The organism is Pseudomonas sp. IT-P2 (assembly GCF_949767575.1).
Lineage (GTDB): Bacteria > Pseudomonadota > Gammaproteobacteria > Pseudomonadales > Pseudomonadaceae > Aquipseudomonas > Aquipseudomonas pharyngis.
Map to the genome: position 1 here is coordinate 114167 of NZ_CATKQA010000046.1, position 57671 is coordinate 171837.

The following is a 57671-nucleotide window of genomic DNA, read 5'->3' on the forward strand; positions in this document are numbered from 1 at the left end:
CGTTTTCGCCGAGGAACGCCGTGGCTTCGGCTTCGAAGTTGTACAGCGCCATCCCCTGCAGACCGAACGCGGCCCAGGTTTGCGGGGCGCCGGGTTTGAAGTCCTGGCGCACGCCAGTGACCATGTCCCACCACGGCGAAATCGCGTGGCCCCACAGCGCCTGGACTTCCGCGTCTTCGGTCTTGCCGTTGCTGCGTTCGCCCTCGGAGCGCAGCCACAGCCGATCGATGTCGCCGCCGATCCAGCCGGACAAATCCCAGGCCAGGGTGCTGGCGTCGTCGGCGTCCTGCCATTCAAGTTTGTCGGCGAGGAAGTACGTGTTGATGGCGCTGTCGTGGACCTGATGCCCGGCGTGGCTGGTGAACACGGCGGCGCGGTCGGCGTTGGTCAGCGCCGGGATCGGCGTGCGGCTTTCGGTCGGCGCGGCGGGCTGCATCATGCCGTCGTCCATACTCTGCATATCGCCCATCTGGCTGTGATCCATGCCCTGCATGTCGCTGGCGGCGAAGGCCGGAGCCATCGACAGAAGCGACAACGAAAACGCGGCAAATCGAGTCATGGTCGGCGTCCTCATTCTTCCACCCGCACTTCGCGGAACATGCCCATTTCCATGTGGTACAGGAGATGGCAGTGATAGGCCCAACGGCCGAGCGCATCGGCGGTGACGCGGTAAGTGCGACGGGTGCCGGGCGGCATGTCGATGGTGTGTTTGCGCACCTGGAAATTGCCGTTTTCGTCTTCCAGATCGCTCCACATGCCGTGCAGGTGAATGGGGTGAGTCATCATCGTGTCGTTGACCAGCACCAGGCGGATCCGCTCGCCGTACTTCAACAGCAGCGGCTCGGCGTCGGAGAACTTGATGCCGTTGAACGACCAGGCGAATTTCTCCATGTGGCCGGTGAGGTGCAACTCGATGGTGCGGCTCGGGTCGCGGCCGTCCGGGTCTTCGAACGTGCTGCGCAGGTCGGCGTAGGTCAGCACGCGGCGACCGTTGTTGCGCAGGCCGAGGCCGGGGTCGTCGAGTTTCGGCGCGGTGGTCATGGCTTGCATGTCCACCAGCGGGTTGTCCTTTTCGCTGTCGGGGTGCGACTGCATCGGGCCCATGTTCATGCTTGAGTGATCCATGGCGCTCATGTCCATGGAGCCATGATCCATTCCACCCATACCCATGTCGTCCATGGTCACCAGCGGGCGCGGGTCCAGCGCCGGCACCGGGGCCGACAATCCGGCGCGGGCGGCGAGGGTGCCTCGGGCGTAACCGGTGCGGTCCATGGCCTGGGCGAACAGGGTGTAGGCGTCGGCGGCGGGTTCGACGATCACGTCATAGGTTTCCGCCACGGCGATGCGCAACTCGTCGACGCTGACCGGTTTGACGTGCAAGCCATCGGCGGCGACCACGGTCATTTTCAATCCGGGAATGCGCACGTCGAAGTAGGTCATGGCCGAGCCGTTGATCAGCCGCAGGCGCAGTTTTTCGCCGGGGCGGAACAGGCCGGTCCAGTTGTTATCCGGGGCGTGGCCGTTCATCAGGAAGGTGTACGTGGCGCCGCTGACGTCGGCGATGTCGGTGGGATTCATCTTCATCTGCGCCCACATCGTGCGATCGGCAACGGTGGCGCCCCAGCCTTTTTCGCCGACGTCGTGGATGAAATCGCCGACGGTGCGTTTGTGGAAGTTGTAGTAGTCGGACTGCTTTTTCAAAGTCTTCATCAGGCTGGCCGGGTCTTCGTCGGACCAGTCGCTGAGCATCACCACGTAGTCGCGGTCGTAGTCGAACGGCTCCGGTTCCCGGGCGTCGATCACCAACGGCCCGTAGACCCCGGCCTGCTCCTGCAAGCCGGAATGGCTGTGATACCAGTAGGTGCCGTGCTGGCGAACCTTGAACTGGTAGACGTACACGCCGCCCGGCTCGATGCCCTTGAAACTCAGGCCCGGCACGCCGTCCATGTTGGCCGGCAGCAGAATGCCGTGCCAGTGGATCGATGTGTCTGTATTGAGCCGGTTGCGCACCCGCAGCGTCACGGTGTCGCCTTCGCGCCAGCGCAGCAGCGGGCCGGGCAGACTGCCGTTGATGGTCAGGGCGGTGCGGGGCTGGCCGGTGAAGTTGACCGGGGTTTCGCCGATGAACAGCTCGAAGTCGGTGCCACTTAACTCGTTCACCTGGCCGGGGCTGTTCAAGGCCCAGACCGGCGTGCGCCACAGGCCGAGGCCGCCGAGCAGACCGCCGGCGGCGAGGCCTTTGACGAAGGTGCGTCTTGAGGTGGTGGAAGGCATGCGCTGGAAGTCCCCGTTTGACCAATGACGGGGAGGCTAACCAGCGGCAGCTTTCAGCAGGCTGAGGGGCGGATTACAGTTGTGTCAGGTTCAACCTACAAACCGAGCCCTTCCTGGACCACCAGCAGCAGGTTGTTTTCCGTCAACGCAATCGCATCCAGCTGTTGCCCGGTTTCGAGCGTCTGCAACCACCAATGGCTTTCACCGTGCTCATCGACCGTGCGCAGCAGCGATACTTCGCGCCCCGGCAGGACGATTTGCACTCGCCCTGCGCCGTCTTCGGTGAAGCGGGCGATGGGGTCGAACGTCAGGCTGTGGTGGTTGGCTTCGATGATCAACTGGTCGATGGCGTAGTCGTGGGTCTCGCCATCCGAAGAAGATTCGCAAACATGCGTAGGATTGCGCCGAATCTTCAGGCCTACCTCGGTGACCGGTTGCAACCAGCCTTCGATTCGGTGATACAAGGCGTAGACCTGAGCCGGCCAGCAATCGATCTCCAGTTCAGCGCAGGTGATTTCGTCAGCATGGGTGTGCCGGGTTTGTTTGAGTTTCGCGGCGAGTTCGTCTGCTTTACTCATGTCGGTTCCCTGTGGTGATTTCAACTTCATCGTAGTCCTTTCAAAGTAATGCAGGTTTTGCCCTGCGTCATGCGCCTGCAACACGGGCATGACTCAATCAGCGTCTGGCCAAGTGATGGTCAGACCACAGAAACCACGGACGCACGCGTCCCAAGGAACGGGAACATGAAAAAGCTTTTTACAATTATGGCGCTGATTGCGCTGACGGTCGGTAGCATCGGCCTGAGTTCGGCGCGCCAGTCGTCTGCCAGCAAGGCGGAATCGGTGGCGGGGGTATTCGATTACTACCTCCTGGCGTTGTCCTGGTCGCCGACCTTTTGCCTGACCCACAAGGATGACCCGCAATGCACCGGCAAGGGTTACGGTTTTGTCCTGCATGGCCTGTGGCCGCAATACGCCAAGGGCGGCTGGCCGCAATCCTGCCCACCGCTGACCAACCTGTCGGCCGCCGAAACGGCCAAAGGCCTGACGCTGTTCCCGACCAAAAAACTGCTCGATCACGAATGGAGCAAACACGGCACCTGCAGCGGCCTCGGCGCGATGGGCTATCTGGACGAATCGGATAAAGCCGTGGCCGCGGTGAAAATCCCGGAAGAGCTGCAACCGTTCAGTAGCTCTTATTACTTCGAAGCGCAGGAAATTGCCGACCTGTTCCGCAAGAGCAATCCGGGCATCCCGTCAGACGGCATCGCCGTCATCTGCAACGGCCCGGAACTCTCGGAAGTGCGCGTGTGCATGGGCAAGGACCTGCAATTCGGCGCCTGCGGCAAGGGCGTGAAAACCCAGTGCCGGGCGGGGGACATTCGAGTGCCGCCGTCGCGTTGACCGGAGCAGTTACCGTCCATGGAAAACAGGCGCCTCTTCAGGCGCCTGTTTTTTTGCATGCGGGTTTGAACAACGCCGCGACTTTGTTCATGCTTTCGCGCCAATGGATGATGACGCGACACCGCAAGGAGCTTTTCATGAGCGGAAAACCCGCTGCCCGAGTGACCGACCCGACCGCTTGCCCATTGCCGGGACATGGCACCAGCGGTAAGAAAACCTTATTGCTTCTTCTATTGACCATCTTGTGTTCAGCTTGCGCTAAAAACCATACGGTCCAGCCTGCAAATCTCAATTTTCTGACTATAGAGAGAAAACCCAGCAGCCTGTATTACGAAATTTACTACGCCTCTGATGTAAACCTTTTGGATCTGTTTGGGAGAGGAATGAGGGAAGGCGCCGCTTCGACAATGTTGGAGTGTGCACTGGGTGACGATCAGGACTTTTCTATCACTAACCGATTCAGATATTCGGCGTACGGACTGATTGATGTAGATGAGACGAACAAAGCCGGCGGGAAATACAACTACGTGACGAGTGCAACTTTAAGGCAAACCGTAAATAACGGTTCAACTCAGGAATTTCTTTCAATTCAGGAGTTGAATGGCCTGTTGTCCGGAAAGCTCCAGGTCCCCTGCAAAGTCGTCATTACCGCCTGGGGCTACAAACCCTACTACTCAAACACCATGAACCTCCCGGTCGCAGACCTGCTGCGCGAAGGTAACAAGTTCTGAGCTCATTGCTAAAAGGGAACATACTTGGGTCAGGGCGATTTTCCACCAGAGAAGTAGGCAGTAAATCGGCCAGCGACTTGCTGCTTGAATCGATCATGGAGATTTCTCGTGAGGTACAAATTTCTTCTATGCATATTTATGGTCATCTGCTCCGGGTGTGCAAAGGGTCATGTAAAACCTCCGGCAAATTTGAGCTTCGTGTCTGTCGCAAGAGAACGAACGCTCTACGACGTTCGGTATCAATCGGACGTGGATGTTCTGGATCTTTTTGACCGAGGTGAACGTAAAGGAATGGCGTCGGGTACTCTTGAGTGCGCCTTGGGAGACGACGAAGACTTTGCGGTTGATAAATCAATGCAGTTTTCTGCCCTCGGTTTGATTACCTCGGACAAGGGGCAGGCGAACAAAACGGGATTTTCCTATCTGACCAGCGCGTTTTTGATCGAAACCTCTAGCGATAGAAGTACGGACAGAAATCTGTCAGCGGCCGAACTGAACCAACTCCTCTCTGGCAAACAACAAATCCCCTGCAAAGTCGTCGTCACCGCTTACGGCTACAAACCCTACTACTCAAACACCATGAACCTCCCGGTCGCAGACCTGCTGCGCGAAGTCAACAAGCCCTGAGCTCAGCGCCATTTGGGGGGATCAAGCAAATCCCCCCGCATCCACCCCCAATTCCCCCCGCAGAAACTCCACCAAACCCCGCTGCAATCCACTCAACACCCCCTCGCGACTGACCAGCGCCAGTTCCGTCGGTGGCAGCGGCGGCAAGTCCGTGCACACCCGATGCTCCGGCAACACCGCCGACGCCGGCAGCACCGAAACCCCGAGCCCGGAGGCGACCGCCGCCTGAATGCCGGTCAGGCTGTGGCTGCCGAAGGCCACGCGCCAGGGGCGTTGCGCCACGTCGAGCAGGCGGATTGCCCGTTGTCGGTACAGGCAGCCCTGGGGAAACAGCGCCAGCGGTAACACGCCACTGGATGAGTCGAACTCAGCACCCTTGACCCAAACCAGTCGTTCCGGCCAGGTCGCCCAGGCGGGGCCGCTGTCGGGTTCGCGTTTGATCAGGGCGATGTCGATTTCGCCGCTGTCGAGGCGTTGGCGCAGGTCGAGGCTCATGCCGCTGACGGTTTCCAGTCGCGCTTGCGGGTGGCTGCGGGTGAAGCCGGCGAGGATCAGCGCCATGCGTCGGGCGTCGAAGTCTTCCGGCATGCCGATGCGCAGGATTTCCAGATCCAGATCGCTGGCCAGGGCTTCGCTGGCCTCGGCCGACAAGGCCAGTAATCGACGGGCGTAGTGGATCAGCAGTTCGCCGTGCTCGGTGACGCTGACGTTCAACCCGGTGCGGTCGCGCAACAGCAGGGCGTGACCGACCAGGTCTTCCAGTTTGCGCACCTGTTGGCTGACCGTGGACTGGGTGCGGTGGACGCGTTCGGCGGCGCGGGTGAAGCTGCCTTCATCAACCACGCAGACGAAGGTTTTCAGCAGTTCCAGATCCAGCATGGCGGCGGCCTCGATATTTGTTTGGCAACTGACAGCCGGCTATTTATTTAATTTCACACTATCACCCCGAGTTCATAAGCTGAAGCCCTCACTTGCAGAGGAATTCCCCATGACCTTGATCAACACACCGCGCCCGCAATGGCTGACATTCGATTGCTACGGCACCTTGATTCAATGGGACGAAGGCCTGCGCGCCGTGGCCGAGCGGATTCTGAGCGAGAAGGGCGAGCACCGGGTCGACGCCGGGCGCCTGATCGAGGTCTACGACCGCCACGAACATCGCCTGGAACAGACGCCGCCGCACCGCTCGTTTCGCGAGCTGAGCACCCTCGGCCTGCAACTGGCCCTGGAGGAGCTGGGGCTGGCGAGTGCCAGCCAGGACAGCCAGCGCCTGGCCGCCGCGATCCCGCAGATGCCGCCGTTTCCCGAAGTCGTCGAGACCCTCGCGCAGCTCAAGGCCCAGGGTTTTAAGCTGTGCATCGTTTCCAACACCGATGACGAAATCATCGCCGGCAACGTCGCTCAACTCGGCGGCCATATCGATCGGGTGATCACCGCGCAACAGGCCGGTGCCTACAAACCGGCGCCGCGGCTGTTCGACTACGCTCATGAGCAATTGGGCGTCAGCCGCGATCAGGTGGTGCACATCTGCGCCAGCCCGATGCTCGATCACACGGCGGCCCGCGACATGCATTTTCGTTGCATCTGGATCGACCGGGGCACCGGTCGTCAGTTGCTGCCGGACTATCGGCCCGACGCGATCCTCAACACGCTGGACGAAGTCCTTCCGTTGTTCTCATCCCTTGGCTGGTCATAAAGGAGTTTCGCCATGGCCCATACCCTGACCGGCAGCGCCCGACCCGCGCGTTACGCCTCGTTGAACCTCGACAGCGAAGCCATCATCACCGCTCGCAAAGAGCTGGCAGCGTGCTTTCAACTGGCGGCGCTGCACGGGCTGGAGGAGGGGATCTGCAATCACTTTTCGGCGATGTTGCCGGGACACGCTGACCTGTTTCTGGTCAATCCGTACGGCCATGCGTTTTCCGAAGTGACCGCGCACAACCTGCTGATCTGCGACTTCGCCGGCAACGTGGTGGACGGCGAGGGCCAACCGGAGGCCACTGCTTTCTATATTCATGCGCGCCTGCATCAGCGATTGCCACGGGTGAAGGTCGCATTCCATACGCACATGCCGAACGCGACGGCGTTGTGCCTGCTGGAGGGGCCGCCACTGTTGTGGCTGAGCCAGACCGCGCTGAAGTTCTACGGGCGCACGGCGGTGGACGAGCATTACAACGGGCTGGCGCTGGATGAGCGTGAAGGCGACCGGATTGCCGGGGTCATGGGCGAGGCCGACATTCTGTTTCTGAAGAATCATGGGGTGATCGTTGGGGCGCCGACCATCGCTGAAGCCTGGGACGATCTGTATTACCTGGAGCGTGCCGCGCAGGTGCAACTGCTGGCGATGGCCACGCAACGGGTGTTGAAACCGGTGCCGCACGCGGTTGCGCAACGGGCTTACGAGCAGATGCGCGAGGGCGATCCGGAAAGTGCGCGGGCGCATCTGCACAGTGCAATGCGGCGGTTGGCGAGCCGGGGGTAAAAGCGAGGAAAACGGGCAGGCAAAAATAATTCGCGACGCAGGTCATCCAATTGCCCTGCGCGCCGATAGCAACAGGGTCGGGATTGTCTCGGTGGCACTTGGTTGCCCCACACAACCCGGTGGGCTACGCTCACAAGAACAAGGGTTTCGGGCTTTTGCCCCTGTCGTACCTGCCCAGGACACGCTTTTGCCTATCCCCATTCACGATCCGCACCAGGCCCCCGGCGGCACCCTCAAGCGTTTGCCCCTGCGCAAGGCGGCGGTGTTGTTCATCGTGGCTGTGTGTCTGAGCCTGTCCGGTCTGTTGTATTTGCAGATCGAACAGTCGCGGCGCCAGGATCTGGCCAACGCACAGGTGTCGTCGGCCAACCTGACCCGGGCCATGGCGCAGCAGGCTGAAGACACTTTTCTGGCAGCGGATCTGGTGCTGACCAGCCTGGTCGACTGGGTTCAGGACGATGGCTATGGCGCGGCGCAGAAGCCACGTTTGCAGAAAACCCTCGCGCGGCGGGTGCAGCAACTGGAGCAGTTGCACGGCATGTTCCTGTTCGACCGCGAAGGGCAGTGGGTGATTACCTCGTTCGCGGATCTGCCGCGCGGCCATGGCGTGGCCGATCGCGAGTACTTCAAGTTTCACCAGCAGAACGTCTCGGCCGTGGCGCACATCGGCCCGGCGATCCGCAGCCGTGAGAACGGTGAGTGGATCATCCCGATCTCGAAACGGGTCAACGACCACGCCGGCAATTTTCAGGGTGTGCTGCTGGCCGGGATCAAGATGTCCTACTTCGACCGGTTCTTCAAAAGCTTCAGCCTGGACGACAACGGCACCATGTTCCTCGGCCTGACCGACGGCACCTTGCTCGCCCGGCGGCCTTTCGACGAGAGCCTGATCGGCACCTCGCTGGCCAAGGGCGAGATCTACCAGAAGTTGCTGCCCAATGCAGCCGCCGGCACCGCGATGATCGATTCGGTGGTCGACGGTGTCACCCGTCTTTATGGTTACCGGCAGCTGGAAAGCTACCCGTTGGTGGTCGCGGCGTCTTCGTCCCGGGACACGATCCTCCAGGGCTGGTATGACCGGGCGTTCCAGTCCAGCGTCATCGTGGCGCTGGTGATGCTCGGCGTGGGGCTGTTTGGCTGGGTGTTCATTCATCAGGTGCGCGATGGCGAGCGGATCGAGAAAAACCTGCGCAAGGCCCAGCGGACGCTGGAGCAGATCGCCACCCACGACAGTCTGACCGGGCTGGCCAACCGGCGTCTGTTCGAGCGCTCGCTGGAGGTGGAGTTTGCCCGGGGCGCGCGGCAGTCGAGCCCGGTGAGCCTGATCATGCTCGATATCGATTTCTTCAAAAGCTACAACGATGCCTACGGCCACGTGGCCGGCGACCATTGCCTGACCCAGGTCGCGCAGGTGGTGAAGAACTGCTGCCAGCGCAAGTCCGATCTGGCGGTGCGCTATGGCGGGGAAGAGTTCGCGGTGTTGCTGCCGGACACCGACATCAACGGCGCGCTGGCGATTGCCGGGCAGATCCGCCGCAGCGTCATGGACAAACACATCACCCACAGCGGCTCGCCCACCGGTTATCTGACGGTGAGCCTGGGTTGCTATGCATTTATTCCGCTGGGCAACGACAGCCCGGAGCTGTTCATCCAGCGCGCCGATGCGGCGCTGTATCAGGCCAAAAACGCCGGCCGCAATCGTGCGGCCGTGCTGTCGATGGACGTCGGTTTCGGCGAATTGCTACGTTCGGATCGCTGACAAAAAACGATAGGGTTCAGACACAGGCCATGGCGTTTACCACGGCCTGCTCTTGTTCGTTCAGCCGCCGGTGCCACCGCCGGCACCGCCCGTGCCGCCACCGGCCGAACCAGTGCCCCCGCCTGCTCCCGAGCCCGAACCGCTGGCGCCGCCGTTGGTGCCGGTACCGCCACCCGCGCCGCTGCCACCGGACGGCGAGCCCGGCGTGTTGTCGGGCGGCATTTGTGAACCACTGGTCGAGCCGGATTTGGTGCCCGTGGCATCGGCGCCGTCGTTGGCGGCGAATGTCGCGGCTGAGCCTGTGGCCAGCAGGCCGATCAACAACAGCGAGGTGAGTTTGCGCGTGATCATGGTCTGTCTCCGGAAAGGGGTTTACCTGATATTGGTCAGACGCGCCGAACCCTTGGTGCCGGCCGGATGACGAGCGGTCAAAAGTCCACGGTCGCCGAAACCTTCAGCGTGCGCGGTGTGCCCTGGGTCAGGTAACCGCCGTTGGCCGAGGCCCAGTAAGCTTCGTTGGCGACGTTCTCCAGATTGGCCCGCAGGGTGATCTGCTTTTCATCCAGCTTGAAGGCATAACGCGAGCCCAGATCGAAGCGGTTCCACGCCGGTATGCTCTGGGTGTTCGCGGCGTTCAGGTATTGGCCGCCGGTGCGCAACATCCGCGCGCTGAGGGCGGCGCCTTCGAGGCCCGGAATGTCCCAGTCGGCGCCGAGGTTGAACTGGAAGCGCGGCACCCCGACGGCGCGATTGCCGTCATTCACCCCGTTGCTGCTGCCTTCCAGTTCAGTCTTCATCACGGTTGCACCGCTGAGCAGGCGCAGGCCGTCGAGCGGTTCGCCGTAGACGTTGAGTTCCACGCCTTTGTTGGTCTGCTGGCCGTCGACCCGGAAGATCCCGTCCTGGGTGTAGCTCGACGGTTGCTCGATGCGATAGACGCCGAGGTTGGCGCCGTAGCTGCCCATGTCCAGTCGCACCCCGGCCTCGATCTGTTTGCTGCGCACCGGGGCGAAGGTTTCGTCGCGGTTGATCGCGGTGGTCGGCGGCGTCGGGCCCTTGGCCAGGCCTTCGATGCGGTTGGCGTAGAACGACACATGCTCCCACGGCTTGATCACCAGGCCGTAGACCGGGGTGGTGATCGACTCTTCATAACTCGAGGTGCGGGCGCCGGTGGCGGTGCTCCAGCCGTCGACTTTCAATTCTTGGCGACGCACGCCGAGGGTCAGCAGGATGCGGTCATCGACGAAGCCAAGGGTGTCGGAAATCGCCTCGCTGCGCAGGGTGTTCTTGCCGGTGATGCGCGGGTCATTGATGTCGCTGGCGAACGAGGTGGGCGCCGGGCGCGGCTTGTCGGTAACGTTGTACAGGTTGGTGCTGTAGCGCCCGGCGGTGCCGATGGTTTCGAACGCCGAGCGCTGCTCGCCCCAGATGCCCGCCCAACCGAGGTTCAACTGGTGCGTGACGGGACCGGTGTCGAAGCGGCCGTTGAGCCCGGCCATGGCACTCTGGTTGTCTTCGTCGTGGGGTGAATAGAGCATGCCGCCACGGGCGCTGCCGTTCAGGTCGGTAACGGTCAGCGACGAGTAAACCCCGTTCTCGCGGGTGTGCTTGGCGCCGCCGGACACGTAGGCCGTCCAGTTGTCGTTCAGGTCGTATTCGGCGCGGGCCATGCCGAAGGTGTCTTCGAGTTGCGAATAGCTCCAGCTCTGGGCATAGCTGGCGTTGGCGTGCGGCACCTTGGGGGCTTTTGTCAGGCTCGAATCGACATAGACCACCGAGCGGCCCTGGTTGATGACCTGCTTCTGATAGCCAAAATCGGTCGAGACCCGCAGGCGATCGCCGCGATAGTCCAGGCCGACGCTGAACAGCGACGAGCGCTGGTCTTCGTCATCGACGGCGGTGTCGCCTTCGCGCTGCATCAGGTTGACCCGCGCGCCGAAGCGGTTGTCCTCGCCAAAGCGCTGGCCCAGATCCAGATGCCCGCCGACCCGACCGTCGGCGCTGTAATCGAGGGTGACACTGCGGGTCGGCGTGTCCATCGCGCGTTTGGGTTGCAGGTTGATCCCGCCACCGATGCCGCTGCCGCTCGGGGTCACGCCGTTGACGAATGCATTCGGGCCCTTGAACAGTTCGACCCGGTCCAGCGCTTCGACGGCGATGATCTGCCGGGGCAGCACGCCATAGAGGCCGTTATAGGAAATGTCATCGGAGGCCAGCGGCAGGCCGCGGATCATGAACATCTGCGAGAAGTTGCCGAAGCCGTTGGACTGGCGCACCGAGGCGTCGTTGAGCAACACATCGCCGACGGTCTGGGCCTGCTGATCGGCCATGGTCTTGGCGGTATAGCTGGTGACGCTGAAGGGCAGGTCGTTGACCTCCTGGTTGCCGAGCATGCCGATCTGCGCGCGGCGCGCGACCTGTTCGCCGCCGTAGGTATCACCGCTGTCGTCGCGCAGGGCGCTGACGTTGGTGGCGCCCAGTTCCAGCGCGCCGTCCGCCGCGACTTTCGGGGCCACGGTGTAACCGTTGTGGCCGGTGCTGATCAGTTCGAAACCGCTGCCTTCCAGCAACCGGGCAAAACCGCTCTGTGCGGTGTAACTGCCTTGCAGGCCGGGGCTCTGGCGATTGCCCAGTTGCGCCGGATCGAACGACAGCGGCACGCCGACGCTGACCGCAAATTGCGCCAGCACATGGCTGAGCAGGCCGGGACCGATGTTGACGCTGCGGCTGGCGCTTTCACTGACGCTGTCGGCGGCGTGGGCGGCGGTCGGCAGCAGCGCGCTGAAGGCCAGGGCCAGGCTCAGGTTCAGGGCCTTGAGCGCAAACGTGGCGGGGCGGGGCGATGGCATTGCGGTCATTCGGTGTTCCTGTCGGGGGCGTGGAATGGGAAGGTCTATCCACTCACCGGACGAGTCGCGAAAAGGTATCAGGGAATAATGAAAATATTTTCCGAGGGCTTAGACACGGGGCTCTACCGACAGCCAATAACGGGTCAGGCTGTTGATGTTCAGTGGCAGGGTATCGCTGAGCAAACGCAGGCTGGCGTCGGTGTCGCGCAGGGAAAACGCCCCGGACACGCGCATCGCCGCGATGTCTGGATGACAGCGCAGTACGCCCCGGCGATAGCGGCTCAGCTCGCCGAGCAATTCGTCCAGACGCATGTTGCTGGCCAGCAGCATGCCTTTGTCCCAGGCCAGGGATGCGGTGTCGAAGGTTTCGGCGCTGTCGAAGCTGTTGAGCTTGAAGCGCTGGCGCTCGCCCGCCTGAAGAATCGCGCTGTGCTTGAGCAGTTGCGGGGTGATCTGAACCTGGCCTTCGAGCACCGACACCTGGCTGCGCGAACCCTCGGTGCGTACGCAGAATCGCGTGCCCAGCGCGCGGGCCACACCTTGCGGGGTTTCGACAATGAACGGACGGGCGCTGGTGTCTGCGGCGGTGTTGATCAGCACTTCGCCGTTGAGCAGCAGGACCCGACGCTCCACCGGGCTGAAGGCGATGTCCACGGCGCTGTCGGTGTTGAGCACCAGTTGAGTGCCGTCTGGCAGTTGCAGGTTCTTCTGCTCGCCGACGGCGGTGCGCTGGTCGGCGGTCCATTGCTGCCACGGCACATGCTGCGAAGCGATGCCCAGCGGCCCGGCCATCAACAGCAAGCCGAGGCGGGTGAGGGTCTGGCGACGGCTCAGGCCTTCTTTGCGGGACGCGCGTTTCAAGGTCTGGATCGCGACGTTGGCCGGCACGCTGCGCAAGTCCCCCAGCAACGCTTCGGCCCGTTGCCAGGCGATGGCGTGCTCGGCGCTGCGGGTGCGCCATTGGGCGATGGCCTGGTGGTCGGACGGGGTCGCGGTGCCGGAATGCAGTTGCACCAGCCAGTCGGCGGCTTCGCCGAGAATCTGCGGATTGATCATCGACGAATTCATCAGGCGACACTCAGGCAGGCAATGAACGCGGCACGCATGTGGCGTTTGACGGTGATCAGCGAAACATTCAGGCGCGTGGCGATCTGCGCGTAGGTCAGGCCTTCGATCTGCGACAGCAGGAAGGTCTCGCGGGTTTGCTCGGGCAGTTCGCGCAGCAGCGCTTCGATGCGCCACAGGGTTTCGAGGATCAGGTAGCGGGTTTCCGGCGACGGCACTTCGGCGGCGGGCAGCTGCGCGATGGTTTCCAGGTACGCGCGCTCCAGGTCCTGACGCCGCCAGCGATCGATCATCAGGCCTTTGGCGATGTGCGTCAGCAGCGCCCGGGGCTCGTTGCCCAGCGGTTTGATCACCTGCCGGGTGAGCAGGCGCAAAAAGGTATCGTGCGCCAGATCGGCCGCCTCGCAGCGGTTGCCCAACTTGCGCTGCAGCCAGCCCTGCAGCCACCCGTGGTGTTCGCTGTAGAGCGTCTGGACTTGCTGATTCAACGGCTGATCGAGGGACGACATGGAGGGCAGGTACTCGTTTCGGGCGTCCGTTGCCAGAGATGCAATCGAGAGTGCGATTAGGGTGCAATTAAGAATTGATCGCATTCTAGTGGCGCGCAACGAGTGCTGGCAATTGCCCATTCACACTTTCTTTTCTGACACCCGCGCAGTGGCCTACCCATCTTCCGGGAGATTGGCTATTTGCCGGTCGGGACGCCGGGACTAACGTAGCCCCACATTCACTTGCCCCGGAGATCCCGATGAAACCTCGTATCGATTTCTACACCGCGTCCCCAGATGCCCTGAAAGCGATGATCGCCCTGGAAACCGCCGTCTCGAAACTGCCGCTGGAAAAGACCCTGATCGAACTGGTCAAGCTGCGCGCTTCGCAGATCAACGGCTGCGCGTTCTGCATCGACATGCACACCGCCGACGCGATCAAGGGCGGCGAAACCCCGCGCCGGTTGTTCGCCGTGACCGCCTGGCGTGAAGCGCCGTTTTTCACTGAACGTGAACGCGCCGCGCTGCTGTGGACCGAATCCCTGACCCAACTGAGCCTGACCCACGCCCCGGACGAAGACTACGAAGTGGTCGCTGCGCAGTTCTCGCCCCAGGAAATGGTCGACCTGACGGTCGCGATCAGCACCATCAACAGCTGGAACCGTCTGGCCGTGGGCTTCCGTAAAACCCCACAGGCCTGATCGATCAATGTGCATCGGCACTCGGCGCGGCCGGTGGTTGCACCTTGCGCATCAAGGGCACCATCGCCGTGGCGATGCCGAAGCACACCATGATCATCAGGAACGTGTCGCCGTAGGTTTGCGTCTGCGCTTCACGGTAGGTCAGCAGCCACAGCTGACGCAGGCTGGCGGTGACGCCGACATCGCCGCTCTGACCCAGCGCGGCGAAGTTGCCGCCGACCTGGGCCAGCCACTGATTCACCGCTTCGTTGCTGCTGTTCAGATGCTCCGCCAACCGGGTGAAGTGCAGGTTGGTGCGGTCGTTGAGAATGGTCGCGCACGCGGCAATCCCGATTGCACCGCCCAGATTGCGCATCAGGTTGAACAGGCCCGACGCATGCTTGAGCCGCGCCGGTGCCAGGCCACCCAACGTCAACGTTACTGCTGGCGGCACCGCCAGTTGCTGGGCGATCCCGCGCAGGGCTTGCGGCAGCAGCAATTCTCCGGCGCCCCAGTCGTGGGTGATCGGACTGAATTCCCACATCGACAACGCAAACAACGCCAGGCCCGCCATCATGATCCAACGCAGATCGATGCGATTGGCCAGAAAGGCGTACAGCGGAATCGCCATGATCTGGAACACCCCGGTGGAGAAAACTGCCAGACCAATGTCCAGTGCCCCGTAGCCGCGCACCCGGCCGAGAAACAGCGGCGTCAGGTAAATCGTCGCGAACAGGCCGATGCCAGTGACGAAGGAAAAGAAACAGCCGAGGGCGAAGTTGCGATCCTTGAGCGCGCGCAGGTCGACGATCGGATTGGCCACGTGCAGCGTGCGGCCGATGAAGGCCAGCCCCGCGAGGCCACTGATCCATGCGGTGGTCAGGATGGTCTGGTCGCTGAACCAGTTCCAGCGCGGGCCTTCCTCGAGGGTGTATTCCAGGCAACCGAGAAACAGCGCCAGAAACACCATGCTCAGATAGTCCGCGCCCTTGAGCAGCGACAGTTCCGGCTGGTCGATCTTCACCAGCATCGGCACTGCCACGGCGACGAAAATTCCCGGCACCAGATTGATGTAGAACAGCCAGTGCCAGGACGAAATGTCGGTGATCCAGCCGCCGATCACTGGGCCTAATGTTGGCGCCAGCGAAGCCACGGCGCCGATGGTGGCAGCGGCGATTACCCGCTGTTTGCCGGTGAAGAAAAAGAAGGCCGTGGTGAACACCAGCGGAATCATCGACCCACCGAGAAACCCTTGCAGTGCGCGAAAGGCGATCATGCTCTGGATGTTCCAGGCGATGCCGCAGAGCAGGCTGGCGAGGGTGAAGCCGACCGCCGAGGCGCAGAACAGCCAGCGCGTGGAGAACACTCGCGACAGCCAGCCCGACAATGGGATCACGATGATTTCGGCGATCAGGTAACTGGTCTGCACCCACGCCGTTTCATCGGTGCCGGCGGACAACCCGCCGCCGATATCGCGCAGCGAGGCCGAGACGATCTGGATATCCAGCAGCGCGATGAACATGCCGATGCACATCGTGGCGAAGGCGAACACCTTGGTCGCCGTTGCCATCTCGGCGGCGTTGAATGGCTGCGCGGCGGCGGTGAGGGCGGTGCTCATGGCGCGCTGGCCACAGCCGTGGTTTCAGGTTGGGCGCGGGTGTCGACTTCAGCCGTCACCGACAGTCCCGGACGCAGGTGGCCGAGCACGCCGTCGGCCGGGTCGAGCAGGATCCGCACCGGTACACGCTGGACGATTTTGGTGAAGTTGCCGGTGGCGTTTTCCGGCGGCAGCACACTGAACTGCGAACCGGTGGCCGGGGCGAGGCTGTCGAGGCGACCGTGGAATTCCTGGCCGGACAATACGTCGGCGCGGATGCTCACGCGCTGGCCGGGTTTCATCCGCGCCAGTTGGTCTTCCTTGAAGTTCGCATCGACCCACAGGCCGCTGGCCGGCACCACCGACAACTGCTGCGAACCGGCCTGCGCATAAGCGCCGACCCGCGCGCGGCGATTGCCGATCACGCCGTCAACCGGAGCGCGCAGCTCGGTGTAGCCGAGGTTGAGTTGCGCCAGATCACGCTCGGCCCGGGCTTGCTGGAGGGCGGCGCGGGCCTGTTGTTTCTGGGTTTCGATCACGGTGAGCTGGCGTTGCGCGGCCAGCAATTCGGCCTGGGCTTTGGCGCTCAAGGCTTGCGCGGTCTTGAAGGTGGCGTCGGCCCGTTGCGCGCTTTCTACCGAGACTGCATTGGTGGTCACCAGACGCTTGTAGCGGGCGTTGTCATCCCGCGAGCGGGCGGTTTCGGCGCTGGCGGCATCGATACCGGCACGGGCCTGACCGATCACCGCTTGCTGCAGTTGTTCGGTGGCGTCGAGGTTAGCCAGCAGCGCCTCTTCGGCGGCGACCGCGCCTTCAGCCTTGGCCAGATTGGCGCGGTAGTCGCGGGCATCGAGGCGAATCAGCACGTCGCCGGCCTTCACCTTCTGGTTGTCGCTGACCAGCACTTCCTCGATGTAACCGGCGACTTTCGGCCCGATCACCGTGACGTCGCCGCCGATGTAGGCATCGTCGGTTTCCTCGAGAAATCGCCCCGTGCCCCACCAATGCGCGGCATATAGGCCGGCGAACACCAGCGCGGCCAAACCCGCAGTGGGCAACAGCAGGCGTTTGAGCAGGGTCGGTTTGGGAGCGCTGACCGGAACGGCGAGATCGGGTTCTACGGTGGGCATGCTGGTCATGGCGTAATACCTGAGAAAGCGGAATGGCTATTACGACCGTAATATGACGCGAGTAATATTTTGTGGCAATTGATTTTTGTCGCCGATCGTCAGTTGCTTACTTGAGCCAGGCGCCGGGTGTGCTGCCGGTCATGGATTTGAAGAACGCAATGAATGCGCTGTCGCTGGCGAAGTCCAGTTCAAACGCGCAGTAGCCGAGGTTGCGCCCGGTGGCGAGCAATTCCATCGCGCGCATCAGCCGCCACTGCTGGCGCCATTGCTGATAGCTCATGCCGGTTTCGCGCTGGAAGATCCGGCCGATGGTTCGGCTGCTGGCGCCGATCTGTTGCTCCAGCACTTGCAGCTCCGGTGGCAGCTGCTCGGGGTGTGCAAGCAGGGAGGCGAGACGCTTGTCTTGCGGCAGGGGCAGGAGCATCGGTTGCTGCGCCGCATCACGGATTTCACTCAGGCACAGCCCCAGCAAATGGACAAATTTGCCCTGCTGCCAATCGGTGGCGAAATCGGCAATCGCCATCGGTTCCAGCACCGCGCGCAGCAACGGGCTGACCTCAATCACGCAAACCTGTTGCGGCAGCTCACAGCACAACTCGGGCGTCAGGTAGATGGAGCGGTAATCGACACTTTGCTGCATCACCGCCCGATGCGTGACGCCACCGGGAATCCACGCCGCCCGCGACGGCGGCAGCAGGCACAACTGCTGCGCCAGGGTGATGCGGGTGCAGCCCTGTCGGGTGTAGAGCAGTTGCCCGCGCTGATGCCGATGCAGGCCGGAGTCGTGATCGCCGAGAGTAGAGGCGATGCCGATCACCGGCGCCGGGAAGCGATCAGGGTCAAAACGATCGTGGGCTTCGAGCCAGGCCATGGTTTGTCCGATTTCAACGATAAATTGTCAGGATTCGGATAATACGTCAGCCACCGTTTTTTAAACTCCCCGGCGTTTTTGTTGAGGAGTCTTGGTGATGGACCAAAGAAAGTTGTTGATGTTGGCGATTGCACTGCTGATGTTCCCGCAGATCGCCCAGACCTTGTTCAGCCCGGCGCTGGGGGATATCGGCCGGGCATTTGATGTCGGCCCGCAAGCGGCGGCGCAAACCCTGTCGGTGTACTTCCTGGCGTTCGCGTTGGGTGTGGTGACGTGGGGGCGGGTGTGCGACCGGATCGGCCGCCGGCCCTCGATGCTCGCCGGTCTGGCGATTTATGTTTTTGCCTGCGTACTCGGTTTGAGCGTTCGCAGTTTCAACGGCTTGTTGATGGCCCAGGCACTGGCGGCATTCGGCGCTGCGGTTGGCTCGGTGGTGACCCAGACGTTGTTGCGCGATCGTTTTCGCGGGAGCGAACTGGCCCAGGTCTTTTCTCTGGCAGGCATGGCGCTGGCGGCCAGCCCAGCCATCGGTTTGTTCAGCGGGGCGAGTCTGGTTCAGGGCTTTGGTTATCGCGGCGTGCTTGCTGCGTTGTTGCTACTGGCGTCGGCCTTGTGGCTCTGGAGCTGGCGCGTCTTGCCGGAAACCCGTGCTCCACAACTCACCTCCATTAGTCTGTTTGCAACCATGGGCGACATGCTGCGCGATCCCGGCATCTGGCGTTCGGCTTTGTGGATCGCAACGTTCAACGTTGCGTTGTTCAGCTATTACAGCCTCGGACCGTTTCTGTTCGAGCGGCTTGGGCTGAGCAGTTCAGCGTTCGGCTACAGCGGCGTGATGCTCGCGTTGGCCTCAGGTTTTGGAGCATGGCTCAACAAATGCTTGCTGCGCATCGGCTGCAGTCCGCTGCAGTTGATTCGCCTTGCGGCCGTCACCGGTTTGCTCGGTGGCATCGGCGTGTGGCTGTTGCAGGCGCACATCTGGTTCGTGCTGCCGATGCTGCTGGTGGTACTGGCGTTCGGCATGGCGATTCCGAACATTCTGGGAGCAGCCTTGAGCAATTACACGGATCGCTTGGGTACCGCCGGCGCGTTGCTGGGGCTGTTTTACTACCTGTTGATCGGCGGAGGATTGATGTTGGCAGCCTGGTCTCAGGCCCTCGGGGAAACCCTGATGATCTGCAACTTGCTGGCGTTATCGCTGGCGATCCGCGCTAAAAGGGCATTTGTTTAAGAAATGTAAGCAGCGTAGGAAGCGTCTTGCATTTGTGTAGGAAGGCTCTGACTATCACCGCAATTGATGGGGTGGCATTACGCCAGTTGATTGCAAGGATGTTGAGTGCCGTATTCGCTTTGCGTTGTTTTCAGTAGTCGTTCCCTGCCGCGCCCGCTGTTGTCGGCCTTGTTATTGAGTGTGTGTGCGCCCGGCGTTCTCGCCGCCGAAGTTTCAGCCCCAGGCCAGGAAGTGCTGCGCCAGCAACAGCTGCAACAGCGCGATCTGCAACAGCTGCAACTCGAACAGCGCAAGCGGCAGCTGGAGCGCGGCGCGTTCGGCCCGGCGCCGGCCAATCCGGCCATTCCTGAATCGATCAAACCCGATGAGCGCTGCTGGCCCTTGAGCGGGACGCGCATCGGCGGCGTCACGCTGATCGACAAAGACAAGCTCAACGCCCGGATCAAACCGCTGCTGGCGCCGTGCATGGGCGTCGGCCAGATCAACCATCTGCTGGCGACCATCACCGCGCTGTACGTGGAGAAGGGCTACATCGCCAGCCGGCCGTACCTGAGCAGCGCGCCGGCAGCGGGGCAATCGCTGGATATCCTGATCGACGAAGGTTACATCGAGTCCATCGAACTGGCGGACCAAAGCCTGCCGGTGTCACTCGGCGGGGCGTTCCCTGGCATGCTCGGCAAACCGCTGAACCTGCGAGATCTGGAGCAGGGGCTGGATCAGTTGAACCGTCTGCGCTCGCTCGATCTGACCGCCGACATCGCCCCCGGCAGTCAGCCCGGGGCGTCGAAAATCATCCTGCGTTCACGTACCTCGGGACAGTCGCGCTGGAGCTTGGGCCTGGGCGTGGACAACCTCGGCAGCGCCAGCACCGGTCGTGATCGCGACACGCTGAGCCTGACCCTCGACAGTCCGCTCGAACTCAACGATCTGTTGAGCCTCAGCGCCAGCGACACCCTCAATCAGGGCGACCGCTACAGCCGCAACGTCAGCCTCTATTACGCGATTCCCTACGGTTACTGGACGTTCAGCACCTTCGCCAGTCACGCCGAATACCGTGCGCCGTTCAAACTCAGCACGGCGACCCTGCACAGCACCGGCATCACCGATCAACTCAGCCTGCGCGCCGACCGGGTGTTGTGGCGCGACCAGAGCCATCAGCTCAGTGCCAACCTGCAACTGGCGCACAAGGACGTCGACAGTTATCTGGAAAACGTCCGCCTCGGCATTCAGAGCCCGACCCTGACCGTGGCCGAAGCCGGGCTCAATCTGTTCTGGCTCGACCGCGCGGTGTGGAACCTCGACGTCAATTACGCCCAGGGTTTAAGCGGGTTCGGCGCCGATGACGATGCCGATCGCCAGGTCAAAAACCTGCCCAAGGCGCAGTTTCGCAAGTACCGCGCCGGCCTCAGCCAATGGCGTAATGGCCAGCTCGGCGCGCAAGCCTGGCAATGGCAGAGCCAACTCAATGTGCAATACAGCCCGGATCCGCTGCCAGCCATCGAACAACTGCTCGGCACCGACGATTCCGCCGTGCGCGGTTATCGGATCAGCAGTGCGTCCGGCGCCAGCGGCGCGATCTGGCGCAACACCTTGCGCCTGCCGCTGCGCACCGATCTGCCGGTGCAGCTCACCCCGCGCGTCGGCCTCGACCACGGCTGGATCAAGGCCGATCACGGTGCTCCGGTTCAACGTCTGAGCGGCGCCAGCATCGGCTTCAACCTGGGCTGGAAAAACCTGCAAGTGGATGTCGATTACCAGCGCAGCCTGAACACCCCGACCGGCCTGCACCGCGAGCCTGAAACCTGGCTGATGCGGGTCGGATTACAGATATGAACGTCAGTGAACAACAGCCATCGGACCTGAGCGCGACAGCCGTGGCCTTCAACTCAACGCGCAACGTGATGCCGCACTACATGGAGAGTTTTTTATGCCAATGAACACCTTTGCGTTTCATCTTTCCCCACGGGGCAAACTACGCTGGGCCATCGCCAGCCTGTTCCTGGTCGCTCACCTGCCGGGCGCCATGGCCGGCGGTGTGGTGGTCGCACCCGGCCCCGGCGGCACCGCGCAATTGCAGACCCAGGGCGGCGTCCCGATCGTCAACATCGTCGCGCCCAACGGACAGGGCCTGTCGCATAACCAGTTCCTCGACTACAACGTCGACCGACAGGGCCTGGTCCTGAACAACGCCCTTCAGGCCGGGCAATCGCAGCTTGCCGGGCAACTGGCGGCCAACCCGCAATTGCAGGGCCAGGCCGCGAGCGTGATCCTCAACGAAGTGATCAGCCGCAACCCGTCGGCCATCAACGGCGCCCAGGAAATCTTCGGTCGCGCCGCCGACTACGTGCTCGCCAACCCGAACGGCATTTCGGTGAACGGCGGCAGTTTCATCAACACGCCGAACGCCAATCTGCTGGTCGGCCGTCCCGAGCTGAACGACGGCAAGCTGCAAGCCCTGAGCACCCGCGACGCCACCGGCCAGTTGCAGATTCAGGGCGGCGGCCTGCGCAACGGCGAAGGTTCGATCAACCTGATCGCCCCGCGCATCGACAGCCAGGGCGCAATCAGCGCTCGCGATCAACTGAACTTCACCGTCGGGCGCAATCAGATCGACTACGCCAGCGGCCAGGTGAAAGCCGTGGACCCGGCGGGCAACACCACCGATCAGCGGATCGACGCCAGCCTGTTCGGCGCGATGCAGGCCGGGCGCATCAACATCGTCAGCACCGCAGAAGGCGCGGGCGTGAAGGTCGGCGCTGTGCAAGTCGCCGGGCGTGACGGTGTGCAGATCCGTTCGGCGGGCGACTTGAGCGTCAGCGGTCAGGCGATCCCGGACAGCCTCGACCTGACCCGCGCCGGTATCCGCAGCAGCCAGGGCGACGTCGGCCTGCACAGCGGCAAGGACCTGACCCTGGCCGCCACTGACGTGAGCGGTCGCGACGTGAAGGTCGAGGCCAAGCGCAATCTGACCCTGACCACCGTGGAAAGCCGCAAGCTCCAGGAACAGCGCGAGAACTGGAACAACAGCACCATCGGCATCACCTGGGAAACTTACGAGCGCACCAAGACCGACAGCGATTCGCGTCAGCACGGCAGCCAGATCGTCGCCAGCCGCGACGCGCAATTGTCGTCCGGCAAAGACACCGAACTGAAAGCCGCCAAGGTCGACGCGAAGAACAACCTCAGCGTGCAAAGCGGCGGCGACCTGCGCCTGACCGCCGCCACTGAAAGCCACACCCGGACCGATCAGGGCAAGCACCGCAAGCACCTGTGGAAAGCCGATTGGGACAGCAGCAGCGAAGAGCAGCGCAGCGTCACCAGCCAGTTGAAGGCCGGCAACATCGCCCTGCAAACCGCCGCGTTGTTGCGCTCCGAAGGCGCCGAGCTGAACAGCGCCGGAGATCTGCAACTGGCCGGCAAGCAAGTGGAAATCACCACCGCGACCCGCACCCATCGCAGCAGCGACAACCGCTATTCCGGTGATCTGGTCGGCGGCGGTTTCTTCGGCAAGACCGGCGACGCCGACAAGGGCCAGACCCAGCATCAGGGCAGCAAGATCAACGCGGCCGGCAAACTGGTGGCCAAGGCCGACGACGTGCGCATCAGCGGCAGCCAGGTGCGCGGCGGCCAGGACGCCAGCGTGATCAGCGACAACGGTTCGCTGACCATCGACGGCGTGCAGGACACCTCGCACAGCAACAACCACGACAAGGACAACAAGTTCTTCGGCATCACCAAGGACGAGTCCCGGCAGAACAGCAAGGACAGCACCACGGTGCGCAGCGAGCTCGCTTCCGACAGCAACCTCAAGCTCAAAAGCGCCAAGGACATCGAAGTCGCCGGTTCCACGGTCAAGGCTGGCAGCGCGCTGGTGGCCGATGCTGCGGGCGATGTAAATGTGCATTCGACGCAGAACACCCACGACAGCAGCAAGAGCACTCAGACTCGTGGTTTCGACGCCTACGCCAAGGAGCAGACGGCGGAGCAATATCGCGCCGGCGTGCATTACTCAGACAAGGCGCAAACCGTCACCGTCAACGACGTCACGCAGCAGGGTTCCAGCCTCAGCGGCGGCAGCGTGCAGGTGAAGGCGGGCGGCGATCTGACGCTGAAGGGCGCCGAGGTGAAATCCACCGCCGGCGAGACCACCCTGAGCGGCAAGAGCGTCTCGTTGCTGGCCGAGCAGGACAGCCACAGCACCTCGACCGAAACCCGCAACACCGGCGGCGGTTTCTACTACACCGGCGGCCTCGACCGCGCGGGTAGCGGTGTGGATTTCTCGCACAGCACTTCGCAAGACACCACCGCTAAAACCGCTGCGCAAACCACTGGCGTGCAGAGCAGCGGCAGCCTGAACATCAACGCTGACAAACTCGTCACCGAAGGCGCGCAACTGAAGTCCGGCAACGGTCTGAATGTCGCCGCCAACGAAGTCGACAACCGTGCTGCGAGCAACACCGAAAGCAGCACCCACAGCGAGAGCAACTGGTCGGCGGACATCGGCGCCAACGTCGAGTACAAAGACATCGCCCGGCCGATTGCCGGCGCGGTGAAAGACGTGCTCGACGGCAAGGTGCCGGACAAGGACGTACTGGCCAATCTCGGTCAGCCGAACGTCGGTATCGACGTGGCAATCGGTCATGCCGGCGCCGATAAAACCGAGCAGGGCAGCAACGCCTTAGTCAGCCGGTTCGATGGCCAGACCGTGAACGTGAAGGTCGGCGGCACGCTGCACGATCAGGGCACCCAGTACAACGCCAGCGCCGGCCAAGTGAACATCAGCGCCGACAAACTGGTGGCCGATGCCGCGAACAACACCCACAGCAGCACCGAAAAATCGGTGGATGCCAAGGTCGATGTGCGCGTCTACACCAAGACCGGTGAAGACGTGAACGTGGCCGGCAGCGGCGCGGGTGGCAGCAGCCAGTCGCGCAAGAACAGCTCCACGGCGCTGGTTGGCGGTTACGCTGGCAATCAGGGTGTGAACATCCATGTCGGCGGCGATGCCCGGTTCGAAGGCAGCCGTTTCGATGGCGGCCAGGGCGTTCTCAGCGTCAAGACCGGCGGGGATCTGGCACTCAATCAGGCCAACGACCGCCAGAGCAGCGACAGCTCCAGCCTGCGCGGCAACGGTTCGCTGACCGTCGGCACTTTGCCGGGCACCGAAGGCACTAATGTCGATCTCGGCGCCGGGTTCCAGCTCGATCACAAAGGCAACCAGACCACCGACAGCCAGGCGCATGTTGCCAGCCTCAGCGGCAACGGCACGGTGCAATTGAGCAGCGGCGGTAATCAGATTCAGCAAGGCACGAAGATCGACAGCGCTGGTGCTATCGACCTCAAAGCTGACGGCAAGCTCGACCTGCAAGCGGCCACCGACTCGCACGTCGCCACCGGCAGCAATCTCGGCGGCGGCCTGAAGACCGGCGGCAGCAAAACCAGCAGCGAGAAGAGCCGCGATCAGGGCGGCAGCCTTAGCGGCAACTTCAACATCGGTCGGGTCAACGAGAACACGCAGACCCTCAGCGGTGGCCAGCTCACCAGCCAGAACGGCATCGCCTTGAGCGGCGATTCGGTGCACCTGCAAGGCACTCAGGTCAGCGCGCCAAACGTCAGCATCGACGCGCAGAAGGGCGGTTTCGTTCAGGAATCCGCGCAGTCCACCGACAACCGCAATAACTGGAACGTCGCCCTGAACGCTGGTGGCAATCTGAGCAAAAGCACACCGACCGCCGCCGATGAAAAAGTCAGTAGCGATCACGGCTTCAATGCCGGGGCCAAGGTCGGCGTGGATTACCTGCAAGGCACCACTCAGCAGACAAGCCAGATCAAGGCTGACACGGTGGTGTTGAACAGCGGCGGCGATGCGAGCCTGAACGGCGCGCGGATCGATGCGCGCAACGTCAGCGGCAACGTGGCGGGTGATCTGACGGTCGAAAGCCGTCAGGACTCCAGCACTCACGCCAAGGTTGACGTGGATCTGGGCCTCACCGCCAAGAAGACTCCGGCCGACGACAAGGGCAAACTCGCGGGCACCGACTACAAGCCAACGCTGAAAGCCGGAGGCGAATACGCGCACAAGGACAGCGTCAAACAGGCCTCCGGTATCAGTGCTGGTCAGGGTGTGAATCTCACGGTCGGCGGCGCTACCCAGCTGACCGGTGCGCGGATTTCTGCCGCCGAAGGCAAAGTCGATCTGGGCGGCTCGAAGGTCAGCAGCAGCGATCTGAGCAACCTCGACTACGGCGTAAAAGCCGGCCTCGACCTGCCACACAAAACTGAAGAAAACGCACCGAAGGTGTCCCTTGAAAACGGCAACCTGAAAGTCGGCCCGGTGACCCTGAGCGGTCATGCTGACAGCCAATATCTTCAAGCTGGAATTGAAGAGGCGCGCTAAATCCACCCAGCTACGGTGGATGCACCGGAACCCACAGCCACGTTATACGTCTGCGGGAACCGGCGTGCTTGCCAACGTGGTCGTTCGGCCGAAAATTCCTTTCTGGTTGACACTGACTCTGTCAACGTTTTCGTCACGGCGGGTTGCAATTTATGAGCTAATCTCACGCGAACATCGTCTCTGGAGAGCTTCATGTCATGGACAAGACAGTTGAGTTGCCGAGTGAGTACGTTCGTGCAATACAGTTGGCGGATCTGATTATCTATTCCGTCAAAAAATCCCTTCGTCATGGCTCGGGAAATCAGGTCGCTTCTAATATCCCGACCGTATTTGTCCCGGAGAGCAAGGAGCAGAAAGCCGTTATCAGTGCCTATCCTGCGACTCATCTGGTGAGAGAGGCTCGGGCATTGAAGAAAGAGTTGTACGCGCTTCCTGTCAGACCCAACAGCGGTCCCCATCATCCAATGCGAGGAGCGATCGCCGCTCTGGAAGTCGGCGCAGGGAATTGCGGGGAAATGGCCGATCTGGCCTACGTGTTGTGCCGGGAGTATTTCTCCAGTGAATGGCGTGTGATGCGCGCTTCGGCACCCAGGCCGGCAGATCATGGATTTTGCCTTGTGTGGAAGGGGGAAGAACCTGAATCGATTATCCGATATGTAAACGGCAAGCCACTGAAAACCATAGCGATTATTGCCGTAGATGCATGGCCAATCTATTCGCAGGCTGTGCTATGGAACGATCATTTCATGTCGAGTCGAACGCTCAAGCGATCTACGTGGCGAACCACTGGACTGATTTCTCCGCCCAAGGCTGAGAAGAATTGCATCGGCAGCGCTGCGCCCAAGCAGGCAGCGCTCCATAGTATGTCCGAGCTGATCAAAGGCCTGAGAGCGGGTAACCGGATAGAAGCGACCCTCAAATCAAGGCACGTATTGATCGCGAGAAGGGCTCAAGAGCGCTTTGAGTTCTCCGACACCTTCAGGACTTCATTGCGCGAGGCCTCGGTTGCGAAAATCAAGGCCGAAAAACCACCTGCCAAACAGTTGGAGCACCTCTGGGCGACTCATGGTGACATCACGATCGAGTATCGCGAGCGTAACGTCAGACTGAGGGAGGATGAGGTTGAGCCAGATAACCAAAGCCAAACCAAAAAGGCGAGGGTGTCAGGCGAAGAGGCGTGACGGCATGCCTTCCGTCAGGAGGTGATGGCTTTGGAATCCGTCAGAGAGTGGCTTGGGGCAGGCGACGTAACCTGAGAAAAAGGCCCGGTTCAGAAAACTCAAGCGTTTCAATGAATGCCCTGTGCTCCGTATAGCACTCGTCGGAATCCATTGCCTCGGCTTAATAGGAAGCATTACCATTCGTTCCCCTTTCCTCAGCACGCCGCAATGACCCCCATGCTGCCCCGCAGACCCGGCTTTCTCGAGCATTACGAAGAGTTGATCGGCACCTGGACCCGTCGCCTGCGCAATCGCTCGCAGGCCGAGGATCTGGCGCACGACACCTTTGTGCGGGTGCTCGAATCCGATTCGTCGGCGGTGCAGCAACCCCGGGCGTATTTGCACCAGACCGCGCGCAACATCGCGGTGGACGGCTATCGGCGTGAGGACCGGCGGGGCGCCATGGAGTCGGAGGCGATCGATCTCAGTGAGGCGCCGACCGGCGACCCGGAGCATTACATGCATGCGATCCAGCTGGCCGATTCCATCGAACGCGCGCTCACGGAGCTGCCGGTCAACTGCCGACGAATCTTCGTCTGGCAGAAGATCGAAGGCCTGACCCAGGCGGAAATCGCCGAACGCCTGGGCCTGTCCAGGAACATGGTGGAAAAGTATATGATCCGCACCCTGCGGCATCTGCGTGATCGCCTGGACGGGGCGCAATCATGAGCCGTGGCGTCTTTTCATCCCCAGCCAAACAGGACATTCCATGATGGATACTCGTGATTGCGCGTGCGGGCAAACAACGGTGCGCGATGACGCGGCACGCTGGTTTGTGCGTTTGCAGGAGCCAGCGGTCGATGCCGAACAATATCGGAACTTCGACGCGTGGCTGAACGAACATCCCCAGCACCGGGACGAATTCCAGTTGCTGCAAGGCTTGTGGACAGCGGCGGATCTGCTGCCGGCGCCACGGCTTAAAGCTTTGTGCGAAACGCCGCCAGCGCGGCGCGAACGCCGTCCGTTGTTGCGTTATGCCGTGGCGGCCAGCGTGGTCGCGGTGGCACTCGGGCTCGGTCTGTTCAGCGGCTTGAATCACCCGCAAGGTTACAGCGCCGAGTTCGCCACCGCGCTGGGCGAGCGCAAGCATGTCGCGCTGCCGGACGGCTCGGTGATCGACCTCAACAGCCGCAGCCGTTTGCAGGTGCGTTTCGAGAAGGATCGGCGGCTCATCGAACTGACCGAAGGCGAAGCGATGTTCAGCGTCGAGCACGACACTTCCCGCCCGTTCGTGGTCGAGACCGGCAGCGGCAAGGTCACGGTGACCGGCACCCGCTTCGATGTGCGGCGCGACGTGACGCAGACCCGGGTCGCGGTGGAGCAGGGCACGGTCAAGGTGCAGGGCCGTGATGCGGCCAATGCCGATTTCATCAGCCTCACTGCCGGTCTCGGCACGCGGATCGATGCCCAGGGCAAAGTGGCGCCGGCCTACGCGGTCAACCCGGCGGAGCTGACGGCCTGGCGCAGCGGCAAACTGGTGTTCAACAATGCCAGCCTCAGCGAAGTCGCCGAGGAAGTGTCGCGTTATCGCGACAAGCCGCTGAAGGTCGCCAACCCGGCCGTGGCCAATTTGCGCCTGACCAGCGTGTTCAAATCCGACAACACCGATGCCTTGCTCAAGGCCTTGCCAAGCATTCTTCCGGTGGCCGTGCGCACCCTTGCCGACGGCAGCCAGGAAATAATTTCAAAATAAAATTCAGGTTTTTTTCGAGTTCGTCGTCTTCCTGTTCAACTGCAACTGGTTTGCATTAACAGCCGCACACTCTTGCGATCCACAGGACTCCGTTCGACGTGAAAAACTCCACCGCCAAAAACAATAAATCCCCTTGGTTACCGTTGGCGCTCGCGCTGGCGGTCAACGCCGCCGTGCCGATGGCTTTTGCCGCCGAAGCCATTCACATCCGCGCACAGCCGCTGGGTCAGGCCCTGAGCGAACTGGGCCAGCAAACGTCGTTGCAGGTGTTTTTCAGCCCGGACCTGGTCGCTGGCAAACAGGCGCCGGCGGTGGACGGCAATCTTTCTCCGGAGCAGGCCCTGCGCCAATTGCTGCAAGGCAGCGGTCTGGATTATCAGATCAATGAAGGTTCGGTGACCTTGTCCCCAGCCCCGACTTCCGCCGCCAACGGCCCGCTGGAACTGGGCGTGACCGACATCAAAGTGGTCGGCGACTGGCTCGGCGACGCCGACGCCGCCGTGGTGCAGAACCACCCCGGCGCGCGCACCGTGATTCGCCGTGAAGCGATGGTCGAGCAGGGCGCGATGAACGTCGGCGACGTGCTGCGCCGTGTGCCGGGTGTGCAGGTGCAGGAAGCCAACGGCACCGGCGGCAGCGATATTTCGCTGAACGTCGGCGTACGGGGTTTGACGTCGCGCCTGTCGCCACGCTCCACCGTATTGATCGACGGCGTGCCGGCCGCGTTTGCCCCGTATGGCCAGCCACAACTGTCGATGGCGCCGATCTCTTCCGGCAACCTCGACAGCATCGACGTGGTCCGTGGTGCCGGCTCCGTGCGTTACGGGCCGCAGAACGTCGGCGGCGTGATCAACTTCGTGACCCGCGCGATCCCGGAAAAAACCACCGGTGAAATCGGCACCACCCTGGAAACCTCCCAGCACGGTGGCTGGAAACACATCGATACCGCGTTTCTCGGCGGCACTGCCGACAACGGCATCGGCATGGCGCTGTTGTACTCGGGCGTCAACGGCAACGGTTACCGCGAGCGCAACAACGGCAACGACATCGACGACGTGATCCTCAAGACCCACTGGGCGCCGACCGATCAGGACGATTTCAGCCTCAACTTCCACTACTACGACGCCAGCGCCGACATGCCCGGTGGCCTGACGCAAAAGCAGTACGACGACAAACCGTTCCAGTCCGACCGCGACTACGACGGCTTCAGCGGCCGCCGCAAGGACGTGTCGTTCAAGTGGATCCGGCAGATCGACGAGCGCACTCAGGCAGAAGTGCTGACCTATTATTCCGACAGCTTTCGCGGCAGCACCATCGCCGCCCGCGATCAGAAAACCCTCAGCTCGTTCCCGCGTTCCTACTACACGCTGGGCATCGAGCCGCGCGTTTCGCGTGTGTTCGACGTCGGCCCGACCACTCAGGAAGTCAGCGTCGGTTACCGTTATCTGAAAGAGGCGATGCACGAACAATCGAGCCGCCTGGCGCTGGTCAACAATGTGCCGGTGGTCACCAAGACCTCCGACGGTCATGTGTTCCAGGATCGCACCGGCGGCACTGAGGCCAACTCGGTGTACATCGACAACAAGATCGATGTCGGCAACTGGACCGTGACCCCGGGCATTCGCTTCGAGCACATCAGCACTGACTGGCACGACCGTGCCGTGCTCGACACCGCCGGCAAACGCGTGCCGGAGAAAAACCGCAGCATCGAAAGCAACGAGCCGCTGCCGGCCCTGAGCGTGATGTATCACCTGTCCGATGCGTGGAAGCTGTTCGCCAACTACGAGACGTCGTTCGGCAGCCTTCAGTACTTCCAGCTCGGTCAGGGCGGCTCGGGTGACCAGACCGCCAATGGTCTGGAGCCGGAGAAAGCCAAGACCTACGAAATCGGCACGCGCTACAACGATGACGTGTGGGGCGGGGAAGTGACGCTGTTCTACATCGACTTCGATGACGAACTGCAATACATCAGCAATGACGTGGGCTGGACCAACCTCGGCGCGACCAAGCACCAGGGTATCGAAGCGTCGGTGCACTACGACATGGCGGCGCTTGACCCGCGCCTTGATGGCCTGACCGCCAACGCCGGTTTCACTTACACCCGCGCGACCTACGAAGGCGAGATCCCCGGCTTCAAGGGCCGCGACCTGCCGTTCTACTCGCGTCAGGTGGCGACCGTCGGCCTGCGTTACGACATCAACCGCTGGACCTACAACATCGACGGCTTCGCCCAGTCCAAACAGCGCTCGCCGGGCACCGGCGTGAATGCTGATGGCAGCTTCAATGGCAATTACATCACCGAAGGCACGGCGGACGGGCAGTACGGCGACATTCCGGGTTACGTGACCTGGAACGTGCGCGGCGGCTATGACTTTGGTTCGCAGCTCTCGAACCTGAAGCTCGGCGCCGGGGTGAAAAACATCTTCGACAAGCAGTATTTCACCCGCTCCAGCGACAACAACTCGGGGATCTACGTGGGTACGCCGCGGACGTTCTTCGTGCAGGCCAGCGTCGGTTTCTGATAGACCGAGGTGGCTTCATCGCGGGCAAGTCGAATCGTCGAACCGCAGCTCCCACAGGGAACGTTTGTATCTTGTGGGAGCGGGTTCGCTTCGGGGGCGTTCAGATGATGTTTTTCAGACTTTGAGCGCTTTGCCGCCAATCGCCACCGCCACCAGCAACGTCGCCATCAACCCGAAGGCAAAACTCAGGCTGCTGGCGTGGGCGACAAAGCCGATCACCGCCGGCCCCGCCAGAATCCCCGCATACCCCAGCGTAGTGATTGCCGGCACGGCGATGCTTTCCGGCATCACCGTCTGCTTGCCCACCGCCGTGTACAGCACCGGCACGATGTTCGAACAGCCGGCGCCAACCAGCGCATAACCCAGCAGCGCGGCTTGCCAGCTCGGGGCGAAGGTCGCCAGAAACAATCCCGCCGCGGCCAGCAGACCGCCAAACAGAATGATCCGGGTTGCGCCCAGTGCGCGGACGATCCGGTCACCGGTCAAACGGCCGGCGGTCATGGTCAGTGCGAACGCTGCGTAACCCAACCCCGCATAGGCGGTGTCGATCCCGCGTTCCTGCGCCAGAAACACCGCGCTCCAGTCCAGCGCCGCGCCTTCGGTGAGGAAGACGATGAAGCACATGCCGCCGATGAACAGCACGATCCCGTGGGGAACCGCGAACGCAGGCCCCGAGCTTTCACTGCCGTAAGGCAGCATGTGCGGCACGGCCTTGAACAGCGCCGCGATCAACACCACGACCACCACCAGCATCGCCGCCAATGGCGACAGCCCGAGACCGAGCAGGGCGCTCACGCCCGCCGCGCCGACGATCCCGCCGAGGCTGAACAGGCCGTGGAACCCCGACATCATGTTCTTGCCGCTGGCCCGCTCGACGATCACCGCTTGCAGGTTCACCGTCGAATCCACGGTGCCGAGCCCGGCGCCGAACATGAACAGCGTGGCAATCAACGCCGGAATCGACGACACCGTCGCCAGCAACGGCAATGCTGCACAGATCAGCAGCGTGCCGCCGGTGGCCACCTTCCGACAGCCGAACCGGGTGGCCAGAATCCCCGCCAGCGGCATCGCCAGAATCGAGCCGACGCCCAGGCACAGCAACAACAAACCCAACGTGCCCTCATCGAGCCCGGCCCGCGCCTTGGCGTAGGGCACCAGCGGCGCCCACGCGGCGATGCCGAGCCCGGCGATGAAGAATGCGATGCGCGTGGACATCTGTTCGAGGCGTCCGGGAACGAACGTGTCTTGAGGGGTGAGGCTGGTCATAACGATCCTTGGCAAAAAACGTTTCAGCAGCGGACATCCTTGCACAGCTCTTTCGATGGAGCGAGCCCGCTCGCCTCGGCAGGGCGTTGCGATTTACAGTGGCGCCCCTGTCGACGGGAAAAACAAGGGCCGGTTCATGACGCAGTTCTACGATGCACGAGGCAATATCTACGGGGTCGTATCGCCCCAGGCGCTGCGCGATGCCGGGATCGAATTACCGACGGGCGCCGAGCAGTGCGCGCTGTCGCGACAGGCATGGAGCGCTGCTGCCATTGCGCTGTGCTGCGATTGGCCCGATGGTCAACGCCCCGCCGGTAGCAAGTCTCACCGCAGCGATGGCTTGCTGATCGGCCCGTTTCAATCCTCGCCACCCTTCGATCTGCTGATCGTCAACACCGACGGCACGCTGGCTGAACGCAGCGGCAATGGCCTGACGATTTTCTCCCGGGCGCTGCTCGAACAGGGGCTGATGCCGGAGGAGGGTGCGACGCTACGGGTGCATCACGATAAACCGGATGCGCAATCGCCAGTGCCGACCTCGGTCAAGCCGGCGCAAGTGGCGGGCGTGCAGGGCTTCTGGCTGGACCTCGGCCAGCCCGGTTTCGGCCCGACGGCGGTCGGTGCGCTCGGGGTTGAGTCGCACCCTTTCAATGGCGTGGAAGTCAGCGGTGTTCGATCGCTGGCACAACTCGATCCCGCCTGGGCGCACAGCCAGTTCGTGCGCATCGGCAATCCGCATTGCGTGACACTGGTGCAGGATGAAGCCGCATTGCCGAGCAACGCACAGATGCTTGAATCGCCGCTGGCGGACAGTCTGACCGCCATCGCCTACGCCATGCCCACCGGCGCCGGCCAGCCGTGCCCGGCCGGGGTCAATCTGCAATGGGCGATGCGCGCCGGTGATCAACGCATTGTGGCGCGGGTATTCGAACGGGGCGAGGGGCCGACGGCGTCTTCCGGCACCAGCGCCAGTGCGGTGGCGTCTGCGGCATGGCGGGTAGGCTGGGTGTCGGCGGGAGAGGTGCAGGTGGTAATGCCGGGTGGCACGGCGCCGATCCTGCTGGAGGCGCGCGACGGAGAACTGACTGGCGTGCGTCTGTTCGGCACCGCCGTGCGCGACGAAAATTGCTGAAGCCTCAAGATCAGAACCGCCCGACAGTGTCGCTCACCGCACCACTTTTGAATGCGTTATTCGCGCCCGCCTGCCAATACACTGCGGTCGGCGCCTGGCCCCGCACGATGCACTTCCACTCGAGCTGTTGCTGACCTGGCACCTCCACGGTTGTGCTCCAGCGTTTGTTGTTCAGTGTCAGCGCTATCGCATGTTGTGGGTCCCACGCCCCGAACTCCAGCGATGAACCCGCTGCATAGACACTTTCGCCCGGTTGCGGATTGGCGTTATCGCAATGCACGTTGACTGCCACTGTCGCCGGTTCCACAGGGCCGCTCCAGATCCGGATATCGCCGTTATCCCAGTTCAAGGTCGGCGCGTCCTTGCCTTGCGGCAACTGTTGCAGATCGGATTTGAGGGCGATCACCAATGTGCCGCGTACACCTTGTGTGGTGGCGACCAGTCCCGAATAGGCAGTGTTGAAGCGAATCGGCGAATCAGCGCGGATTCCGGCACTCTTGCGCAGTTTGATCAGTTGCCGGATCAGTTGATCACGCTGCCAGTCATACATGTGCGGCCAGTAAACGGTCGGCGTGCCGGGACTGCTGAGGATGTAGGCGTAAGCCAGATTGACCAGTGGATCGGGCAACGCCCAGTGATGTTGGCCGCCGTAGGCGCCGGGTGAATAACCGGTGTCGTGGTTGTCGACAAAGGTCACGGCGATTTCGCGCCAGGCACGATCCGGATTGCCATTCAAACCGTGGCGCCACTCGGCGAGCGAACCGTTCTGCATACGCTCCTTGAGGGCGAAATCAAACACCGTGCAGTGCGAGCGATCCGACCAGTCCTTGAGCACATCCTGCCAGCTCGCATTGTGTCGCCAGTCGCCCGGCGGGTATTCCCCGGGGCTTTTCCAGTTCTCGCCGACGCAAAATTGCTGGTTGCCGAAGGCGTTCATCCAGCGATCCACGGTTTCCGGCGCGTAGCCACGGACAAAGTCAAAGCGCAGGCCTCGAGCACCGTAGTTGTCGCGCAGATTGATGAACTCGTTTTTGAAGGTTTCGAAGACTGTTGGATTCGCAGTGTTCAAATCCGCCCTCCCATCCACAAACGCGTCACCTTCGTCACAATTTGCGCAGTCGTGCCGCCGTTCGTTGTTCCCTGCCGGGAACAGCGGAAAGACCGCTTTATCGTCCGTGTGATTGGGCACGACGTCGAAGACGACTTTCACGCCAGCGTTGTTGAACGCCAGCACCGCTTGTTTGAGTTGCTGATCAGTGCCGTAACGGCTGTTTTTGTCGAAGCTGTTCCAGAAGTAGCCTTCTCCACCACCGGAGGTCTGAGCCTGGCTGTCGGTCCAGCTTGAGTTGTCCGTCCAAGGGGGCGGTAACCAGACAAGGGTGAATCCGTCGTTGCCAATGGTCGCCGCCTGTTGAGCAAGTACTGAATACCAGGGGGTTGGATTGCGGCTGGAATTCCAGTGGAAGGTTTGCAGCAGAATATTTTCACCGCCGCCGTTGCGAACTGCCGCGCTCGCAGAGCTGGTGGCGGTGACGGCGAGGCCAAGCGCGAAAATCAGAAGAAGTGGTGAAGTCCCTTTCATGATCGTCCCCCCGGGAACGATGGATCCCTTGGGGCTTACTGTGAGCCAACACGCAGCGCTTGTCGCCTGTCAGATCTGACAGGTCGGCTCTATCGTTTTGCGATAAAGCCGCCCCGATCCATAACCGTTCATTGGCCCTTGAACAGTTTCACGGCGACAACAGTGTCATCGACCACCGTCACATACAGCAGGGCTATGGGCTGTGTCTCGGGGCTTTGAAAGCACTCGACGATCACAGCCTGCGCCGAGCTGGCTTGCAGCGCCAAACGGTCTGCGTGCCGCAATTGGCGTTTCACGGCGGCACTCAACGGAATGGGTGAATGGCCCTCGCGAACGTCAGAGCAAAATCTCGAAGTGACTTCTCTCGGGGTGCGTGACGGTGGTGATTCAAGGTCCGCGTCTGCAAACAGATGATTGAGCTGCTCCGCAGCGCTGACCGCTCGGGGGAAACCGGCGAAGGCCGAAGCCTGCAGCAGTATTTCAGTCAATTCACCCGGTGCGAGGCCGGATGCCAGGCCGGTTTTGAGGTGCACGCTCAGCGGAGGTCCGACCATGCCCGAGGCGACAATGGCGGCAAATGACACCGCTTCGCGTAATCGCGGATCAAGACCGGGACGTGAGTGTAAATGTCCGTACACCACGCCAACGGCAAGTTCGCGCAGTGCGGGAACGGTACGAAACAAGGCGTCGAGCCTGGCCCCTCCATCGGGTACGAGCTCGACAAACGTATGGCGGCCTTCCTGGTAAAGCGTGGCCATGGGATCGGAAGTGGTCTTTTGATTCATGTCGCGTCCTCACGGATCAATGAGGATGGCAGCGGAGCAACTACGCGCGAACTACGGCATGACAGTGCGTCCATCGGAAGAAGTCGGCGCCGTTGCAGCGCCGACTTCTACACCTTAGACGAATTCCACCACCGGCATCTGCCGCTTCATCAGCACTTTGCCGTCGCGGATCGAATACAGCGGCAGGCCCTGGCTGCGGATCACTTCGTAATCGCTGTCCGCCGACAGGATCAGCAGGTTCGCCGGGCGGCCCTGTTCCAGGCCGTAGCGTTCACCGAGGTGCATGGCTTTGGCGCTGTTGTCGGTGACCAGATCCAGCGCGCTCTGCAGGTTTCGATAACCGAGCATGTGGCAGATGTGCAGGCCGGCTTCGAGGACCCGCAGGATGTTGCCGTTGCCCAGCGGATACCACGGATCGACGATCGAATCCTGGCCGAAGCAGACGTTCATCCCGGCTTCGAGCAGTTCGTTGACGCGGGTCACGCCGCGGCGTTTCGGGAAGTTGTCGAAGCGCCCTTGCAGATGAATGCTTTCGGTCGGGCAGGAGACAAAACTGATCCCCGAATGCCCGAGCAGGCGGAACAGTTTGGCGCAGTAGGCGTTGTCGTAGGAGCCCATCGCCGTGGTGTGGCTGGCGGTCACGAGGGCGCCCATGTCGCGGCTGCGGGCCTCTTCGGCCAGCACTTCGAGGAAGCGCGAATGCGGGTCGTCGGTTTCGTCGCAGTGCACGTCCACCAGGCAGCCGGTGCGCTCGGCCAGGTCCATCAGAAACTTCACCGAGCTGACGCCTTGGTCGCGGGTGTACTCGAAATGCGGGATCCCGCCGACCACATCGGCGCCCATGCGGATCGCTTCTTCCATCAGCTCGCGCCCGTTGCGGAACGATTCGATGCCTTCCTGGGGGAACGCGACGATTTGCAGGTCGATCAGGTGACGGCTTTCCTCGCGCACTTCAAGCATCGCCTTGAGCGCAGTGAGCTGCGGATCGGTGACGTCGACGTGGGTGCGCACATGCTGGATGCCGTGGGCGGCGAGGGTCTGGATGGTTTTCTTCGCCCGGGTCTTGGTGTCTTCCTGGGTGATGGTGACCTTGCGCTCGCCCCAGCATTCGATGCCTTCGAACAGCGTGCCGCTCATGTTCCAGCGCGGCTCGCCGGCGGTCAGGGTGGCGTCGAGGTGAATGTGCGGCTCGACGAAGGGCGGCACCACCAGATTGCCGCCGGCGTCGAGGTCGTCGGGGCCCAGGGTCGGCGCTTCGGTCTGGCGCGCGATGCTGCGGATCAGGCCGTCTTCGAGGTGCAATTCGTGCAGACCTTCCTGGTTGCGCAGTCGGGCGTTGATGATGTGCATCGGGCGAATCCTTTTATAGATCTTGTAGAGGGGCGGCCGCGTTGCGGGCGCCGAGCAGGCCGGTCACTGCGATATACGTTAACGCGGCAACGGCGATGCCGACCAGCGGCGCGACCCACGGCGAGCCAAACGCCGCGACCGTCCCGGCCGCGTAGGCCGCCAGCCCCGGCCAGTTGAACGCCGGTAACCGTGCGTCGGCCAGACGCGGATAACGCCCGCGCCAGCGGTAGAAAAAGTCCGCCATGATCACGCCGCCAATCGGCGGAATCACCGTGCCGAGCAGGATCAGGTAAGGCACCAGCATGTCGTACATGCCCAGCAGCGCGAGCGCCGTGCCGATCACGGCACCGGCCAGGGTCACGGTCTTGCGGCGCCCGGTGCGCAGCAGGTTGCAGCCGGCGACGGCGAAGTTGTAGATGGTGTTGTCCTGGGTGCTCCAGATGTTCAGCAACAGCATCGCCATCGCTGCCATGGCGAAGCCCTGCAACAGCAACACTTCGACCACGTCGGGCTGTTGATAGACGATTGCGCCATAGGCGCCGATCAGCACCATCAGGCCGTTGCCGATGAAAAAACCGATCAGGCTGGCCAGCACCGCGACCCGCGCCGAACGGGAAAAACGCGTCCAGTTGGTGGCCTGGGTCGCGCCGCTGACGAAGGTGCCGAACACCAGTGTGATGGCGGTCGACCAGTCCAGCGAACCCGTCGGTACGACGCTGAGCAAACCGTCGAGGCCGCCGACCTTCACGGTCGCGACCCACATCGACAGCATCAGCAGCAACATCATCGCCGGCACTGCGATGTACGACAGAATCTCCAGCCCGCGATAACCGACGTACGCCGTGGCGCAGAACACCAGGCCGAACAGCACCATCAGGCCCAGCACCGTGGCTTCGTTCAAGTCGAAATACTTGCCGAGCACCACCGCCGCCGTCGCGGTGCCCCAGGCGTACCAGCCGATCTGGGTGAACCCGAGGATCAGGTCGCTGAGCTTGCTGCCGACTTCGCCAAAACAGAAGCGCCCCATCAGCACCGAATTCAGCCCGCTTTTGAAGGCGATGTAACCCAGGCCTGCGGCGTACACACCAAGCAGCAGGTTGCCGATGACGATGACGGCGAGCATTTCGCCGAAGTTGAACGCCACGCCGAGCTTGCCGCCGGCAAACATGGTCGCGGTGAAGAAGGTGAAGCCCAGCAGCACCATCGCCGTGGAGGCCAGGCCTTTGCGCGCGTGCATCGGCACTTCACTGAGGGGGTAATCGTTGCCGGGATCGTTTTGCGTCATGGGGCGTTCCTTGCTGGAAAGGGGAGGACGCGAAGTGGTTGCAGCGGTCGTGCCAAACGCGATGTTGCGGGTATTTATAGTCGAGGCACGGATGATCGGCGCGAAAGCAGTGCATCGGGCGCCCTACCGAACCATGTGGGAGCAGCTGGTCCCACAGGGTCACGGGATTGGATCAGAGGAACCGCAGCAGCGCGGCGACTATGGCTTCAGGCGCATCCTCCTGCACCAGATGCCCGGCATTCGGAACCGGATGAAACTGCGATCCGGGAATCATCTTGTGCAACTCACGCCCGCGTTCGATGGGAATCCACTGATCCTCTTCACCCCAGAGAATCTGCACCGGGCAGCGAATCGTCGGATACAGCGGCTGTGCCTCCAGCGTGTAGCGCTGATCCATCTGCGCAATCTGCCGGTAGAACGCCGCTTGCCCCGGATCGCCAAGCCACGGCTGCGCATAGGGCGCCAATTCGTCATCGGGAATCTCCCGGTGAATCGCCCCGCGAATGTAGGTCGGTACGATGGCGCGCTGGATGTAATCCGGCAGGCCGCTGAACGCCGCTTCGTGCTGGCGCACGTGCTGCACGAACGGCGAACCCCAGGGTGTCAGCGCCACCGGGTCGATCAGGGTCAGGCTGCGGTAATCCTTGCCGTTGAGCAGATGAGCGCGCAGCACGGTGGCGCCGCCGAAGTCATGGGCAACCACATCCGGGCGTTGCAGATTCCAGTGATCGAGCAACTGCGCGAGCAATTCGTTCTGCACGCCGAGGGAGACATCGGCGTCCGGTTGCTCGGACTGGCCGTAGCCCAGCAGGTCGAAGTAATGCACCCGATGCGTGGCAAAAAAGTGCGGCGCGATGCGGTGCCACACGTAAGACGAGAAGGGCGTGCCGTGCACGAACACCAGCGGCGGGCCGTCGCCGCGCACCCCGTGGCGAATCTGTCGCCCGTTGAAATCAAAGACCTGATCCAGCAGCCAGTCCGTCATGGGCCTGTCCTCTTGGCGGGTTCGAGCCAAAAAGCATAGGCGTAAAAAAACCACCGGTCTCGGTGGTTTTTTTGTGTCGCGGGAATTACTCGCCGCGATAGATGCAACCGCTGGTGCAGGTCTCGTGGATGCGGATCGCACTGAGTTCCGGCAGCAGGGGCTTCAATTCATTCCAGATGAATTTGGCCAGCACTTCGCTGGTCGGGTTCTCAAGGCCAGGAATGTCGTTCAGGTAGTTGTGGTCCAGACGCTCGTACAACGGCTTGAAAATCGCTTTGATCTCGGAGAAATCACGGATCCAGCCGGTGTGCGGGTCGAGGTCGCCGCTCAGGTGAATCGCCACTTTGAACGAGTGACCGTGCAGGCGTCCGCACTTGTGGCCGTCCGGTACGTGGGGCAGGCGGTGGGCGGATTCGAACGTAAATTCCTTGAAGATTTCCACAGTGATTTCAGCTCTGTTCAGATGGCGTTCGCCGCAGCGAATTCGGGCAGGCGGCGAGTTTACCAGCTTGTCCAGGGCTGTGCTGACTAAAGGGTCAGCAAGCGCTCGGCGAGGCGACCATTGGCAGTCAGTTCGAGGAATTCGTCGCCCAGCCGGCGGCTCTCGTCCATCGCCGCGCGCCAGTATTTCTGCCGGCTCGGCGCATCGCCCATGAAGCGCTTGAAGTCGTTACGGTCGGGGAGTTTGCCGTAGGGCAGGCGCGCCAGGTATTCCTTGGACGGCGCGAGCAACAGCACGTCCTGCAAGCGCTCCACCGACGCCTTGCGCCACGGCAGGGTCTTGTCGAACCAGCCCGGAATCACCCGGTCGGTGAAGTGCGGATACAACACGATGCCGTCGCCGCTGTAGGGCAGGTCGAGGTGATAGTCGAGCAGACCGCCGTCGCGGAACGTGCCGGCACCGGCGCCCGGCAGGTCGCGCACGCCTTCCATGACCATCGGGATCGAGCCCGAGGCCAGCAGCGCCTGGCGCAGGTTGCCGGCGTCGAGGGCGACGAAGCGCGACGGGAAGTCATTCAGCGCATGCACCGGCGGCGCCAGGCGCGGGTCGTGGATGATCAGCCGTTCAAAATGCCGCGACAGCCGCGCACGGCCGCGCAGGTTGTCGGCGATCACCGAACCCAGCGCCAGCCCGAGCCGGCCGCGATGGTCGTCCGCCAGCCCGCCGTGGCTTTTGACCACCATGATGTTCAAGCGGTAATGGGCGTTGGTCAGAAGGCTCGTGTCTCGGCCGTCGAGCAGGTCATCGAGCATGCGCTGCGAACTGCGGCTGACCTCGCCGATGGTCACACCTTTGTTGAAGTTCTGCTCGGTGTACAGATGACCGAGGCGGCGGATGCCTTCGGCGGCGTCCGGCAGGCAGGCGCTGGCGAAGCGCCAGGAACCCACCGACGCACCGATCAGCGAGCGCTCGCGCGGCGCCTTCGGCAACCACTCGCCGAACAGCGCCAGATCCAGGCCCTGAATCCCCAATGCCTTGGGCCCACCGGCAGCGCCGGGCAGGGTGCCGACGTCGGCGGCGTTCAGGCCTTGGGCACGAATACGCGCCATGGCCCTGGGGCCGGCCTTGAGGGTGAGGGCAGGGAACTTGATGTGAATGGCGGTCATACCGGTCTCGATCGTTAGCAAGCGAAAGATTATAAGCACATGTTGCCGTGGCTGCAGGAGCAGGCCCAATGATGGCAATTCAGTTTCAGTTAAGTTCGCACCGTTAAGGTGCGGCCCGTAGCGACACATAAAAATACGGAGACACCATGAAAACCCTGACTGCCCTGACCATCGCCTCGATCATCGGCCTCACCGCCAGCACCGTTCACGCCCGCGATCTGGGCCCGGATGAAGCCCTGCGCCTGCGCGACGCTGGTACTATCGTCTCCTTCGAGAAGCTCAACGCCACCGCGCTGGCCAAACACCCGGGTTCGACGATCACCGACACCGAGCTGGAAGAACAGTACGGCAAGTACATCTACCAGATCGAACTGCGTGATCCGCAGGGGCTGGAGTGGGATCTGGAACTGGACGCGGTGAGCGGGCAAGTGCTCAAGGATCATCAGGATACGTAATGAAGGTGAATGTTCGCGCCACCCGCCGTACGGCATTGGCGCTGGTGATGTTTTGCTCGACGGCCATGGCCCGTGACCTGGGTCCCGACGAAGCCCTCAATCTGCGCAAGCAGGGTGTGATCCTGCCGCTGGAGCAGGTATTGCAGCAGGCGATGGACCGCTATCCCGGCGCGAAACTGCTGGAAGTCGAGCTGGAAGAAAAACACGACGTCTACATTTATGAAGTCGAGTTGCTGACCGTCGAAGGTGTGGCCCGTGAGCTGCATCTGAAGGCCGACACCGGCGAACTCGTGAAAGACAAGGAAGATTGACCGATGCGCTTGCTTCTGGTGGAAGACCACGTACCGCTGGCCGACGAATTGCTCGCCGGCCTGCAACGCCAAGGCTACGCGGTGGACTGGCTGGCGGACGGGCGCGATGCGGTCTATCAGGGCAGCAGCGAGCCCTATGACCTGATCGTCCTCGACCTCGGTCTGCCCGGCGTGCCGGGGCTTGAGGTGTTGGCGCAATGGCGCGCCGGCGGTCTGACGATTCCGGTGCTGATCCTTACCGCCCGCGATTCCTGGGCCGAGCGCATTGAAGGCCTGAAGGCCGGTGCCGACGATTACCTGACCAAACCTTTCCATCCGGAAGAACTGTATTTGCGCATCCAGTCGCTGCTGCGCCGCTCCAAGGGCCAGGCCAACCAGCCGACGCTCAAGGCCGCCGGTCTGCACCTGGACGAGGGCCGCCAGTGTGTCGTGCGCGACGGTGCCGACATTCAGCTGACCGCCGCCGAATTCCGTCTGCTGCGCTACTTCATGCTGCACCCGGAACAGATCCTCTCCAAAAGCCACCTCGCCGAGCACCTCTACGACGGCGAGACCGAGCGCGATTCCAACGTGCTGGAGGTTCACGTCAATCACCTGCGACGCAAGCTCGGCAAGAGCGTGATCGAAACCCGTCGCGGTCAGGGTTATCTGTTTGGCGGACAGGCTTCGTGAGATCGATCCAGCGCCGCTTGAGCCTGGGGTTGATCAGCGTGCTGGTGGTCGTCGGCGTGCTGCTGGCGCAAACCAGTCTGTGGCTGTTCGAAGTGGGATTGCAGCGCTATCTCGAAGCCGGGTTGCGCAACGACAGCGAGAGCCTGCTGGTGGCGCTGGTTCGCGGGCCGCAAGGCTTGCAGCTGGATGAGCGGCACTTGTCGCCGGCCTACCAGCGACCGTTTTCCGGGCATTACTTCCGCATCGACTTCGCCGACAGCCATTGGCGCTCCCGCTCGTTGTGGGATCAGGATCTGCCGCTGCTCGAACGCTCCGGGCTGCACAGCAACCTGCAACTGGGGCCGGACGGTCAGCAATTGCTGGTGCTGCGTTCGGACTATCGACGGCTCGGTCAGTCGATTTCCATCAGCGTCGCCCAGGATTACACGCCGGTGCGCGAGAGTTTCCAGCGCATGCGCCAGATCGGTCTCGGCCTCGGCCTGGCCGGGTTGCTGCTGATTCTGTTGTTGCAACGCCTGACCGTGCGCCGCGCGTTGCGCCCGCTCGAGAAGGCTCGCGAACAGATCGCCCAGCTGCAGCAGGGCCAGCGTTCACAACTCGATGAACAAGTGCCGGCGGAACTGGAACCGCTGGTGGCGCAGATCAACCATTTGCTGGCGCACACCGAAGACAGCCTCAAGCGTTCGCGCAACGCTCTGGGCAATCTCGGGCATGCGCTGAAAACTCCGTTGGCGGTGCTGCTCAGTCTGGCGTCGAGTGAAAGGCTCGACGCGCATCCGGAACTGCGCAGGATTCTCAAGGAACAACTGGAACAGGTTCAGCAACGGCTGAACCGCGAGCTCAATCGAGCGCGGCTCTCTGGCGATGCGTTGCCGGGGGCGCTGTTCGATTGCGACGCCGAGCTGCCGGGGCTGCTGTCGACGTTGAACATGATCCATGGCGAGCATCTGGAGCTGAGTTATGTGGCCCCACCCGGTCTGCAATTGCCGTGGGATCGTGAAGATTTGCTGGAACTGCTCGGCAATCTGTTGGACAACGCCTGCAAGTGGGCGGATGCCGAGGTGCGGCTGAGCGTGGTCGAGACGGCGGAAGGCTTTGTGCTGAGCGTGGAAGACGACGGGCCGGGGATTCCCGAGGCGCAGCGGGCTCAGGTGTTCAGCCGGGGAACGCGGCTGGATGAGCAGACCCATGGGCATGGGTTGGGGCTGGGGATTGTGCGGGATATTGTCGAAACGTGGGGCGGGGTTTTGGTGTTGGGCGAAAGCGAGTGGGGTGGGTTGAAGGTGGAGATTCAGTTGCCTCGGCGGTGAGCCCGTAGAAGCCCTCATCGGAACGCCGCCGGCTCAAGGCCCACACCTTCAGATGAGTCGTTAAAGTTTATCGACATTGGCGCGAGGGTATAGGAAGTATCCTGCTGCCTATCAAGATTGAAGTAACCACCGTGCCCACGTCCCTAATGCTGTGCAAGCAATCTCTTGCTGCTTGGTAGGTAGGTTCAGAGCTATTCACTTACACATAAAGGGCCAGTATGGCGGAGCCGTGGTCGAGTCTTGGTTCTGCTTTAATTACCTGCCCTGTAGAGATAGCCGCCCAAGAGGGCGGCTTTTTTGTACTTGAGAGTTGATGACCGAATTCTTTAGCTAATAGCACTCAGACGACTGTGTTCACTGCTCAGATCGCTGCGGCCAATCCATAGGGATCAATGCATTTCCAGAGGTACGAGTCCATCGTTCCCTTGTCGCACTTACATAGCGGGGATCATCAGCGAAGTAGGCGTGTTCAATTAACAGTACCTGGAGATCCTCTTGGGCCGCCGTTTCATTGAATAAGAAATTGATGTGCTTGCGCATTGCCAGAATCTCTTCGTCCTCACCTGTGAGGAAGGTTTCATCTTCACCACGAGTTGGATAGTAGGGACGGCTTATCTGATCGAAAGCGAGGAAGCCTGGTACTGGCGCTCCAACCTCCTTGAAGAACGATTGCAAAGCAAAAGTAAGGGCAACATGAATCGCCAGGCAGTTTTCGTCCGAGCCTAGGTCTATCATCCGCAGGACCGCATTCTGTCCCCGTTCAATGACCGCCACCTCAGGTGGACGTGCATAAAATTCAATGTCCACATCAAAGCATGGTTCTTTGGTCGGTAAGGCAACGATTGATTTCGTCATTCTCTCCGAGACCTTACGTTGAGCCCTATCCAGGAGCACCTTTCTAGCAGCATGGTCGACCTTCGCTTCCAGTTCCTCGATCTGAGTACGTAACACATCAAGGCTGACAGCGGCTGGCCGTTGAGCGGGGCTGAGCTCAAGAAAGAGTGAAATTTTTCCTAGCAGATTCGCCCTATAAGTCGAAGCCGACTCAAACCTTTTATTTTCTTCGTTTTGCCGCACCCACGTTGCAATCCGTTCGTTCACTGTCTTGAGTTCGGTATTGATGTTTTTGAGCTCGTCATGAAGCACTTGGTCGTGCTCCACGAGTCGTGGCTTTACGCTTTCGACAGCAACACTTTCTGACCGGATGATCTGGAGGGTGGCCTGCAAAGCACCTGCTATTGACTGTCCCTTTTGAGAGGGCGAATCGCATACCGGGCACACTTCGCCTATCTTCCGGATGTGTTCCGAAATCTCCAGCTTTTCGTATTGGCGCCGTACTGTGCCTCTAAATTCCTCCATTTCAGTCAGCGCGGTCTGAGTTGCACGTACTCTGCGACGTTGATAATCCAACAGGCTCAGTAGTCTTTTCCGCTCAGCGTATAACGCTGGCAGCTCGTTTTCGTCAGGATTGATCGAGCGACTGACCGGGCTTCTTCGAGCTGCAACAAGGGCGGCCTTGAGTTCTTCGTCCGTAGCTTGACCTTCTGGGAGAGAGCTGATCATGCCGCATCGCTGGGCATCCATCAAAAGCCGCATTGCAACTGTCCTGAACTCACTGTCAGACGCTTTCTGGGTGCGTTGACGGCGCTCTTCCCTGTCATACCGTTGGCGCAGTTCACGGAGCTTCCGCTCATGGATCACGGATTCTTCGTTCACTACACGGAGAAAATAAGGCATCGTTTCAACGATGCCCTTCGCTTCGTCTGCTTGATCCAAGCCGTGGAGTAATGCCTTCTCGTTGTTGATGACTTCTTTGGTCACAAACATATAGGCAGTGGCGTGGCGTACTGAGGCACGCCAGCGCTGCACACCAGCTTCATGCGAGTCTCCGGCAATATCTCCAATTCCAAACGCTCGCTCAATGAGTGCCCTAGCTGACTTGAGCGTTGTAGCGCCTTCGAACTCACCGATCGTTTGAGGGAATGGTAGGTCTCTGCCGGTGCTGACAAACATACTCCCGCTACTCTTCTGAGCGAGTGGCGGAATGATGCGACCTGTGATCATTTCAGCGCTACCGGAGACCCATTTGACTCCAACCGCGATGCTGTGACGGCGTACATACGCGGCGAGCTCGCACTCGCTCGATCCCAGACAGTAGTCGATTGCCTTGATAAGTGTAGATTTTCCAGTGCCGGAGGCGCCAGTGATGATGTTTACACCTGGCTCTAGGGTAACCGTTCTCAGTCGACCTTCTTCTCCAAGGAAGAAGATGCTCGCGATGTTCCAGCGGCTCATACTGTCAATCCCATCATGTTGAGTGTCGTGCGGGTGCTTCCCGCCATTGCCATCCAGTATCCAAGTGAGCGGGCACGTTTGAATGCATTCAAATTAGGAGAGCTGAGCCGATTGATTGCGCTTTTGTTCGTAGATTTAGGCCCCACCGACATCAGGCCTTGCTCATTGATACTTAAGATCTTCGAAAAACAGCCGTATTGGATGGCTTCAGTAACGATGTCTGCCGAGCTATCGATGCGTTCGCGGAGGTCAATCTGGACGACTGGATTTCTCTGTAGCCACTCGAGAAGCCCGGTCAGGCGGTTAGTTCCAAGAAACGTTTTTTCCAGATCTCCTGACAGCGCAATGGGTAATGCTGCATAGCAGAGCAACATCTCCGGACTACTAGATTTTTCCTCTTCGTAGGCCGATGTGAAGGTCGTAAGGATGTAGGAACAGAACGCAGGATTCGTTTCAGCGTAGAGGTCGTGAGCAACTATCAAGACTCATCCTCCAGAAGCTCAATATAGTCAGGGTGCCAACCCACTCGACGGTCTATCGAGAGAGTTTGGTAGGTGCCTCGGATGTAGAAGTGGCGACTCGGCGTTGAGATTGGTTCCACGTTCTTAGGCGCTTCGTCATAAGCCCACCTCAGAAGCTGGAGGCCACTCTCTCGCTTGATCGCTTCATCTTTTCCCTCGCAGTCCAATGCCATTTGCTCATGCAGGTCAGACCAGTATTCGATCAGTCGGGAGTCGTATTTGGCGACTTTGAGCTTCATGCTTGGGTTACCGGAAACCCAGCTAGACCTCTGTCCATGGGCTCGCCATTGATCTCGAGTAGAGCGTTTCAGGTCGACCTTACTGCCATTGACCAAGGCAATTTGCCGTTCAAGCATGCGGTGGGGCGAATGACCTGGGGGAAACATCGCGTCCTCAAACTCCCACGACAAGTTGTCTTCGACCAAGTCGCTTTCTATCTCCATTAACATATGCTGCAGTTCGGTAAACGAAATTGCCCGGTCTCTCATACCGCAAAGCGAATATACGACCTGAAGCCCCCACCACTCGACCAGTCTCTTTGTAACATTTGGACGATACTCAACAGGAGTTAATTTCAGCTGCTGCGCAATCAAGGCTTCGATCCGGGTGATATCAGGGCTGTCCGGGAATATCTCGATTTGCCTTAGCAAGTTCAAGCGACCTGAATCACTCAGCGTCAAGAAGGCTTCACATCCTTGCGCCCGATCTGCATAGGGGAGGTTTTTTTTGCTGGACGTGGCACGTAGGTCTACGACTCGTTTTGCCTCTTCTGTCATCGCCATTAGAAGCGGACGCCGATCAGTATTTTGCTCACACAATGAAAGCAACGGAGATCCGTTTGGTATTGCCCCAACGGCGATCAAGTGAAATCTGGTCGAAGCAAGAGAAACATTCGGTAGCGTATCGATCCATACTTTGATCGTCTTCCACAGCGCTGTTGAGCTGAGAGAGATGGGAGGTGGGCGTTTAGAGAGGGAATGCTTGAGTTGAATGAGCAGTTGCTGCCCGTTCACTTCCAGATGCACGTCGTCGAGACGTTCGACGGAAACTGCAGAATCGTCCGTGGAATGTCGTAACAGTGACAGCAAGGCGTAGTGGGCTTGGTAATAAAAGCCTAACGCGGAAGCGCCAGCTTCGTGCCCCGTTGAACCACTTGATAAATCGGCCACTGTTCCTTGGCTCCTGTTGTAATCAGTCGGGTCATTTCAGACTTACACAGTGCATGGTAACAGAGTGCCACTATTTGAGCGGTGAAAGGGACTGAACGATGGAGGCATGCTGGTCGATTCTCTAGGCGTTTTCGAAGCTATTCCGAGAATCGGGATTTAGGGGATGATCCCATTTACCCGGTATCGGTAGATTCAAGGCTCGATTCGAGATTCTGACTAGACAGCCCCAGAGGCAACCATTTGGTAGTAACTGAGAAAAATTTGCCCGGTCTGTGCAGCATGGCGCTTTTTCCTGAGCAGCAAACTTACAAAGTCGATTCGCTCCTCAAGTACCGCCATCAGGTCTCCACCGTCAACCAGCAATATTGAAGCTCCTCCAGCCTGGTGTGCAGCAACTCCTTCTGGAGAGAAGCCATTGATTGAGAGAAATATCCCTAATGTGTTTTCTAACTTGGTCCTCACCTTGTCGGTGAAGATTGCGAGATCGCCCTTGTTGACCGAGTCTTTCTGCCATTTGGCTTCGAACAGATACTCGGTTCCGTCCAAGGAAAAGGCTCCGTCGATTTGCTCTCCCTTATTTTTAAACGAGGCCTTGGGGTCGAGGTCGAATAGTTCAAACATTTCATACATTACGCGCTCCAGTTCGAAGCCGCGCGTTTGCGCGTTGTCAGAGCTAATCAGAGTCAGATAGCGAGTGTTTATGGCTTGGAGTTTGTGTCGTACAGCAGCGTTTTCACGGAGCTTTTTGGCCGCGACTTCTTGCCTGCGTTTGATTTCGTCCTGTTCTTTTTTGGCGTCCTGATGTGGCTCAACCAATGATTTGAGCTGGTTGACGGCACTTCTAGCTTTTTCCACTTTCTGGGGGCCATCTTCCAAGCGTTGAAGATGAGAGAAATCAGTCAGCCTACAAAGCTCATAACAAATTTTAGTCAAGTCACCCAGATGGGATTCGGCATTTGCACACAAAAAATCGACCACGTCCGAGGCAATCTGGCGCTTGTAGTTTTCCCAGTTAAACCGGTGGAGGATGGTTGGGGTGGAAAGACAAAGCTGTAAAAATCCCCGGAGCTCTGATTTATACCAGTACACCGAGCATAGCGCCTCTTTGAGCGCCATCACCCCTGCAGGGGAAAGCTGTTTTGCCATGTGATTCACCTGGTGATGAGGATAGTCTACGTCTTCTCGCAGTCCTAAATCTGGCTGCGAGGTGCTACATCCGCCAGCTTAGTCGATGGATTTGGTTGTGACGCTAAACGCACTTACAGCAGGGGCTGTAGGCGACGAGATTTGATAATCGGCTTCCGGCGATCCTGCACAACAACGAAGATCTGCTTCCTTTCCTCCCTCGCCCCCGATGGGGAGAGGGCTGGGGTGAGGGGGTAAGCTCTTGATCTTCAGCAATCCCGCGTCAGACGCGGAACTGATCCATCAAACTCTGCTGCTGATTCGCCAGGCTATTGAGCGACTGGCTCACCCGCGCCGATTCATTCGCCTGCCCCGACAGCGACTCCGTCACATCACGAATCGTCGCCACGTTGTTGTTGATCTCTTCAGCCACCGCGCTCTGTTCCTCGGCGGCGCTGGCGATCTGCAGGTTCATGTCGCTGATCACCGTCACCGCATCGCCGATCTGGCGCAGCGCCGTCACGGCCTGGCCGACCTGTTCGACGCTGCCCTGGGCCTGGCGATGGCTGTTGCCCATCGAGCCGACCACATCCTGGGTGCCGGTCTGCAATTGCTCGATGACCTGGCGGGTTTCTTCCACCGATTCCTGGGTGCGGCGGGCGAGGTTGCGCACTTCATCGGCTACTACCGCAAAACCGCGCCCGGCTTCACCGGCGCGGGCGGCTTCGATGGCGGCGTTGAGGGCCAGCAGGTTGGTCTGTTCGGCGATGGCGCGGATGGTTTCCAGCACGGTGCCGATCTTCTCGCTGTTGGCGGCCAGGCCTTCGACCTGCACCATCGCCGCGCTCATGTCGGCGGCGAGGGTGTCGATGCTGGCGGTGGTGCGGTCGATCACGGTCAGGCCCTGACGGGTGGCGCGGTCGGCGTCCTTGGCGGCTTCGGCGGCTTGCGCAGCGCTGCGGGCCACGTCCTGAGCGGTGGCGCTCATTTCGTGGGACGCGGTGGCGACCTGATCGACCTGACGGTATTGCTGCTCCATGCCGGCGCTGGTCTGGGTCGCAATTGCTGAAGACTGGTCGGCGGTGTTGCGCGCGTCCTGCACCGAGCGTTTCACCTCGGCGATGATCGGTTGCAGCTTGTCGAGGAAACGGTTGAACCAGCCGGCCAACTGGCCGAGCTCGTCCTTCTTGTCGTAGGCCAGACGGCGGGTCAGATCGCCTTCGCCGCTGGCGATGTCTTCCAGCATGTGGGCCACGCCGAGGATCGGTTTGGTCACGCTGCGCGCCATCAGCCACACCAGCAACAGGCCGATCAGCGCGGCGAGCACGCCGAGGCTCAGTTCGATCAGGGTGCCTGAGGTGTTGCTGGCATCCAGTTGTTGCTTGAGTGCTTCGGCGCGGCTCACCAGCACTTTTTCCGGCACATCGAGCAGCACGCCCCACGACGGGCCGCCGGGAATCGGCTGGAACGGCGACAGCACTTTCAGTTGCGCGTTGCTGTGCAGGCTGCTGACGGTGTTGCTCGAGGCGAGCAGACGCAGCAGTTCGGCGCCGCTGGTGGTGTCCACGGCATCCAGGCGCTGGCTGAGTTTATTGGCGTCCGGGCTGTAACCGGCGAGCAGGCCGGCGGGGCTGACGATGCTCACGGCGGTCTGGCCGTCGTAGAGCTTTTTGCTGGCGCTCTGGCTGATCGCTTGCAGGCTGTTGAGGTTGATGTCCACCGACAGCGAGGCGATGACTTTGCCGTTGACCATCAGCGGGAACACGATGCTGGTCATCAGCACCTTTTGCCCGTCGATCACATAGAAATAGGGTTCGATCACGCATGGCTTGAGCGTGGTGCGCGGGCAGGTGAACCAGGCGTTGGCGGCCTGACCGCTGGGACCGGTGCTGGTGTCGGTCATGTCGCTTTCCGGCAGGGCCATCGAGGTCACCTTGCCCGGGGTCGGCTGCGACCAGTACAGGGCGAAGCGGCCCTTGTCGTTGCTGCCTAATTCACCTTGTCCGGCAAATAGCTCGTCCTTGCCGTCCAGTGCGTTGGCTTCGAACACCAGCGACAGGCCGAGCAGATCCGGATTGGCCTGCAAGGCCGATTTCACCTGACGGGTCATGTCCTCGCGCAGGTCGAAGGCATCGAGGAAGCGCTTCTCGGCCTGCTCCCGCAGGAACAGCACCTGCCGCGAGAAACCGTGGCCATATTGATAGGCGTCCATGAACTGCTGGCGAATGCCCGCCGCCTGAACTTCACCCTGGGATTCGATGCGGGCCTGGGCCGACTCGGTGAGCATTTCCATGCTCGAAGCTTTCACCAGTTCGGAACTGTGCTCCATGCGATACAGCGAAAGACCCACCAACAGGGTCACGATACCGGCCAGGCAGAGCCCGGCGAGCAGGGTGATTTTCCATTGGATGGAAAGTTGTCTGAGTGACATGGAAACGTCCTTATTCGATAAATATCTGAGACTTTGCACTGTAACGGCCGCGTTTCGGCTTTCTTTATGGCGTAAATGCAATAGGGCGAATTGACGCATGTTGTGGCGGATATGCCCTGTTCAGCGGATTGATCATGGAAAGTTGCACAGTGTTGCGACCAGTCGCTTTGACACTGCGCCCGCGCTGCGGCACAGTGCGCGCCCTTCTAATAAGACCCTCTATGCAAATCCGCTGGCGACCCTCGTGGCTTGTCGGCCGGACTCATCCTGTCTGGCGGTGAATGGCTTTACCGTCGTGTTTTCGAGGTAGTGAAATGAATGCAGTGATTGCTGCGGTCGGCGTCATGCTGATCCTCAGCCTGTCCCGGGTGCATGTGGTGATCGCATTGATCGTCGGTGCGCTGGTTGGTGGCCTGACCGGTGGTCTGGGCATCGACGCCACGCTCAAGGCTTTCAACAGTGGCCTGGGTGGCGGGGCGACGGTGGCGTTGTCCTACGCGTTGCTCGGCGCTTTCGCCGTGGCGATTGCCAAGTCCGGCCTGGCCCACGCGTTGGCCGACAAGGCTCTGGCGATGGTCGACCGCCAGCATGCGACCGGTGGCGGCAGCGTCAAATGGTTGCTGATCGGCCTGCTGTGGGTGGTGGCGATCGCTTCGCAGAACATCCTGCCGATCCACATTGCGTTCATTCCGCTGCTGGTGCCGCCGCTTCTTTATGTACTGACCAAGCTGCAACTGGACCGCCGGTTGATCGCCTGCGTCATGACCTTCGGCCTGATCACGCCGTACATGTTCCTGCCGGTGGGCTTCGGCAACATTTTCCTTAATGAAATCCTGCTGGCCAACGTTGCCCGCAGTGGCGTTGACATCAGCGGGATCAACGTCACCCATGCCATGGGGATTCCGGCGCTGGGCATGCTGGCAGGGCTGGGTATCGCCTTTATCAGTTACCGCAAGAAACGCATCTACGACCTGGGAAAAATCGAGCAGGTCGAGCAGGTGGCAGTGCAGTACAACCCGCGCAGTCTGTTGATCGCCGGTGTCGCCATTGCCGCAGCCTTCATTATTCAGTTGCTGCTGGATTCGATGATTATCGGGGCGCTGGCCGGTTTCCTGATCTTTTCGGCGTCGGGCATCGTCAAATGGCGCGAGACGGATGACCTGTTCACCGAAGGCATGAAGATGATGGCGATGATCGGCTTCATCATGATCGCCGCCTCCGGATTCGCCGAAGTGATGAAGGCCACCGGCGAGGTGCAGACGCTGGTCGAGTCGTCGGCGTCGTGGATCAACCACAGCAAAGGCATCGGTGCGTTGCTGATGCTGCTGGTCGGGCTGCTGGTAACAATGGGCATCGGCTCTTCGTTTTCCACGGTGCCGATCCTCGCGGCGATTTTTGTGCCGCTGTGCGTGCAACTGGGTTTCAGCCCGATGGCGATTGTCTGTATCGTCGGCACGGCCGGCGCGTTGGGCGATGCCGGTTCTCCCGCGTCGGACTCGACGCTTGGTCCGACCTCCGGGCTGAACATCGACGGCCAGCATCACCACATCTGGGATACCGTGGTTCCGACCTTCCTGCATTACAACCTGCCGCTGCTGGCGTTTGGCTGGGTGGCTGCGATGGTCCTGTAACAATCCACTCTGATCGTTCCCACGTCGAGGCGTCGAACCGTCCGCGTGGGAATGCAGTCCGGGACGCTCCGCGTCCCAAAGCGTGACGCAGAGCGTCACAAGAGGCATTCCCACGCAGAGCGTGGGAACGATCTGAGGTAAACCTCAACTTTTGGTTTCGCGTGCCGTTAAAGCCTTTAACCACGCCAATAAAACCAAAAGAGTGAGCCCCCATGCGCCTGAGTCTCAAGGCTAAAGTCCTGTCCCTTGCCGTCCTTCCGGTCTTGCTCTTTGCGCTGGTGATCAGCCTGACCACGCTGTTCATCCTTCAGGAACAGGCGCGCAATGAAGTCCAGCAGACCCGCGAACGCCTGCTCGGCGATGCCAAAGCCACGCTGGCCAGCTACGTCGCCGTGGCCATGACCACGATCAAACCGTTGTACGACGCCGCCGCTCCCGGCGACGCCGATGCGCGGGCGCAAGCGATCAAGCTGCTGTCGAGCATCAAGTACGGCAAGGATGGCTACTTCTTCGGCTACGACTCCGAGACCGTGCGCCTGTTCAAGGCCAATGACCCCGAAGGCGTGGGCAAAAGCTTCAAGGACAACCGCGACCCGAACGGCGTCTACGTCAACCGCGACCTGGTGAAAGTGGCGAAGGACGGCTCTCACTACCTGCAATACAGCTCGCCGCTGCCGGGCAACGCGAAAGTGCTGGTGCCGAAACTCGGCTACACCGAATACCTGGCGAAGTGGGACATGGCGGTGGGTACGTCGGTCAACCTCGATGGCATCGAAGCGCAAGTGGCGGTGGTCGAGGCCAAGGTGCAGGAGCGCATGCAGGGCGTGGTGCTGAGTATCGTCGGCGTGGCGGTGGTGGTACTGCTGGTGATCGCGGCGGCGGGGATGCTGCTGGCCAACACCATTCTGCGACCGCTGACCCTGATGAAAGCCAACCTCGATGACATCGCGGCGGGCGAGGGTGACCTGACCCGGCGTCTGACCATCACCAGCCAGGACGAACTCGGTGAACTGGCGGGCTCGTTCAACCGTTTCGTCGACAAGATCCACGGCCTGGTGCGGCAGATCACCGAAATGACCTCGCAACTGACCGGGCTGGTGACGCAAGTGTCGGATCAGGCCCAGCGCTCCGATCAGGCCATGGAGCGTCAGCGTCACGAAACCGATCAGGTCGCCACGGCGATCAACGAAATGTCTGCGGCCGCGCAAGAAGTCGCCAAGAGCGCGCAGAACGCCGCCGTCGCCGCGCAGCAGACCGACGAAGAAGGCCAGACCGCCAAGCGCGTGGTGGCCGGCAGCATCAAGCAGATTCATGCGCTGGTGGACGATATCCGCAGCAGCGGCGTGTCCCTCGACAGCCTGCAACAGGACGTATCGTCGATTGTCGGCGTGCTCGGGGTGATTCGCTCGATCGCCGAACAGACCAACCTGCTGGCGCTCAACGCTGCGATTGAAGCGGCGCGGGCCGGCGAGGCCGGGCGCGGGTTTGCGGTGGTGGCGGACGAGGTGCGGGCGCTGGCGTCGCGCACGCAGATCAGCACTCAGGAAATTCAGGGCATGATCGACCGCTTGCAGGCGGGGACGCAGTCGGCGGTCGAGGCCATGCGCCGTTCCAGCGAGGCGGGTGACGGTACTTCGGCTCAGGCCAATCAGGCGGGGGCGTCGCTGGATGCGATGGCGGATCTGATTGCGACGATCAATTCGATGAACGCGCAGATCGCCAGTGCGGCGGAAGAGCAGACGGCGGTGGCCGAAGAGATCAACCGCAGCGTGCATCAGATTGCGGTGGCGGTGGATAACGTGGCGGATGAGACACAGTTGGGGGCGCAGACTTCGCGGAGTCTGGCGGATCTGGGGCAGCGGCTTGGGAAGTTGGTGGGGCAGTTCCGTATCTGAACCCTGAAAGCCCCCTCACCCTAGCCCTCTCCCGGAGGGAGAGGGGACTGACCGCAGTGTCTTGCGTCATACATCGACCTGAAAAATCGTGTCGATTATGGATTCACAGCCGATCGCTCATGTCGGCGTATCTCTCGAATATCCCCCGTTCGGTTCCCTCTCCCTCCGGGAGAGGGCTAGGGTGAGGGCCGGCTTTTGACTTTGGCGAGTTCAGGGTCTGTCCCAGTAGGGAACCTCCCCAAAACACTCAACAAAGAAATCAATCACCGTCCGCACCTTCACCGACAACCGCCGGCTCCCCGGCCATAGCACCGAAATCTGCTGCGGCTCGACACTGTTCGAAACCTGATAATCCCCCAGCACCGGCACCAGCGTGCCCTCACGCACCGCCTCGCCGATCAGCCATGACGGAAACATCACCAGCCCCAGCCCTTGAACAGCGGCCTGGGTCAACGTGTCCGCGTGGTTGCCGGTGATCGGGCCCTTGACTGCATACGGCGTCCACTCGCTCTGATCCTGCCGGAAGAACCAGCGCTGCAGGCCGGTCGCGCCCTTGTAGGCCAGGCACTGGTGGCGGGCGAGGTCTTCGGGATGTTGTGGTGTGCCGAAACGCATGAGATACGCGGGACTGGCCGCGACCTGAAAGCGGTGCGGCGCGAGGATTCGCGCCTGCATGCTCGAGTCGTGCAGCGGGCCGATGCGGAACAGCAGGTCGGCGCCTTCCTGTAGCGGATCGATGTAGTGGTCGGTCTGCTGGATGTCCAGTTGCAGCTTCGGATAGCGCTCGCACAAACGGCCCAGCCACGGTGTCAGGTGGCGCTGACCAAACACCACCGGGGCGTTGATCCGCACCAGGCCGGTCGGTTCGCTTTGCTGTTCCTGCAAGGCCTGTTCGGCTTCTTCCAGTTGCACCAGCACCAGCCGCGCGTGGTGGCCGAGCATGCGCCCGGCTTCGGTCGGCGTGACCGCGCGGGTGTGGCGGTAGAGCAGTTGCTGGTTCAGCGCCTGTTCCATCAACTGGATCTGCCGGGAAATCGAGGAGGGCGCCACGCCCTCGCGGCGGGCGACTTCGGAAAAACTGCCGTGGTCGAGCACCGCCACAAACAGCCTTAGCGCTTTGAATCCCAGTTCGTTGAGCCCGTGCATCGTGTGTCCTGCTGTGCGAGTTACGCAAAAGTGTTGTCCGGATGCTCCCATTTATCGCACAGCTGCGCCAGCCGATAATCCGCGCCATCGTTTCCTTCAGAGGTTTTTCAGATGCAGTCGTTTGATGAAGTGAGTGCCGCGCCGGCCCCGGTAGCGCGGCCAGGTTTGCGTTTGTTGCTGTTGCCGTTGGTGATTCTGGCTGGCATGGGGTTGTCGGTGGAGGCGGGGTTGCTGGGGCCGTTGGGTGAGCAGGTCGGGCATTTGTGGGCGACCTTGAGCATCTTCGGGGTGGGCTCGGCGATTCTGTTTTTGCTGTTGTTGTTTGCGGGGCCGCAGAAGGGGCCGGCGCTGACGGATCTGCCGCGCTGGCAGTTGATCGGCGGGTTTCTGGGGCCGATGTATGTGGTGGTGTTGACGCTGGCCACACCGCATATCGGGATTGCGATGACGATGATTGCGATTCTGTCGGGGCAGGTTGGCAAGAGTGTGCTGATTGACCATTTCGGGTGGTTTGGGGCTACGCGCAAGAAGGTCAATGCTGAGCGGTGGCTGGCGTTGGGGTTGATTGTGGCGGCTTTGGTTTTGATTGCGCGGGGGTGAATGATGAGTCTGGTTATTTTGTTGGCGGTGGTGGTGTTGGCGGGTGCGGTGTTGAGTGTTCAGGCGGCGATCAATGGGCGGTTGGGGGAGACCGTTGGGGTTCTGCGCAGCAGTTTGTTGACGTTTGTCGTCGGCGCTGTTTCTACGGGGTTGTTGATTTTGTTTTTTGAGCCTGCTCAGGCGGTGAGTTTGCTGGAGGTGCCGAAGTGGCAGCTTAGCGGTGCTCTGTTTGGGGTGGTTTACATGATGGTCATGGTTGGTGCGGTGCCGCGCGTTGGTGCGGCTGTGGCGACGGTGGCGGTGATTGTCGGGCAGCTTGGGATGGGGATGTTGATTGATAATTTTGGCTGGTTGGGGAATCCCGCTATTGAGTTGTCTTCGAGTCGGGTTTTGGCGATGGTTTGTCTCGGGTTGGCGCTGGTTTTCATGTATCGCAGTAGCGTGCGGCAGGCTGTTTGAACTTGGCGGCCTTTGGGCCGACCAGGTTCTCGGATTATTGAGTACATATCCGTTTCTTCGGGTGCGGCCGCTGGCGGTTTCGCTCTTACAGCGAGTCACTTTGGCAAACGCCCCAAAGTAACCAAAGGTCTTGGGCCCTGACGTACGGCCCTCGCTGTGGCTCGGGTCCCTTCGCTCCGGGATTGATCCGGGGGCATCGCCTACGGTTTGCTTCGCTGCACCTCCTCTCGATGCATGCGGCTGCGCCGCACGGTCGCTGCGCTCCCACCCCCGGATCAATCCCTCCACTCAGCCTGCCGACGGGCCTTGAGATCAAAAGCTTTACTCGAGCTAACGCTCATCGTGGTGAGTGGTTAGTGGTGAGTGGTGTGGGGTGGGAGGTTAGGTGGTTTTCACGTTCTAAACTGGTAGCACGGCTGTTCTTTCGGCCTCAGACAACCACCACCAGAGGAGTCTGTTTCATGGCAGATAGAAAATGCGATTGTCCGGGATGTCGTTGCACGATCAAGGAGGGTGAGCATTCTTATGTGGCGCACGGTAAGCATTATTGCTGTGAGGCCTGTGCGCATCATCACAAGAGTGGTGAGGAGTGTTCTGGCAAGGGGTGTCAGTGTGCGCATCCCAAGTAATCTCGGGTAT

At 61.2% G+C, this 57671-nt stretch carries 48 protein-coding genes and 3 pseudogenes (1 of these 51 cut by a window edge); 25 read left to right on the forward strand and 26 right to left on the reverse strand.

Annotated elements, in window-relative coordinates; all coding sequences use genetic code 11:
- The 3 genes from ACM6JM_RS24550 to ACM6JM_RS24560 all read right to left on the reverse strand — a co-directional run.
- Positions 1–559, reverse strand: the 5' portion of a protein-coding gene (locus ACM6JM_RS24550) for a copper resistance protein B (protein WP_414882653.1). Its footprint begins 299 nt before the window's first position; the window shows 559 of its 858 coding nt (coding positions 1–559); it begins with the start codon at positions 557–559; its stop codon lies off the left edge, out of view.
- Between the two features lie 11 nt (positions 560–570).
- The gene (locus ACM6JM_RS24555; protein WP_414882654.1) at positions 571–2274 is read right to left on the reverse strand and encodes a copper resistance system multicopper oxidase; all 1704 of its coding nucleotides are present in this window, start codon (positions 2272–2274) and stop codon (positions 571–573) included.
- Between the two features lie 95 nt (positions 2275–2369).
- Positions 2370–2852, reverse strand: a complete 483-nt coding sequence (locus tag ACM6JM_RS24560; protein ID WP_039770302.1) for a hypothetical protein — start codon at positions 2850–2852, stop codon at positions 2370–2372.
- 165 nt (positions 2853–3017) lie between these two features.
- Between ACM6JM_RS24560 and ACM6JM_RS24565 the strand changes: the two genes are divergently transcribed.
- The 3 genes from ACM6JM_RS24565 (at position 3018) to ACM6JM_RS24575 (ending at position 5035) form a co-directional block, all read left to right on the forward strand.
- Positions 3018–3677, forward strand: a complete 660-nt coding sequence (locus tag ACM6JM_RS24565) for a ribonuclease T2 (RefSeq protein WP_039770300.1) — start codon at positions 3018–3020, stop codon at positions 3675–3677.
- Between the two features lie 137 nt (positions 3678–3814).
- Positions 3815–4408 carry a hypothetical protein gene (locus ACM6JM_RS24570; protein WP_237233729.1) on the forward strand — a complete coding sequence of 198 codons (594 nt, stop codon included), beginning with the start codon at positions 3815–3817 and terminating at the stop codon, positions 4406–4408.
- Positions 4409–4657: 249 nt separating this feature from the next.
- Positions 4658–5035 (forward strand): hypothetical protein, encoded by a 378-nt coding sequence (locus ACM6JM_RS24575; RefSeq protein ID WP_239065520.1) that lies wholly within the window; start codon positions 4658–4660, stop codon positions 5033–5035.
- A 21-nt stretch (positions 5036–5056) separates the two neighbouring features.
- On the opposite strand, the gene ACM6JM_RS24580 is transcribed toward ACM6JM_RS24575, so the two are convergent.
- The gene (locus ACM6JM_RS24580; protein WP_085613159.1) at positions 5057–5914 is read right to left on the reverse strand and encodes a LysR substrate-binding domain-containing protein; all 858 of its coding nucleotides are present in this window, start codon (positions 5912–5914) and stop codon (positions 5057–5059) included.
- A gap of 109 nt (positions 5915–6023) precedes the next feature.
- Here ACM6JM_RS24580 and ACM6JM_RS24585 point away from each other — a divergent pair, with 109 nt between their 5' ends.
- The 3 genes from ACM6JM_RS24585 to ACM6JM_RS24595 all read left to right on the forward strand — a co-directional run bounded on the left by ACM6JM_RS24585 (position 6024) and on the right by ACM6JM_RS24595 (position 9276).
- Positions 6024–6731 (forward strand): haloacid dehalogenase type II, encoded by a 708-nt coding sequence (locus ACM6JM_RS24585; RefSeq protein ID WP_414882655.1) that lies wholly within the window; start codon positions 6024–6026, stop codon positions 6729–6731.
- A 12-nt stretch (positions 6732–6743) separates the two neighbouring features.
- Positions 6744–7517, forward strand: coding sequence for an aldolase (locus tag ACM6JM_RS24590; protein ID WP_414882656.1), 774 nt, complete (start codon positions 6744–6746; stop codon positions 7515–7517).
- Between the two features lie 187 nt (positions 7518–7704).
- Complete coding sequence (locus tag ACM6JM_RS24595) at positions 7705–9276, forward strand: diguanylate cyclase (protein WP_414882657.1); 1572 nt, start codon at positions 7705–7707, stop codon at positions 9274–9276.
- A gap of 60 nt (positions 9277–9336) precedes the next feature.
- Here ACM6JM_RS24595 and ACM6JM_RS24600 read toward each other — a convergent pair whose 3' ends face one another.
- The 4 genes from ACM6JM_RS24600 to ACM6JM_RS24615 all read right to left on the reverse strand — a co-directional run bounded on the left by ACM6JM_RS24600 (position 9337) and on the right by ACM6JM_RS24615 (position 13699).
- Entirely contained in the window at positions 9337–9627 is a 291-nt protein-coding gene (locus ACM6JM_RS24600) for a hypothetical protein (protein ID WP_103387158.1), read from the reverse strand.
- Positions 9628–9704: 77 nt separating this feature from the next.
- Positions 9705–12134: a TonB-dependent siderophore receptor gene (locus ACM6JM_RS24605; protein WP_414882658.1), complete on the reverse strand. Its 2430-nt coding sequence runs from the start codon at positions 12132–12134 to the stop codon at positions 9705–9707.
- 99 nt (positions 12135–12233) lie between these two features.
- On the reverse strand, positions 12234–13193 hold the full coding sequence (locus ACM6JM_RS24610) for a FecR domain-containing protein (protein WP_414882659.1): 960 nt from the start codon (positions 13191–13193) through the stop codon (positions 12234–12236).
- On the reverse strand, positions 13193–13699 hold the full coding sequence (locus tag ACM6JM_RS24615; RefSeq protein ID WP_414882660.1) for a sigma-70 family RNA polymerase sigma factor: 507 nt from the start codon (positions 13697–13699) through the stop codon (positions 13193–13195). The genes ACM6JM_RS24610 and ACM6JM_RS24615 overlap by 1 nt, the downstream gene beginning before the upstream one ends.
- Positions 13700–13938: 239 nt before the next feature.
- Here ACM6JM_RS24615 and ACM6JM_RS24620 point away from each other — a divergent pair, with 239 nt between their 5' ends.
- The gene (locus ACM6JM_RS24620) at positions 13939–14379 is read left to right on the forward strand and encodes a carboxymuconolactone decarboxylase family protein (protein ID WP_011335126.1); all 441 of its coding nucleotides are present in this window, start codon (positions 13939–13941) and stop codon (positions 14377–14379) included.
- Between the two features lie 4 nt (positions 14380–14383).
- Here ACM6JM_RS24620 and ACM6JM_RS24625 read toward each other — a convergent pair whose 3' ends face one another.
- The 3 genes from ACM6JM_RS24625 to ACM6JM_RS24635 all read right to left on the reverse strand — a co-directional run bounded on the left by ACM6JM_RS24625 (position 14384) and on the right by ACM6JM_RS24635 (position 17956).
- Positions 14384–15976 (reverse strand): DHA2 family efflux MFS transporter permease subunit, encoded by a 1593-nt coding sequence (locus ACM6JM_RS24625; protein ID WP_103387161.1) that lies wholly within the window; start codon positions 15974–15976, stop codon positions 14384–14386.
- Entirely contained in the window at positions 15973–17094 is a 1122-nt protein-coding gene (locus ACM6JM_RS24630) for an HlyD family secretion protein (RefSeq protein WP_103387162.1), read from the reverse strand. The genes ACM6JM_RS24625 and ACM6JM_RS24630 overlap by 4 nt, the downstream gene beginning before the upstream one ends.
- Positions 17095–17191: 97 nt before the next feature.
- On the reverse strand, positions 17192–17956 hold the full coding sequence (locus ACM6JM_RS24635; protein ID WP_414882661.1) for an AraC family transcriptional regulator: 765 nt from the start codon (positions 17954–17956) through the stop codon (positions 17192–17194).
- Between the two features lie 97 nt (positions 17957–18053).
- Here ACM6JM_RS24635 and ACM6JM_RS24640 point away from each other — a divergent pair, with 97 nt between their 5' ends.
- From ACM6JM_RS24640 to ACM6JM_RS24670, 7 genes are all read left to right on the forward strand, one after another.
- A complete protein-coding gene (locus ACM6JM_RS24640) occupies positions 18054–19187 on the forward strand; it encodes an MFS transporter (RefSeq protein ID WP_210710142.1) in 1134 nt (377 codons plus the stop codon).
- Positions 19188–19292: 105 nt separating this feature from the next.
- The gene (locus ACM6JM_RS24645) at positions 19293–21020 is read left to right on the forward strand and encodes a ShlB/FhaC/HecB family hemolysin secretion/activation protein (protein WP_414882662.1); all 1728 of its coding nucleotides are present in this window, start codon (positions 19293–19295) and stop codon (positions 21018–21020) included.
- 94 nt (positions 21021–21114) lie between these two features.
- Positions 21115–25584: a hemagglutinin repeat-containing protein gene (locus ACM6JM_RS24650; RefSeq protein WP_414882663.1), complete on the forward strand. Its 4470-nt coding sequence runs from the start codon at positions 21115–21117 to the stop codon at positions 25582–25584.
- 197 nt (positions 25585–25781) lie between these two features.
- The gene (locus tag ACM6JM_RS24655; protein ID WP_085667467.1) at positions 25782–26765 is read left to right on the forward strand and encodes a hypothetical protein; all 984 of its coding nucleotides are present in this window, start codon (positions 25782–25784) and stop codon (positions 26763–26765) included.
- A gap of 207 nt (positions 26766–26972) precedes the next feature.
- On the forward strand, positions 26973–27473 hold the full coding sequence (locus ACM6JM_RS24660; protein WP_414882664.1) for a sigma-70 family RNA polymerase sigma factor: 501 nt from the start codon (positions 26973–26975) through the stop codon (positions 27471–27473).
- 40 nt (positions 27474–27513) lie between these two features.
- The gene (locus tag ACM6JM_RS24665) at positions 27514–28497 is read left to right on the forward strand and encodes a FecR family protein (RefSeq protein ID WP_039770277.1); all 984 of its coding nucleotides are present in this window, start codon (positions 27514–27516) and stop codon (positions 28495–28497) included.
- A gap of 98 nt (positions 28498–28595) precedes the next feature.
- Positions 28596–31019 (forward strand): TonB-dependent siderophore receptor, encoded by a 2424-nt coding sequence (locus ACM6JM_RS24670; RefSeq protein WP_414882665.1) that lies wholly within the window; start codon positions 28596–28598, stop codon positions 31017–31019.
- Between the two features lie 114 nt (positions 31020–31133).
- Here ACM6JM_RS24670 and ACM6JM_RS24675 read toward each other — a convergent pair whose 3' ends face one another.
- A complete protein-coding gene (locus ACM6JM_RS24675) occupies positions 31134–32285 on the reverse strand; it encodes an MFS transporter (protein ID WP_007955928.1) in 1152 nt (383 codons plus the stop codon).
- A 136-nt stretch (positions 32286–32421) separates the two neighbouring features.
- On the opposite strand from ACM6JM_RS24675, the gene ACM6JM_RS24680 reads away from it, so the two are divergent.
- The gene (locus ACM6JM_RS24680) at positions 32422–33417 is read left to right on the forward strand and encodes a diaminopimelate epimerase (RefSeq protein ID WP_414882666.1); all 996 of its coding nucleotides are present in this window, start codon (positions 32422–32424) and stop codon (positions 33415–33417) included.
- A gap of 10 nt (positions 33418–33427) precedes the next feature.
- Here ACM6JM_RS24680 and ACM6JM_RS24685 read toward each other — a convergent pair whose 3' ends face one another.
- From ACM6JM_RS24685 to ACM6JM_RS24715, 7 genes are all read right to left on the reverse strand, one after another.
- A complete protein-coding gene (locus ACM6JM_RS24685) occupies positions 33428–34999 on the reverse strand; it encodes a glucan 1,4-alpha-maltotetraohydrolase domain-containing protein (protein WP_074689164.1) in 1572 nt (523 codons plus the stop codon).
- 128 nt (positions 35000–35127) lie between these two features.
- The gene (locus ACM6JM_RS24690; protein WP_414882667.1) at positions 35128–35784 is read right to left on the reverse strand and encodes a carboxymuconolactone decarboxylase family protein; all 657 of its coding nucleotides are present in this window, start codon (positions 35782–35784) and stop codon (positions 35128–35130) included.
- A gap of 114 nt (positions 35785–35898) precedes the next feature.
- Entirely contained in the window at positions 35899–37134 is a 1236-nt protein-coding gene (codA, locus tag ACM6JM_RS24695; protein ID WP_085648185.1) for a cytosine deaminase, read from the reverse strand.
- Between the two features lie 13 nt (positions 37135–37147).
- Positions 37148–38419, reverse strand: a complete 1272-nt coding sequence (codB, locus tag ACM6JM_RS24700; RefSeq protein WP_414882668.1) for a cytosine permease — start codon at positions 38417–38419, stop codon at positions 37148–37150.
- A 172-nt stretch (positions 38420–38591) separates the two neighbouring features.
- On the reverse strand, positions 38592–39404 hold the full coding sequence (locus ACM6JM_RS24705; RefSeq protein ID WP_414882669.1) for an alpha/beta fold hydrolase: 813 nt from the start codon (positions 39402–39404) through the stop codon (positions 38592–38594).
- Between the two features lie 85 nt (positions 39405–39489).
- Positions 39490–39846, reverse strand: coding sequence for a 6-carboxytetrahydropterin synthase QueD (gene queD, locus ACM6JM_RS24710; RefSeq protein WP_007955941.1), 357 nt, complete (start codon positions 39844–39846; stop codon positions 39490–39492).
- An 86-nt stretch (positions 39847–39932) separates the two neighbouring features.
- Positions 39933–41012: a patatin-like phospholipase family protein gene (locus ACM6JM_RS24715; protein WP_163975941.1), complete on the reverse strand. Its 1080-nt coding sequence runs from the start codon at positions 41010–41012 to the stop codon at positions 39933–39935.
- Positions 41013–41158: 146 nt separating this feature from the next.
- Between ACM6JM_RS24715 and ACM6JM_RS24720 the strand changes: the two genes are divergently transcribed.
- From ACM6JM_RS24720 to ACM6JM_RS24735, 4 genes are read left to right on the forward strand one after another with little or no spacing between them, the layout of a single operon-like run.
- Positions 41159–41467, forward strand: a complete 309-nt coding sequence (locus ACM6JM_RS24720; RefSeq protein WP_039770261.1) for a PepSY domain-containing protein — start codon at positions 41159–41161, stop codon at positions 41465–41467.
- Complete coding sequence (locus ACM6JM_RS24725) at positions 41467–41778, forward strand: PepSY domain-containing protein (protein ID WP_039770259.1); 312 nt, start codon at positions 41467–41469, stop codon at positions 41776–41778. Before ACM6JM_RS24720 ends, ACM6JM_RS24725 begins: the two co-directional genes overlap by 1 nt.
- A 3-nt stretch (positions 41779–41781) precedes the next feature.
- Positions 41782–42450 (forward strand): response regulator transcription factor, encoded by a 669-nt coding sequence (locus ACM6JM_RS24730; protein ID WP_011335105.1) that lies wholly within the window; start codon positions 41782–41784, stop codon positions 42448–42450.
- Positions 42447–43760, forward strand: coding sequence for a sensor histidine kinase (locus ACM6JM_RS24735; RefSeq protein ID WP_414882670.1), 1314 nt, complete (start codon positions 42447–42449; stop codon positions 43758–43760). Before ACM6JM_RS24730 ends, ACM6JM_RS24735 begins: the two co-directional genes overlap by 4 nt.
- Positions 43761–44114: 354 nt before the next feature.
- Here the strand turns inward: ACM6JM_RS24735 and ACM6JM_RS24740 are convergent, their stop codons facing one another.
- The 6 genes and pseudogenes from ACM6JM_RS24740 to ACM6JM_RS24765 form a co-directional block, all read right to left on the reverse strand.
- Entirely contained in the window at positions 44115–46055 is a 1941-nt protein-coding gene (locus ACM6JM_RS24740) for a DUF3732 domain-containing protein (protein WP_414882671.1), read from the reverse strand.
- Positions 46052–46537: a three component ABC system middle component gene (locus ACM6JM_RS24745; protein WP_414882672.1), complete on the reverse strand. Its 486-nt coding sequence runs from the start codon at positions 46535–46537 to the stop codon at positions 46052–46054. The genes ACM6JM_RS24740 and ACM6JM_RS24745 overlap by 4 nt, the downstream gene beginning before the upstream one ends.
- Positions 46534–47745: an ABC-three component system protein gene (locus ACM6JM_RS24750; RefSeq protein WP_414882673.1), complete on the reverse strand. Its 1212-nt coding sequence runs from the start codon at positions 47743–47745 to the stop codon at positions 46534–46536. The genes ACM6JM_RS24745 and ACM6JM_RS24750 overlap by 4 nt, the downstream gene beginning before the upstream one ends.
- A gap of 216 nt (positions 47746–47961) precedes the next feature.
- Entirely contained in the window at positions 47962–48891 is a 930-nt protein-coding gene (locus ACM6JM_RS24755; protein WP_414882674.1) for a restriction endonuclease, read from the reverse strand.
- A 262-nt stretch (positions 48892–49153) separates the two neighbouring features.
- Positions 49154–49909, reverse strand: coding sequence for a methyl-accepting chemotaxis protein (locus ACM6JM_RS24760; protein ID WP_371262551.1), 756 nt, complete (start codon positions 49907–49909; stop codon positions 49154–49156).
- A 102-nt stretch (positions 49910–50011) separates the two neighbouring features.
- Positions 50012–51400: pseudogene (locus ACM6JM_RS24765) on the reverse strand (HAMP domain-containing protein); the annotation flags it as partial.
- Between the two features lie 215 nt (positions 51401–51615).
- Between ACM6JM_RS24765 and ACM6JM_RS24770 the strand changes: the two are divergent.
- From ACM6JM_RS24770 to ACM6JM_RS24780, 3 genes and pseudogenes are all read left to right on the forward strand, one after another.
- Positions 51616–52932 carry a Na+/H+ antiporter family protein gene (locus ACM6JM_RS24770; RefSeq protein WP_414882675.1) on the forward strand — a complete coding sequence of 439 codons (1317 nt, stop codon included), beginning with the start codon at positions 51616–51618 and terminating at the stop codon, positions 52930–52932.
- A gap of 212 nt (positions 52933–53144) precedes the next feature.
- A pseudogene (locus ACM6JM_RS24775) lies at positions 53145–53921 on the forward strand (cache domain-containing protein); the annotation flags it as partial.
- 312 nt (positions 53922–54233) lie between these two features.
- Positions 54234–54827, forward strand: a pseudogene (locus tag ACM6JM_RS24780) (methyl-accepting chemotaxis protein); the annotation flags it as partial.
- A gap of 210 nt (positions 54828–55037) precedes the next feature.
- Here ACM6JM_RS24780 and ACM6JM_RS24785 read toward each other — a convergent pair.
- The gene (locus tag ACM6JM_RS24785) at positions 55038–55973 is read right to left on the reverse strand and encodes a LysR family transcriptional regulator (protein ID WP_414882676.1); all 936 of its coding nucleotides are present in this window, start codon (positions 55971–55973) and stop codon (positions 55038–55040) included.
- A 111-nt stretch (positions 55974–56084) separates the two neighbouring features.
- On the opposite strand from ACM6JM_RS24785, the gene ACM6JM_RS24790 reads away from it, so the two are divergent.
- The 3 genes from ACM6JM_RS24790 to ACM6JM_RS24800 all read left to right on the forward strand — a co-directional run bounded on the left by ACM6JM_RS24790 (position 56085) and on the right by ACM6JM_RS24800 (position 57661).
- A complete protein-coding gene (locus ACM6JM_RS24790; protein ID WP_039770247.1) occupies positions 56085–56573 on the forward strand; it encodes a DMT family transporter in 489 nt (162 codons plus the stop codon).
- The gene (locus tag ACM6JM_RS24795) at positions 56574–57032 is read left to right on the forward strand and encodes a DMT family transporter (protein ID WP_170844903.1); all 459 of its coding nucleotides are present in this window, start codon (positions 56574–56576) and stop codon (positions 57030–57032) included.
- 461 nt (positions 57033–57493) lie between these two features.
- Complete coding sequence (locus tag ACM6JM_RS24800) at positions 57494–57661, forward strand: metallothionein (protein ID WP_074689145.1); 168 nt, start codon at positions 57494–57496, stop codon at positions 57659–57661.
- Positions 57662–57671: the final 10 nt, after the last annotated feature.

Bases quoted from the DNA above. Each gene is read 5' to 3' on its own strand.
- ACM6JM_RS24555 (WP_414882654.1), bottom strand. From the start codon at position 2,274: ATGCCTTCCACCACCTCAAGACGCACCTTCGTCAAAGGCCTCGCCGCC.
- ACM6JM_RS24560 (WP_039770302.1), bottom strand. From the start codon at position 2,852: ATGAGTAAAGCAGACGAACTCGCCGCGAAACTCAAACAAACCCGGCAC.
- ACM6JM_RS24565 (WP_039770300.1), top strand. From the start codon at position 3,018: ATGAAAAAGCTTTTTACAATTATGGCGCTGATTGCGCTGACGGTCGGT.
- ACM6JM_RS24570 (WP_237233729.1), top strand. From the start codon at position 3,815: ATGAGCGGAAAACCCGCTGCCCGAGTGACCGACCCGACCGCTTGCCCA.
- ACM6JM_RS24580 (WP_085613159.1), bottom strand. From the start codon at position 5,914: ATGCTGGATCTGGAACTGCTGAAAACCTTCGTCTGCGTGGTTGATGAA.
- ACM6JM_RS24585 (WP_414882655.1), top strand. From the start codon at position 6,024: ATGACCTTGATCAACACACCGCGCCCGCAATGGCTGACATTCGATTGC.
- ACM6JM_RS24590 (WP_414882656.1), top strand. From the start codon at position 6,744: ATGGCCCATACCCTGACCGGCAGCGCCCGACCCGCGCGTTACGCCTCG.
- ACM6JM_RS24600 (WP_103387158.1), bottom strand. From the start codon at position 9,627: ATGATCACGCGCAAACTCACCTCGCTGTTGTTGATCGGCCTGCTGGCC.
- ACM6JM_RS24605 (WP_414882658.1), bottom strand. From the start codon at position 12,134: ATGACCGCAATGCCATCGCCCCGCCCCGCCACGTTTGCGCTCAAGGCC.
- ACM6JM_RS24610 (WP_414882659.1), bottom strand. From the start codon at position 13,193: ATGAATTCGTCGATGATCAATCCGCAGATTCTCGGCGAAGCCGCCGAC.
- ACM6JM_RS24615 (WP_414882660.1), bottom strand. From the start codon at position 13,699: ATGTCGTCCCTCGATCAGCCGTTGAATCAGCAAGTCCAGACGCTCTAC.
- ACM6JM_RS24620 (WP_011335126.1), top strand. From the start codon at position 13,939: ATGAAACCTCGTATCGATTTCTACACCGCGTCCCCAGATGCCCTGAAA.
- ACM6JM_RS24625 (WP_103387161.1), bottom strand. From the start codon at position 15,976: ATGAGCACCGCCCTCACCGCCGCCGCGCAGCCATTCAACGCCGCCGAG.
- ACM6JM_RS24630 (WP_103387162.1), bottom strand. From the start codon at position 17,094: ATGACCAGCATGCCCACCGTAGAACCCGATCTCGCCGTTCCGGTCAGC.
- ACM6JM_RS24635 (WP_414882661.1), bottom strand. From the start codon at position 17,956: ATGGCCTGGCTCGAAGCCCACGATCGTTTTGACCCTGATCGCTTCCCG.
- ACM6JM_RS24640 (WP_210710142.1), top strand. From the start codon at position 18,054: ATGGACCAAAGAAAGTTGTTGATGTTGGCGATTGCACTGCTGATGTTC.
- ACM6JM_RS24650 (WP_414882663.1), top strand. From the start codon at position 21,115: ATGCCAATGAACACCTTTGCGTTTCATCTTTCCCCACGGGGCAAACTA.
- ACM6JM_RS24655 (WP_085667467.1), top strand. From the start codon at position 25,782: ATGGACAAGACAGTTGAGTTGCCGAGTGAGTACGTTCGTGCAATACAG.
- ACM6JM_RS24660 (WP_414882664.1), top strand. From the start codon at position 26,973: ATGACCCCCATGCTGCCCCGCAGACCCGGCTTTCTCGAGCATTACGAA.
- ACM6JM_RS24665 (WP_039770277.1), top strand. From the start codon at position 27,514: ATGATGGATACTCGTGATTGCGCGTGCGGGCAAACAACGGTGCGCGAT.
- ACM6JM_RS24675 (WP_007955928.1), bottom strand. From the start codon at position 32,285: ATGACCAGCCTCACCCCTCAAGACACGTTCGTTCCCGGACGCCTCGAA.
- ACM6JM_RS24680 (WP_414882666.1), top strand. From the start codon at position 32,422: ATGACGCAGTTCTACGATGCACGAGGCAATATCTACGGGGTCGTATCG.
- ACM6JM_RS24685 (WP_074689164.1), bottom strand. From the start codon at position 34,999: ATGAAAGGGACTTCACCACTTCTTCTGATTTTCGCGCTTGGCCTCGCC.
- ACM6JM_RS24690 (WP_414882667.1), bottom strand. From the start codon at position 35,784: ATGAATCAAAAGACCACTTCCGATCCCATGGCCACGCTTTACCAGGAA.
- codA (WP_085648185.1), bottom strand. From the start codon at position 37,134: ATGCACATCATCAACGCCCGACTGCGCAACCAGGAAGGTCTGCACGAA.
- codB (WP_414882668.1), bottom strand. From the start codon at position 38,419: ATGACGCAAAACGATCCCGGCAACGATTACCCCCTCAGTGAAGTGCCG.
- ACM6JM_RS24705 (WP_414882669.1), bottom strand. From the start codon at position 39,404: ATGACGGACTGGCTGCTGGATCAGGTCTTTGATTTCAACGGGCGACAG.
- ACM6JM_RS24715 (WP_163975941.1), bottom strand. From the start codon at position 41,012: ATGACCGCCATTCACATCAAGTTCCCTGCCCTCACCCTCAAGGCCGGC.
- ACM6JM_RS24720 (WP_039770261.1), top strand. From the start codon at position 41,159: ATGAAAACCCTGACTGCCCTGACCATCGCCTCGATCATCGGCCTCACC.
- ACM6JM_RS24725 (WP_039770259.1), top strand. From the start codon at position 41,467: ATGAAGGTGAATGTTCGCGCCACCCGCCGTACGGCATTGGCGCTGGTG.
- ACM6JM_RS24730 (WP_011335105.1), top strand. From the start codon at position 41,782: ATGCGCTTGCTTCTGGTGGAAGACCACGTACCGCTGGCCGACGAATTG.
- ACM6JM_RS24740 (WP_414882671.1), bottom strand. From the start codon at position 46,055: ATGAGCCGCTGGAACATCGCGAGCATCTTCTTCCTTGGAGAAGAAGGT.
- ACM6JM_RS24755 (WP_414882674.1), bottom strand. From the start codon at position 48,891: ATGGCAAAACAGCTTTCCCCTGCAGGGGTGATGGCGCTCAAAGAGGCG.
- ACM6JM_RS24760 (WP_371262551.1), bottom strand. From the start codon at position 49,909: ATGGAGCAGCAATACCGTCAGGTCGATCAGGTCGCCACCGCGTCCCAC.
- ACM6JM_RS24770 (WP_414882675.1), top strand. From the start codon at position 51,616: ATGAATGCAGTGATTGCTGCGGTCGGCGTCATGCTGATCCTCAGCCTG.
- ACM6JM_RS24785 (WP_414882676.1), bottom strand. From the start codon at position 55,973: ATGCACGGGCTCAACGAACTGGGATTCAAAGCGCTAAGGCTGTTTGTG.
- ACM6JM_RS24790 (WP_039770247.1), top strand. From the start codon at position 56,085: ATGCAGTCGTTTGATGAAGTGAGTGCCGCGCCGGCCCCGGTAGCGCGG.
- ACM6JM_RS24795 (WP_170844903.1), top strand. From the start codon at position 56,574: ATGATGAGTCTGGTTATTTTGTTGGCGGTGGTGGTGTTGGCGGGTGCG.
- ACM6JM_RS24800 (WP_074689145.1), top strand. From the start codon at position 57,494: ATGGCAGATAGAAAATGCGATTGTCCGGGATGTCGTTGCACGATCAAG.